Origin of the sequence: Buchnera aphidicola (Eriosoma grossulariae) (assembly GCF_964059045.1) — a bacterium.
In the GTDB taxonomy this organism is placed as follows: Bacteria; Pseudomonadota; Gammaproteobacteria; order Enterobacterales; family Enterobacteriaceae; genus Buchnera_D; species Buchnera_D aphidicola_A.
In genome coordinates, this window is record NZ_OZ060402.1 from 115,343 (window position 1) to 173,013 (window position 57,671).

Below are 57,671 nucleotides of genomic sequence, written 5' to 3' on the forward strand. Positions count from 1 at the left end.
ATGGTTATGCTGGTTTAATTAATATTTTAGTAGCTGCAGATTTACATGGTAATATTATTGGAGCTAGAGTTATAAATCATCATGAAACTCCTGGATTAGGAGATAAAATTGATATTCAGCAATCAGATTGGATTAAGCATTTTTGTGGTATTTGTATTTTATCTTTAAGTCAAAAACCTTTTTTAATCAAAAAAGATGGTGGTTTTATAGATCAATTTACAGGAGCAAGTATTACTCCACGATCAGTTGTTAATTCTATTAAAAATTCAGTTTTTTTTATATTACAGTCATTATCTGAATATCAATTAATAGATATTAAAGGTTTGAAAATTAATGTTTATAAAAAATGAAATAAAAAAAAAAATTACACATTTGATTTGGGAAAATAATTCTACTTTGGTTCAATTATTGGGTTTATGTCCAGTTTTAGCTATTACTACTAATTTTGTTAATTCTATTAGTTTAGGTATTGCTACTACTATTGTTTTAATATTTACAAATTTTTTCATTGCTTTATTTAAAAAATATATACCTTATAGTATTAGGATTCCTATATATATTATAGTAATTTCTTCAGTTGTTTCGATTATTGATATGTTAGTTCATGCATATTTATTTAATTTATATTCTTCTTTAGGAGTATTTATTCCTTTAATTGTGACAAATTGCATTGTAGTGAGTCGAGCTGAGTTAATTGCATCACGGTATTCTATTTTATATAGTTGCATGGATGGTTTTTTTACTGGAATTGGTTTAACAGTATCAATGATTATTTTAGGTAGTATTAGAGAAATAATAGGTCATGGAACACTTTTTTATGGAATGAATTTTTTATTTCACTTTTTAAAAAAAAGTAATTATATTGAATTTTTTAAAATAGATTATTCTATGTTAATGGTTTGTTTTCCAGCAGGTGCATTTATGATATTAGCTTTTATTATAGTTTTTAAATCTATTTTTAGTAAAAAATTTTAAACCATGCATCAATTTATTTTAAATTATATATGTAATTAAAAAATAAAATATTAATATGAATCAGATAAAAAGAAATGAAATATTAAATATTTTTCATCATTATCAACCTTATCCAAAAATGGAGTTAGTTTTTAATTCTGATTTTGAATTATTAGTTGCAGTAATATTATCAGCACGTTCTACTGATTTACAAGTAAATCATTGTACTAAAAAATTATATAAGATAGCAAATAATCCTAAAAGTATATTAGAATTAGGTCTTGTAGGTTTAAAATCATATATTAAAAATATTGGTTTATTTAATAAAAAATCGAGTTATATAATAAATTTATGTGATATTTTAATTAACCGATATAATAGTAAAATACCAAAAAATAGAAAATTGTTAGAGTTATTACCAGGTGTTGGAAGAAAAACAGCCAATATAATATTAAATACTGTATTTAAAAAGAATTTAATAGCTGTAGATACTCATGTTTTTAGAGTTTGCAATCGAACAAAATTTGCTACAGGAAAAACAGTTCATATTGTTGAAAATAAATTAAATAAATATGTTTTAAGATCTTTTAAATTAAATTTTCATAATTGGATTGTATGGCATGGTCGTTATGTTTGTCAATCAAGAAAAATAAAATGTAATATTTGCATTATAAATCAATTATGTGAATTTAAAAAAAAATTATAAAATAGAAATTATTTAAAAATAATATATATAATTTTTTATTTTTATTTATGATTTATTTTTTAATTTATATATATTTATTATTTTAATAATACCATCATTTTTATTTTTGATCAGGAATAGTATGAATAGCGAAAATATAATTACATTACTAAAATTAAGAAATTTAGTTTTTCAAATTAGTAATGAAAACAATTTAAAAAAAGTTACTAAAAATAATTCTATATCGTTATATTGTGGTTTTGATCCCACCGCAGATAGTTTACATATAGGACATTTATTGCCTTTAATGGTTTTAAAACATTTTCAAATTTTAGGACATAAACCAATTATATTAATAGGTGGTGCAACAAGTTTAATTGGAGATCCAAGTTTTAAACTTTCAGAACGAGTATTAAATACATATAATGATATTAATAATTGGGAAAAAAAAATTACAGCTCAGTTGTCTTTATTTCTTGATTTTAATATTGGGGAAAATAGTGCTAAAATTGTTAATAATTATCATTGGTTTTGCAAAATGGATATTTTATCTTTTTTGAGAAAAATTGGTAAATATTTTTCAATTAATCAAATGATTAATTTAGAATCTGTAAAAAATAGAATTAATAGAAAGGAAAAGGGTATTTCTTTTACAGAATTTACATATAGTTTATTACAGTCTTATGACTTTGTTGTTTTAAATAACATGTATCAAGTTTGTTTGCAAATTGGAGGATCAGATCAATGGGGTAATATTACTTCAGGAATTAACTTAGTTCGTAAAATGAGTCAAAAATATGTATTTGGTTTAACATTGCCATTATTAACAAAAAGTGATGGAACAAAATTTGGAAAAACTGAAGATGGTCCAATTTGGTTAGATTCATCTAAAACTAGTCCATATAAGTTTTATCAATTTTGGTTGAATACTGATGATAGTCATGTTTATACTTTTTTAAAATGGTTTACATTATTAAATTATTCTGAAATTCTAAAAATAGAACAAGAAGGAATTAAATTTGGTAATATTATTAAAGATAGAATTTTTTTAGCTAAGGAAATAACTAATACTGTGCATGGAATTTCAGGTGTTGCTGCAGCTGTCAGAATTACTGAATGTTTGTTTTCTGGTGATTTAAACCAGATGACTGAATTGGATTTTGAACAATTAAAACAAGATGGTATGCCTGCAATAGATTTGTTTGGTTCAGAAGATTTAGTAACAGCATTAGTTATTTCAAAATTTGCTTTATCACGTTCTCAAGCTAGGAATATGATTCTTTCAAATGCTATTTCAATTAATAATAAAAAAATATCTAAAATTAAATATTTTTTTAGTAATGATGATAGATTATTTAATAAATTTACATTATTAAAGAGAGGTAAAAAAAATTATGTTTTAATTTGTTGGGTCTAATTTTTATTTTTTTTTAATTAGCAATAGAAATTGACTATAAAATTAATTCAAAGCTTTCACCGCATCCACAAAAATTTTTTGTTTGAGCATTGTCAAATTTAAATACTTGATTAATTCCTTCTTTAACAAAATCAATTTTCATTTTATTGATAAAATCAATTTGTATTAATGGTATACATATTACAAAATTTTTAAAATAAAATATTAATTCTTCTTTTTTTTTATTTTTTATTCTTTTTAAATTATAACGAAATCCAGCACATCCAGATTTTTTAATTTGAATTCTAATACCTATAAAATCATCAGATTCTTTTATTAAAGAAAATATTTGATTTTCTGCTTTTTTAGTTAAAATAACACCTTCCCATTTTGTTTTTTTATTGAAATCTTTTGTTTTTAAATTTTCAATCATTATTTTTCCCAGAAAATTAATTGTTTTAATATATCAATATATTTATATTTTTTAATATATTTTATTTTTTTAAAGAAATCATGATTTATAGAATAAAATTTATTTAAAATATTTCTTAATAGAATGTTAAATTCTAAATAAATATTATAAATAATATTTAAAAATGTCAATACTTGATCTTTTTTATAAAAGATATAATTATTATTAATAATGATTCAAATAAATTTTTCAATACCATATTTTATTTTTAAAATAATAATTTATTGAGTTAATTTGTATTTTTACAATAAAAATACTTATATAAAAATGATATATAACAGAATTATATTCTGTATAAAATTTGTTTTTATAATGTAAATTTATAAGAAATATATGGTAATTATTTGCGATAAAAAATAATTAAAAACTTTTGAGGTTGAACTTTTATATGTATAACCAACAAGAAGATACCAATTTAATACAAACAATTTTTTTAGTTATGTTTGTTGTAATTATAATTTTTATCAGTTGTTTAATTTTATATCCATTTTTTTTATCTTTTGCTTGGTCAGGTATGATAGTTATTTCTACTTGGCCTATTTTATTAAAAATACAACATTTTTTAGGAGGAAAGCGTATTTTAGCAGTTGGTGTAATGATTATATTATTGTTATTATTATTTTTTCTGCCTTTGATTATTTTAGTCAATAATTTAATTGATCATAGTCTTCCTTTTATTAATTGGTTACATGCTGGAAATTTAAAATTCCCAAAATTAATTTGGATTAAAGATATTCCTTTAATAGGAAGTGGTTTATTTTCAAAATATAAAAATTTATTAAAGAATGAAGGTTCTTTATTAATTACACATATTCGTCCATACATGAGTTATACAAGTATATTATTTCTTATTCAGGCTGAAAAATTAGGAAAGTTTATTATACATTTAATTTTTATTATTATTTTTAGTATATTAATGTATTGGCATGGAGAAAGAATAGAATATACTGTTCGGAATTTTGCATTTAGATTAGGTTCGGATTCTGGAGATGCAGTGATTGTATTAGCTGCTAAATCTATTCGTTCAGTTGCTTTAGGTGTGATAGTAACTTCATTAATACAAATTATTTTATCAGGTATTGGTTTAATTATATTTGGTATTCCATATTTTTTTTTATTTATTTTGATAGTAATTTTTTTTTGTTTAGTACAATTAGGACCTTTGCCTGTTTTAATCCCAGTAGTTATATGGTTATTTTTGCATAATCATACAATATCAGGTGGATTGTTTTTAATTTGGAGTACTAACATTTTTATATTAGATAGTATTTTACGTCCTTTTTTAATAAAAATGGGTGCTGATATTCCTGCTTTATTAAGTATTTTTGGAGCCATAGGAGGTTTGTTAGTATTTGGTATGATTGGATTATTTTTAGGTCCAGTTGTATTGGTTATTTCATATCGATTAATATTATCATGGATGAATAATATTCCAGTATCAGAATTTTTATTAGATAAAAAAAAATAAAAAATATGATATTCATTAAAATAAAAAATAAAATCTATATTTAAAAATATAATCTTTTAATTTTATATTTTTAATAATTTTAAATTTTAATATAATATTTTTATATATATTTATATTTTTAAAAATTAGAAATATTTAATATTTTAATAAACTACATATATTTTAAGATTTAAATATATGTAGTTTACATATTTTAACATACTTCATAATATTTATTGTTGAAATAATTATTAATTTTTATTAATAATTATTCATGATTATTTTATTTTTTATTAAATTTTAAATTATCTTATTGATTATATAATTGCCATATAAAATCAATAAGATAATTTAAAATTGTTTAATAAAAAAAATAAAATATTTGTATGATACTCAAGAATTATTAAATTTTGCATTATATTTATAATATTTTGTGATTTTTATTTTTGTGTGATAAACTTTTTATTTTTAAAATATTAGATTTTTGTCTAATTTTTTATTTTTTTAAAAACTATTCTAGATCTTATTTTTAACTTCATTTAATCCTTTTAAATAATATTATAATACTAAAATTATAATTTTAATCACATCTCTTATATAATATTTTTAAATAATATTTTTTAAAATTTTTAGTTAAGATCTATATTATATATTAAATAATAATACTTATTTAAATAAACCATGTAGAGAATAAAATGCAAAAAACAGATGAATTACGTACAATTAGAATTGATCCATTAATCACACCGTTTGAATTAGCAGAAAAACATAAAATTACTCCAAAAATTATGGATAATGTAATTCTTACTAGAAAAAATATTGCAAGAATTCTTACTGGAAAAGACAAAAGATTATTAGTTATTATTGGTCCTTGTTCAGTACATGATCCAATTGCAGCTATAGAGTATGCTCACCGACTTAATGTGTTAAGAAAAAAATATAGTTCAAGATTAGAAATTATTATGCGTACTTATTTTGAAAAACCTAGAACAGTTGTTGGATGGAAAGGATTAATATCTGATCCAGATCTAGATGGTAGTTTTCGTGTTAATCATGGATTAAATATTGCTAGAAAATTATTATTAGATATAAATTCTATTGGAATGCCTGCAGCAACTGAATTTTTAGATATGGTGATCGGTCAATTTATTGCAGATTTAATTAGTTGGGGGGCAATAGGTGCTAGGACTACAGAAAGTCAAATTCATCGAGAAATGGCATCAGCTTTATCATGTCCAGTAGGATTCAAAAATGGTACAGATGGTAATATAAGAATTGCTATTGATGCTATTAGAGCTACTAGAATTCGACATTTATTCTTGGCACCTAATAAAAACGGTCAAATGACCATTAATCATACTAGTGGTAATCCATTTTGTCATGTTATTATGAGAGGAGGAAAGTTACCTAATTATCATAAATCAGATGTAATATTAGCAAAAAAACAATTAAGAGAGTTTTTATTGCCTGAATATTTAATGATAGATTGCAGTCACGGTAATTGTTTGAAAAATCATCTTTTGCAAAAAAAAGTTGCTTCTTCAGTATCAAATCAAATAAAAAATGGTTCAAAAACAATTGTTGGCGTTATGATTGAAAGTTTCTTAGAAGAAGGCACTCAATTAATTAATAATACAAAAAAAATGGTTTATGGAAAATCAATAACTGATCCTTGTTTATCTTGGAATGATAGTGTAAATATTTTAGATGAATTATCATTAGCAATTGATTCCAGATTTTAAAAAACATTGCTGGTCATTTATGACTAGCAATGTTTTTTCTTATACATACATTTTATTAAATAATAATTTATGTATAAAATTATGTACATATGAATGACATTTATAGTATAAAATAGTTTATGTTTTAAAATTTACATTATTCAATATAGTGATATATAATATTTCTCATATTATATATTTTCGATGTATTATTTAATTCATATTTTTATATATAGATTGAATTATTAATATATCAATTATATTAAAGGATAAAATATGCCAGTTATTTATTTTTCTGATGGAAATCAGTACATATCTGATCATCCGGTTTCTTTATTAAAAGTTATTGAACACAATTACCCAAAAATTTTAAATAATTGTGTTGGAGCCAGCATTGATAATATGTTATTTGATTTAAATACTATCATAAAAAAAAATTGTCTTGTTCAGTTTATCAGAGAAAAAGATATATTGGCTTTAAATATTATTAACAATTCTTGTGTTTATCTTTTAGGATATGCAATAAAAATATTATGGCCTGAATCTCAATTAGGACAAGGTGGGGTTGTTAATAATAGATTTTATTATGATTTTGATTTAAATAATAATATTACTAAACATGATTTAAAATTAATTGAACATAAGATGTTAGATTTATCTAAATATGAATTTAATATATTAAATAAATATGTTTCAATAAAAGAAGCAATTAAAATTTTTACTATTTTAAATGAACAATATAAATTAAAATTATTATCTCAAAAATTAAATACAGAAAATAAAATTTTATTATACTATCATAAAAATTATACGGATTTTGATATAGGAATTCAATTACCTAATATACGTTTTTGTCGATATTTTAAATTAGAAACTTTGTCAGGAGCTTATTGGAATAGTAAAAAAAGTAATAAAATGTTATATCGAGTATATGGTGTAGTATGGTTAAACAAAAATCAATTAACAGAAAATATCAATCGTTTAAAATTAATAAAAGAACGAGATCATAGAATTATTAGTAAAAATTTATCTTTTTATCATATGCAAGAAGATGCTCCTGGAATGGTTTTTTGGCATCCTAATGGGTTAATTTTATTTCAATTAATAAAACAATTTATCCGTTTAAAATTATTAGAATACAATTATCATGAAGTAAAAACGCCAATTATTATGGATCAAAAAATATGGGAAAAAAGTGGACATTGGGATAATTATCAAGAATCAATTTTTACCACTAGTTCAGAAAATAGAAAATATTGTATCAAACCAATGAATTGTCCAGGTCATTTGCAAATTTTTAATCAAGGGTTACGATCTTATCGTGATTTACCTTATCGAATGGCAGAGTTTGGTAGTTGTCATAGACAAGAACCTTCAGGATCATTACATGGATTAATGAGAGTTCGTGCATTTACTCAAGATGACGCCCACATTTTTTGCACTGAAGAACAAATTAGTACTGAAATTGATATTTGTATAAAAATGATTTTTAATATTTATAATACATTTGGTTTTAAAAAAATATTAATTAAATTATCTACTCGCCCAGAAAAAAGTATTGGTAGTACTGAAATATGGGATCGAGCAGAAAAAGATTTAGTTCATGTTTTAAATAAAAATAATTTAAATTTTGAATACCAACCTGGGGAAGGTGCATTTTATGGTCCTAAAATTGAATTAATTTTAGAAGATTCATTAAATCGTACTTGGCAATGTGGTACTATTCAATTAGATTTCTATTTGTCTCAGAGATTAAATACATTTTATATTAATAAATATAATGAACGTCAATTTCCTATTATTATTCATCGAGCGGTATTAGGTTCTTTAGAACGTTTTATTGGTATTTTAATTGAAGAATATTCAGGTAATTTTCCTTTATGGTTGGCTCCAATACAGGTTGTTGTTATTAATATTAACAAAAATCATATTGATTATGTAAAAAAAATAACAAATATATTATTAAAAATTGGAATTCGTGTACAATTAGATATTAGAAATGAAAAAATTAATGTAAAAATAAGAGAATATACAATTTTACGGATACCTTATATTTTTATATGTGGCCAGAAAGAATTAGAAGAGTCTTCAATAACAATTCGTAATCGATCTGGTAAAAGTTTTAAAATTGATGATATTAATTTTATTATTAAAAAATTACAATTTGAAATTAATACTCGTAGTTTTTCTCAAATGGAGGAATAAAGTATTAAAGTCGGAAAAAGAATACAACAAACACGGCCTAATCGTATTAATAAAGAAATCCGTGCCTCACAAGTTCGTTTATCAGGATCAGATTTAGAACCAATGGGTGTTGTGAGCCTAAATGAAGCATTATTAAAAGCTGAAGAATTAGGAGTGGATTTGGTTGAAATCAGTCCTAATGCAGAACCTCCTGTTTGTCGTATCATGGATTATGGAAAATTTTTATACGAAAAGAGTAAATATTCTAAAGAACAAAAGAAAAAACAAAAAATTATTCATATGAAAGAAATTAAATTTCGTCCAAGTACTGATGAAAGTGATTATCAAGTTAAACTGCGTAATTTAATTCGTTTTTTAGAAGATGGAGATAAAGTTAAAATTACTTTAAGATTTCGTGGTAGGGAAATGGCTCATCAAAATATAGGTATAAATATGTTAAAAAGAATAAAAAATGATTTGATTGCTTATTCTATTATAGAATCATTTCCTGCAAAAATTGAAGGACGTCAAATGATTATGATTTTATCTCCTAAAAAAAAGTAAAATATTTTTTTAACTATTATTATTTTATCTTAATAATAAGATTGCACTTTTTTAAAATTTATTATTAAAATTTAGGATTAATTATGTCAAAAATGAAAACATTACGTAGTGCGGCAAAACGATTTAAACAAACAGCATCAGGTAAATTTAAAAGAAAACAAGCTAATTTACGACATTTATTGACAAAAAAAAATACTAATTATAAAAGACAATTACGTTCTAAAATAGCAGTTTCTAATGACGATATAAAAAAAGTGATATCTTTTTTCCCATATAGATAATTTTTTATAAAATCTTTAATACAGGAGAATATGGATGGCACGAATAAAAAGAGGTGTAGTTGCCCGTGCTCGACATAAAAAAATTTTAAAGCAAGCTAAAGGTTATTATGGTGCAAGATCAAGGGTTTATAGAGTAGCTAAACAAGCTGTTATTAAAGCTGGTCAATATGCTTATCGAGATAGAAGACAAAAAAAACGTCAATTTCGTCAGTTATGGATAACTAGAATTAATGCTGCTGTACGTAAAAATAATCTATCTTATAGTCAATTTATGTATGGTTTAAAGAAATCTTTAGTTATTATTGATCGAAAAATATTATCTGATCTAGCAGTTTTTGATTATTTAGCATTTTTAAAAATAGTAAAAAAAGTACAACTAGTATTAAGTAATTAATTAAACTTTTGGTAAAGAGGGGAGAATCTACCCCTCGTTGTTTGCATTATTATTAATAAAAATAATTTTTATTATGACTAATATAGTATATTTATAACATTTTTATTAATTTATAATTTTATATTTTAAAAATAAAAATGATTGTTAAAAATGATGATATCTAAAATTTAAGTGAAAAATATGAAATTATTAATGAAATTAATAGATTCAACTAAGAAAGAAATTATTAATGCTATTACTATTAAAGATTTAGAACGTATTAGAATAGAATGTCTAGGAAAAAGAGGATATTTAAATCTAAAAATAAAAGAACTTAATTTATTAAATAATGAAAAAAAAAAAATAGTTGGTTCATTGTTAAATAAAATAAAAAAAGATATACAAACTGAATTATTTTTAAAAAAAAACAATATATTAAAAAATTTATTAGATTTGGACTTAAAAAAAGACAAAATTGATGTTACATTGACTGGAAGACGAATTATTAATGGAAATTTGCATCCTATTACTACTACAATAAATTTTTTAAATTTTTTTTTTGAAAAATTAGGTTTTAATTGTTCCAACGGTCCTGAAATTGAAGATATATATCATAATTTTGACGCATTAAATATTGATCCCAATCATCCATCTAGAGATATGAAAAATACTTTTTGGTTTGATTGTAATCGTTTATTAAGGACTCAAACTTCTAGTATGCAGGTGCGAATTATGGAAACTAAATCATTACCTATTCGTTATATTATTCCTGGAAAAGTATATCGTAATGATTATGATTCTACACATACACCAATGTTTCATCAAATTGAAGGTTTAATAATTGATAAGAATATTAACTTTTCCCAATTAAAATGGATTCTTGAAAGTTGTCTTATTGAATTTTTTGATAATAATATTGAGCTTAGATTTCGTAGTTCTTATTTCCCTTTTACAGTTCCTTCTATAGAAATTGATATTAAAGGAAATCAGGGTAAGTGGTTAGAAATATTAGGTGGTGGCATGATTCACCCGAAAGTTTTAAAAAATTTAAATATTGATCCTTTATCATATTCAGGTTGTGCTTTTGGTATTGGGGTAGAACGATTAACGATGTTAAAATATGATATATTTGATATTCGTTCTTTTTTTAAAAATGATATAAGATTTCTTAAACAATTTAAATAAATAAGGTTTGTTTAAATGAAATTTAGTGAAGAATGGTTACGTGAATTGATTAATCCTTCTATTTCTATTATTGATATTTGTGATCAAATGACAAAATCTGGTTTAGAAATAGAAAATATTGAACCAATTTCTGGAGCATTTAGTGGAATAGTTGTTGGAGAGATATTGTCTTGTACATTACATCCTGATGTTAATAATTTATTTATATTAACATTAAATATAGGTTTAAAGAAAGATATTAGTATAGTTTGCAGTGCTTTAAATTGTCGTGTAGGTATTAAAGTAGCTGTAGCATTATTAGGTGCAGTTTTACCTTCTTCTTTTTGTATAACATCTAGAATTATAAAAGGATTTTTATCTGAAGGTATGTTGTGTTCTTTTAAAGAATTAAATATGGTTTCTTTTGATAATAATATTATTGAATTACCAATATATGCTGAAATAGGAAAAAATATTAGACATTTTTTTTCTAATAAAGAAAATATTATTTCTGTATCTGTGAATCCTAACAGACCTGATGAATTAGGAATGATAGGTATTGCAAGAGAAGTAGCTGTATTAAATAATTTAAAATTACCTGTAATTCCAAGCACGAATCTTGTTTTAACCACAAATAATTTTTTACCAATTCATATATCTCAAAATGTGAATTGTATGAGGTATTTTGGTAGAATTTTAAAAAATATAGATATTCAACAACAATCTCCTTTTTGGTTAAAGGAAAAATTACGTCGTTCTAATTTTTCTTCAAAAGGTTTGATTACAGATATGATCAATTATTGTATGATTATGTTTGGACAATTATTTCATGTTTTTGATGCAGATAAGATTCTTCATAGTATTATAGTACGTAATTCTTCTTCATTAGATAAATGTATTTTACCAGATAATTCAAGTATTGATTTAGATGAGAATTTGGTTGTGATTGTTGATGATTCAAATAATATTTTATCTATTCATGGTGTTATGAATACTAAGTTTTCTACTGTAACTAAAGATACAAAAAATATATTTTTAGGATGTATTTATTTTCCATTAGATAGTATTTCTATATCTTCAATGTTATTTCAATTAAATTATGATTTTTCTTATCGTTTTAATAAAGGAATAGATTTAGCTGCACAATATGATGTAATGGATTTTATAACTAATTTATTATTAGATATATTTGGTGGGAAACCTGGTCCCATAATTGATAAATTTATGAATCGTAATTTATTTTTTATTAGAAATCATATAATTTTGCATCAAAAAAAAATATATACAATATTAGGCTATAAAATTGAAAATAGAATATGTTCAAGTATTTTATGTCAATTAGGGTATACTATTGTTTTTGAAAATCAAGATTATTGGGATTTAATAGTACCAACTTGGAGATTTGATATAAAAATTGAAGAAGATGTTATAAGTGATATTATGCGTATTTATGGTTATGATCAAAAATGTAGTATTCCAATAAAAGAAAATTCTGCAATTGTCAAAATCAATAAAATGAATTTATTCTTAAATAGAATTAAATTTCTTTTAGTTGATAAAGGATACCATGAAGTTATAACATATGGTTTTGTAGATCCAAAAATACAAAAATTATTGTATCCTGATCAAATTCCTTTATTAATTTCTAATCCTATTTCTCAAGATATGTCATCTATGCGGTTATCATTATGGCCAGGTTTAATCACTTCTGTATTATATAATCAAAAACGACAACAGCAATCTATTCGATTTTTTGAAGTTGGGTTATGTTTTTCTTCTGATTGTGGATATGAATTAAATATAAAACAAGAAAATCATTTGTCCGGTATTATTAGTGGAGAGTGTTGTTTACCACATTGGGATATGATGAATAAAAGATTTGATTTTTATGATTTAAAAGGAGATTTAGAATCTATTTTAGAAATTAACGATAATTTAAATCATATTTCTTTTAAAAGTGAAATATTAGATGGATTACATCCTGGAAAAAGTGCAGGAATTTATTTTTTTAAAAAAAGAATTGGTTGCATTGGTGTATTACATCCAATGATTCACAAAAAATTAAATTTAAATGATACTGTAATAATGTTTAATATATTATATGATCAATTAAATGATATATCTAAATTAAAAGTGTTAAATTTTTCTAAATTACCTATAATTAAACGTGATATTTCAATTATTATAAATGAAGATATTTATGTTGGAGATATTGTTTTTGTCTGTAAAAATGCTATTTCTAATCAAAATCTTGAAGTAGATATATTAGATATATATCGGAATCAAGAAATAGGTCATGGAAAAAAAAGTATTGCAATTAGATTAACATTTTATAATATTAAGAAAACATTAACAGAAAAAGAAATTATTTTTATGTTAGATAAATGTCTTTTAGATTTAAAAAATAAGTTTAAAGCTATTTTTAGGAATAAATTTGATGGTTCTAAATAAATCTGATTTATTTAAAATTTTACTTTAAAATATCGATAAAAAAAAATATATTAAAAAATTAGTAAATGTATTTTTTTTAAAATTAATAATTTAATTTTCAAAATAGCGATGTATTTGAATTATAGGAGTGATAATTTTTATTAAAAATATAACCAATCAAGATTATGTAGAAATCTAAAAATAGGAAAAAATATATTTATATAATTCAAGAAGATTGTCGTTTTTCAAATCTTGATTAAAGTTAAAAATTAGATTTTTATAATATATTAGATTTGAATAATAATAATTATTGTTTAATGATCAATATATATTTTATTCAACAATATTTAATAAAAATATATGGTGTTTTAATTTTATAAATGATTATTTATAATTTTTAGATTATATATAAATTATATAGTATATATTTTTAAAAAAATTCAATGATATAGAATAATTTATTATTGAAGATCAGTGATTACTGATTGAAAAATATAATAATATTCTTTCAATAAAAAAATATTGTTTATGATTGTTATTTATTTTAATATTTTTTTAAAATTATTTTAATAGAATTATATTTTTATTTGTTCTGTTTTAAATATTGCAAATAATAAATATAAAAGTTATATATTATATTTTTATGAATATTATATTTTTTAAGATTGAATTGATCGTTTATTTTTATCATGTATCTTAAATATTTTTTTAAAATTTTATCATAATAGTATTTTAAAAATTACAGGTTAAATATTTTTATAATTGCAAAAATATAAAATTATGATTAATGTATATTGATATAAATATAATTTTAATTATTCATGATTTTTTTATTTGATAATATTTTATAATATATGGTTAGAATAATTATTTTTTATTATGTATAAAAAATGCATTTTTTATTTTTATTTTTAATAACATGATGATTTTTTTTATATTTATAAAATATTGTATTTTTAATTTAAAATATTTATTAAAAAAATATTTTAATATTTTATTTTTTATTCATATCAACAAAAAAAGGATTTCAGTTGTGTCTTTCAAAGTTCAAAATTATGATGGTCGAGCTCGTTATGGAATTTTTACATTTCATAATAGAAATATCATTGTTGAAACACCAGTTTTTATGCCAGTGGGTACTTATGGAGTTGTTAGATCTATAACACCAGAAGAATTAAATACAATTGGTTTTAAAATTATATTAGGTAATACAGTGCATTTATTTTTTCGTCCTGGAGAAAAAATCATAAAAAAACATAATGGATTACATAATTTTATGAATTGGAAAAATATTATCTTAACGGATTCAGGTGGTTTTCAAATATTTAGTTTAAATAAAATATGTAAAGTAAATCGAGAAGGTGCTTTATTTAAAAATCCTTTTGATGGTAATAAATTGTTTTTAACACCCGAAAAATCTATGGAGATTCAATATAATTTGTCTTCAGATATTGTCATGAGTTTTGATGAATGTATTACATTTGATTCTAGCTGGGATACAGTAAAAAATTCTGTAGAACGATCTTTGAATTGGGCAAAAAGAAGTAAAGAACATTTTATTTTATTAGAAAATAAAAATATTTTATTTGGTATTATTCAAGGCGGTTTATATCATGATTTACGTAATATTTCTATAAAAAATTTAATAGATATGAATTTTGATGGTTATGCGATAGGTGGATTAGCAGTTGGAGAATCAAAATATAATTTGTATTCTACATTAGAATATATTAGTTTAAAACTTCCTCAAAATAAACCAAGATATTTGATGGGAGTTGGTACACCATTAGATATAATTCAGGCAGTGTTATGTGGTATTGATATGTTTGACTGTGTTATACCGACTAGACATGCTAGGAATGGTCATTTGTTTGTTAGCAGTGGTGTAATTAAGATTCGTAATGCAAAGTATCAAGAAGATTTATCAGTATTAGATCAAGAATGCGATTGTTATACTTGTTTAAATTATACTCGTGCTTATTTGCATCATTTATATCGTTGTAAAGAAATATTAGGTATTAGATTAAATACTATACATAATTTATTTTTTTATCAGAATTTGATATCTAATTTAAGACAATCTATTCAACAAAAAAAATTACGTCAATTTATTACAAATTTTAATAATAAAATTATTAAATAAAAAATTCATTTTTATTTAATTAGTCAAAATAAATTTAAAATAATAAAAATTGATTTATTTGATACATTAAGTATAGGATTATTAAAGATTATTAAATGATGACTAGATACAATTTTTATATTCAATCAATATACAGATTTTAATTTCAGTATAAAATAATTAAAATTTATTTATTCATAATAAAATTTTTATCTGATGAATTTTATTTAATTTTATTTAATAATTTTTATAATAAATTTTTTATTTTTTTAAAAGACTAATTTAAAAAGCAATATATAAAATAATTAATATATTTTTTAAAACAACATTATTTTAATGTAAGATAATTGTATATATATGTTTTAAAATATATTATTTTGCCACATAATAATATGTATTAGTGGCAATTTGATTAATAATTTATACTAATTAACATTTTTATTATTTTATTCTTTTATTTCTAATATAGAAAAATCACCAATATTTAAAAATATTTTTTCTACTTTTTTTAATAAATTTAATCTATTTATTTTTATCATGTCATTATTATGATTAATAATTGTTGAATTAAAAAAATTATGTATAGGTGTATTTAGTTGTATTATATTGATAATGATTGTTTGGTATTGATAAGTTTTATATAAATTTTTTGATTGTTTTTCTATTTTTTGTATTGAATCAAATAAGATTTTTTCATCGAAGGATTCAAGTAAAGAAATATTAATTTCATTATATTGAAGACAATTAAATTTTTTTAAAATATTAGTAATTCTTTTTATAGCTAAAATAACTGATTGAGCATCTTTTAGTGTGATAAAATATTCAAGTGCTTTTATTCTTAAATCAATTTTTATTAAATTAGTATTTTTTTTTGTTAATGCAGATTGAATACAATAATGATTATAGCCTTTTTTTTGATATAGATCATATAATCTATTCATTATAAATTTTAAAATTTCTTTTTTTTTATGATCTTTTTTGATATTTAATTGATATAATTCTAAAGATTTTTCAGTTAATTGTTCAAGATTAATAGATATTTTTTTTTCAATAATAATTCTTAAAATTCCAATAGCTGATCTACGTAATGCAAAGGGATCTTTATTTGACGAAGGTATTTGGTCTATACTAAACATACCAGTAATTAAATCTATTTTATCTGCAATAGATAAAATATCACCAATGTTATTTTTAGGTAATATATCTCCAGAAAAATCAGGTTTGTATTGATCTTGAATAGCAATAGCTATGTCTTGTTTCACTCCATCCATTAAAGCATAATGCATTCCTATTGTTCCTTGAATATTTGGAAAAGCAATAACCATATTACTAATTAAATCACATTTTGATAAAGTAGCTGCAAGATATACATCTTTAGTATTAGCATTTGTTTTTTTTGCAATATATTTTGATAGTTTTTGTAATCTTTTTGTTTTATCAAATAAATTACCGAGGTTTTTTTGAAATATTATATTTTTTAATAATGTGAATAAATCTTCTAATTTATTTTTTCGGTCTTGATTAAAAAAAAATTGAGCGTCAGATAATCTAGAATTAATTACTTTTTCATAACCATTAATAATATTTTTTGTATCATTACTTTCAATATTACTGATAATAATAAAGTAAGTTGTTAAAATTTTTTGATTATATATTGGAAAACATTTTTGATCATGCTGAATAGTGTTGATAATAGCTATTTCTGGTAATTTTAAAAAATTTTTTTCAAATTGAGCTAAATGAATTACAGGCCATTCTACTAATGAAGTAATTTCATCTAATAATTCATTATTAATGAGAATATTACCATTAATATTTTTTGCTGTAAGCATGCATTGATTTTTAATGAATTCTTTTCTTTTTTCATAACATGCTATGACATTCCCTTCTTGAAACAATTTTATTGGATATTCATCAGCATGATTTAAATGAATATAATTATTTCCTAAAATTTGATGTCCTCTAATTAAACAATTGGACGAAATATCAAATGTTATTAATGGAATGATGATATCATTATACATTAAAGTTATAGTTCTTATTGGTCGAAAAAATTTTTTTTTAGATTGATTCCATTGCATTAATTTTCCAATTGATATTTTTTTTATTGAAGATTCGATAATTTTTGCAAATATATTAATATTTATTTTTTTTTGTATATTTTTTTTATATGCTATCCATTTTTTATTTTTATTATGTAAGATAAAAGTATCTTTTAAGGTAATTCCTATTTTTTTCATCCAAAATATAGTATGATTATTTGTTTTATCTGTTTCATCAAATGTATTTTGAATTAGTGGACCTTTGATAATAATTTGTTTTTGTGATGTTTGTATATGAATATCATGTATTTTTACTGCTAATCTTCTAGGAGTTGCAAACCATTTTATGGTGCTATATTTAATATTATTATTTTTTATTTCGGATTTTATATTTTGATAAAAAGATAGTCCAATATTATATAATTTTTTAGCAGGTAATTCTTCTACTCCTAATTCTACTAAAAATGTATTATTTTTCATATAGTATTCCTTTTTTTTTACACAATGGAAATCCTAAATTTTTTCTTCTAAGATAATATTTTTCTGCTATTTTTTTTGTTGTCTTTCTAATTTTTAATATATAATTTTGTCTTTCAGTTGTAGAGATTGCTTTTCTAGAATCTAATATATTAAAAATATGATTAGAATGTAAAATACATTCATAGGCTGGTAGTAATAGATTATATTTATCAGAGAGAATTCTATTGGCTTCATCAAGATATTGATTAAAAATTTTTAGTAAAAATTTAATATTAGCTACTTTGAAATTGTATTCAGATTGCTCTTTTTCATTTTCTAAAAATAAATCTCCATATGTAGTTTTATTTAATTTATTTTGATGCCAAATAATAGAATATACATTCTTTTTATTTTGAAGATGCATTACTAATCTTTCTAATCCGTAAGTAATTTCTGCAGTAACAGGGTTGCATTCTAATCCACCCATTTGTTGAAAATAAGTAAATTGACTAGTTTCCATTCCATTTAACCATATTTCCCATCCTATACCCCATGCTCCTAATGTTGGATTTTCCCAATTATCTTCAACAAATCTTATATCGTTATTTTTATTATCAATATTTAATATTTTTAATGAATTTAAATATAGTTCTTGTATATTATTTGGAGCAGGTTTGATAATTACTTGAAATTGATAGTAATGTTGTAATCTATTGGGATTGTTACCAAAACGACTATCTAATGGACGTCTTGATGGTTGAATATATGCAATTGATGTTGGTTCTGGTCCTATTGTTTTAAGAAATGTATGATAATGAAATGTACCAGCCCCAACAGATAAATCTAATGGTTGAAGAATAGTACATCCTTCTTTGAGCCAATATTTTTTTAAATTATTTATAGTATTGTAAAAAGTATTTTGTTTTTTTTGATACATATATTATCCTAAAAATATAAAAATATAAAAAATAAACACTGATTATATATTATACATATTGTAAGATTTTTATTTAATATATATTTTGGTAAAATTTTTTGTCTTTTTTTTATCATATTAAATTATTATAATATAGTTTTTTGACTGTATTCATCAATTAAGGTAATATATTTAATTTAATTAAAAAATATAATAAATATATTCAATATAAAATGTTCCCAATAAATTATTTATATATTTTATATATAAATAATTTATTGGGAACATTTTATATTGAATATATTTATTATAATAGATTTTTTATAAGTATTTTATAATTATCAAGTGTTGATTAGAACTAAAATTTATTTTTTGTATTTTATAAAAATATAACATTTTTGATATTTTTTATTATTTTAAAAATATAGTTTTGAAAATTTAATTAATAAATTGATATATATTAATATTCGTAAAACAATATTTTATCAAATTAATATATATATGACATTGTTTAATTAAAATAATTTCATTTAAAAATTATTAATCAAATGATATTAAATTTATTTAATATTTTTATTCTATATCATAAAAAGGAATATTATTTATGAAATATATAGGCGCTCATGTTAGTTCTGCTGGTGGATTATATCAATCAGTAGTACGTGCTCATAAATTAGGAGCTACCGCTTTTGCTTTTTTTACTAAAAATCAATTGCAATGGAAAACTTCTATCTTAAAGAATGAAGATATTTTTAAATTTAAATTTGAATGTCAAAAATACAATTTCTTACCTAAATATATTTTACCTCATAGTAGTTATTTAATTAATCTTGGACATCCAAAAAAAGATCTACTATATAAATCTAGAATAGCTTTTATAGAAGAAATCATTCGATGTGAACAACTAGGACTTGAATTATTAAATTTTCATCCTGGTTGTCATTTGAATCAAATAGATGAAAATCTTTGTTTAAGTAAGATTTCGGATTCAATAAATTATGCTATAAAAAATACTAAAAAAATTATTTTAGTTATAGAAAATACTGCTGGTCAAGGTAGTCATGTTGGTTATCATTTTAATCATTTAGAAAAAATTATTAAAAATATTAATGATCAATCTCGTATAGGTGTTTGTTTAGATACTTGTCATTTATTTTCTGCTGGATATGATTTACGCACTAAATCGGAATATTTAAGTACTTTTAAAAAATTTGATAAAATAATAGGTTTTAATTTTTTGCGTGGAATGCATTTGAATGATACTAAAAAATCTTTAAATAGTCGTATAGATAGGCATCATAGTTTAGGGAAAGGAATGATAGGATATAATTTTTTTTCTAGAATTATGCAAGATGATAGATTTCAAGATATTCCAATAATTTTAGAAACTATTAATAATAATATATGGAAATATGAAATTAATTGGTTAAAACAATATTTATAGAGTATATCTATTTTATTTTCTTAATGAATTATATTAATATATATATTATTTTCAATTTAAATTAAATATGGAAAATTTATATGTTAAAAATCGATGTTTTGGAAAAAAATCGTTCTGGAACAAATTTTAGTCGTAATTTACGCATTAAAAGTAAATTACCAGCTATAATTTATGGTAACAAACAAAAAAATATTAGTATTATACTTGATCATGATTTTATTTTTAATATACATTTACAAGATCAATTTTATAAAAATAATTTAATTTTAATGCTCAATACAATGAAATATTTTGTCAAAGTACAGTCTATTCATTATCATGTTTTTAAACCTAAATTATTACATGTAGATTTTATTTTAGTTGATAAGTAATGTATTATATTAGTAGAGAATAAAAATAGCTAAAATTGTTACTGTAAATCTTGATTTATATTCATATCAGTAACAATTGTTAGTCTGATGATTTAAAACAAATTATTTATATTTGGTTTTTAACTATATAAAAATTTTAATTATTAATTTTCTTAATAATATCATATCAGGGTGATACTGAATGGCTATGATTGTAGTTAATCCGATTACGATGCAACTAATACCAACAAATAATGTTTGTTTTATAGAAAATATAAAAAAATAAGTTTGTTTATTTTTATATTTTTTTAAACATTTTATAAGGATCCAAATTCCAATCCAAATCATAATAATTGTAAATATTAAAATCCATTTTAAATTGTTTAAATTATTGTAATTAGTTATAGATTGGTTATGAATTAAAATACCTGTAAAAATTCCTGGTAAAAAATATAATGGAGGCCATAAGATACAACCAATAATATTTGGTATAATAAATTTTATTATTGGTAGTCTTAACATACCAGATACTAAAGGAATAATAGGTCTAGCAGGACCTATAAATCTTCCTATTAATATAGTTAAAAAACTATGTTTATATAATGCTATTTTTGTTTTTTGTAATAATAAAAAATTTTTTTTAAGGAAATTTAATTTTGATATGAAATTCTTAAATTTCCATCCCATATAATATGAAATCCAATCACCTGCAATACATCCTATTATGCCTGCTATCCAGGCTGGATAAAAAAGTAGTTTTCCATTTCCTATTAAGGTACCTAACGATGCCATTAAAACTATTCCAGGTAAAAAAAGTCCTACTATTGCTAATGATTCTAAAAAAGCAATGATAGTAACTGTTATTAGTAAGTATATTGTAGGTAATGTTATTATATATTTTAACCAGTATTCCATAATTACTCATTGTTGAAGTTTTTGATTGAATTTTATTAATTTTTTTATATATTTTTATATATGTTTATATTATATACAATACTGATTTTATTATTATACTACAAAATATTATTAATATAAATATGAATTGTTTTATGCATTTGTAAATTGTTAAAAAAAAATATATATATATTTATATATTATTTTTAAAAGAAATATATTAATATGAAATTTATATTTTAATAATTTAATATTGAAGAATAATATTTTTATTTTTATTTTTTTATTTTAATGATAATTTAAATAATTATATAAAATTATGAATTTAAAATTATATTTTTTAAATATTCACCAAATATTATGACAATTTTATAATGAAAAAATGGATTCTATTAATTTTTTTAATGGTAGTAAATATAAAAAATACTTATGCATTGCCATTATTGATGAATAAAACAATTGCTATTGTAAACGATCAAATATTATTAGATAATGATGTACAAAAAAATATAATTTTTTCAAAAATGCAATTTTTAAAAAATAATATATTATTTCCAAATAATAATTTTTTATACAAAAATATTGAAAAAAAATTAATTATAGATAAGATTATATTAAATTCAATTGATAAAATAGATTGGAAATTTTTTAATCATCCTTTAAATTTTAATATGCAACGCATATTAAAGAATAATGATATAAAAGAATTACAATTTAAAAAATATTTAAAATTATTACATCAAGTTAATAATTATAGTTATCAAGATTATCAACAATGTATACAAAATTTATTAATGATTTCTGCATTTTCAATTGATGTGATTGAACATTCTATTCATATTAAAAATTCAGAAATCAATTCTTTTGCTCAATTTCTTTTAAATCATAATAAAACTATTGATAAAATTAAATTAGGTGTTTTGTTTCTACCGTTTTTATCTAGTAAATTTAATTATGATGATCAATCTACTACAATATTTTTTAAAAAGATTATTAATAATTCTAAAACAGGTTTTGTATTAAAAAAAATAAATTATGTATATCAAAATAAAAATAAGAATTGTTTTTTCAGTCGCAATCAATGGGTTACAATAAAAAATGTAAAATTACATTATCATATTGATTTTAAAAAATTAAAAAAAGAAGGTATTTATAATGTATTAAAAACGAAAACTGGATATTATATATTTAAAATTATTGATTTCAGAAAAAAAAATAAAATATTTTTTAAAAATGAATTTTTATTAAAACATATTATGGTAAAATACCATCATTCATCTTCTCAAAAAGATCAATCATATAAAAAAATAAAAAGTATTTATTTCAATATAAAAAATAACCTTTATAGTTTTGAAGAAGCAGCAAAAAAATTTTCTGAAGATGTTATGTCTTCTTATCAAGGTGGTAATTTAGGTTGGTTAAATCAAAATATTTTTAAATCAAATATATTATTAAAAATTTTGCAAACAAAAAAACAAGATATTTCAATTCCAATTTTATTGGATCATAGTTGGCATATATTTCGTATAGATAATATTAGGTCTGTGAATATCACTAATGATATAGCTAAACAATATTCTTATCATTTTATTTTGCATCAAAAAATTAATCAATTAATAAAATATTGGAGAATGCATTTATACAATAATAATTATGTAAAAATTTTGCATAATTAATAGATTTTTAAATTTTCATAAATTAAATTTATTTGAAAAATATAAAAATATTTTTGATTTATTTTTTGGACATAAAAAAATATTTAGTTATTATTATTAATTTGTTATACTTTTTATAAAAAAAATTAATGGAAAAACATGAAGAAAAAATTATATTTAGGACATTTTCCTTCTAAATTTTTAGGTCAGAATTTTTTAATTAATCAAATTATTATTGATCAAATTGTTCATAGCATTAATCCAAAATTAAAAGATATATTAGTAGAAATCGGTCCTGGACTAGGGGCTTTAACAAAAAAAATTTCTGGATTTGTTGATGAATTAATAGTGATTGAAGTGGATCCTAATTTAATTAATAAATTAAAAAAATATAAATTTTCAAAAAAATTAAAAATTTTTTTATCAAATGTTTTATATTTTAATTTTTTAAATTTATTTAATAAAAAAAAAATATAAGAATTTTTGGTAATTTACCGTATAATATTTCTACTGAAATTATTATTTATCTTACTCAATTTTCTAATATTATTGATGATATGAATTTTATGTTGCAAAAAGAAGTAGCAAATCGTTTATTAGCTAAACCAAATACAAAAAGTTATGGTCGTTTAAGTGTGATTGTGCAGTATTTTTTTAATGTTAATTTTTTATTTAATATTCATTCAGAATCTTTTTTTCCTATTCCCAAAGTTCAATCTTCATTTTTAAAATTTATTCCTCATATCGATTGTCCTTATTTTTTAAAAAATATTGATACTTTATCTTTTGTTACAAAAATAGCTTTTAATCAAAGAAGAAAAATAATTTTAAATAGTTTGCGTGGTTTTTTTAATTCTTGTATTTTAAATAAATTAGGAATTTCACCTTTTTTACGTGCTGAGAACATATCAGTAGAACAGTATTGTGTTTTAGCAAATTATATTTATGATCATAAATTATATAAATAATATATCTATATATAGAAAGATAATAGGATTTATTATTAGTATAATTCAATTTATTAATCTATCAAAATAAATGTATTAATATTTTTAATTTTAAAAATTTTTATTAGGATACAATATGAGTACGTATTTTGTTGGGGATGTCCATGGTTGTTTTTATCAATTACAAAATTTATTGAAAAAAGTTAATTTTAATATTAAACAAGATATCATTTGGTTTACTGGAGATTTAGTAGCCAGAGGACCTGATTCTTTAAACGTTATTAAATTAATTTATTCTCTTGGAATTCATGCTCGTGTAGTATTAGGAAATCATGATTTAAATTTATTAGCAGTTCATGCTGGTATTAGAAAATATCAAATTTCCGATAATTTTATAGATTTATTAGAATCTAGTGATATTGATATTTTTATCAATTGGTTAAGAAATTGTCCGATTTTAATAGTAGATCAAAATAAAAAAATATTAATGTCTCATGCAGGTATTTTCCCATATTGGAATATATCAACAGCTATAAAATATGCTAATAAAATAGAAAAACAGTTAATAGGTCCGAATTATATAGATTTTTTATCTAATATTTATGGTGATTTTCCAGATTCATGGAATTCTCAATTAAATGAAATAGATCAATTACGTTTTAGCATGAATGTTTTTACTAGAATGAGATATTGTTTAATGAATGGAAAACTAGATTTTTCATGTAAATCTGCTCCTAAATTAAAATTAAAAAATTTAATTCCATGGTTTTTAATGAAAAATCAATTGTTTCTGGAAGATTACACAGTAATATTTGGTCATTGGTCGACTTTAAGAGGTTTTAAAACTCCAAAAAATATAATATCTTTAGATACAGGTTGTTGTTGGGGAAATGAATTAAGCATGTTAAGATGGGAAGATCAAATTTATTTTAAAGAATCATTTTATCATTAAAAAATTATTGATGTCTTTCTAGTATTTCAAAAGAATAATCAAAAATATTTTGATTATTTGAATGATGTTTTTGATAAAAAATTCTATTCCATTTATATAAATTGTATTGAGGAAAATATATATTACCAATGATATTTTTATGAATATGTGTTAAATATAATTTATTTGCATATTGTATTGTTTGTAAATATATGGTTCCACCACCAATAATCATAACTTCTTGATGATTTTTTGGAATTGATAAAAATGCTTGTTGGATAGAATTAACCAATGTGATTTTTTTTATACAAATCTTTTTTTTACTAATTACAATGTTATTTCTCATAGGTAACGGTCCAGGAAGTGATTCCCATGTTTTTCTTCCCATAATAATGCTTTTATTTAATGTATGATGCTTAAACCATGATAAATCTTTTGGAATATACCATGGTATTTTTTGATCCTGACCTATTACAAAATTTTCAGAAAGTGCTGCAATTAAACTAATTTTCATCTGTTTTGCTCAAAAATATCATTTATTAATAAATAATAATAAAATATTTATTTTTAGATATATTTTCATATTATAGTTTTTTATGTAATTCTTGCAATGAGTGAATTGATTGAATTGGAATATAATTTAATGTCATAATGGTTGCAAATGCACCATTTAAGGTAGTATCATAATGTATTTTATATTGTATTGCATGTTGAAAAATAATTCTTGAATCTTGAATAGTTTGATGTGATGAAGTAGTATTTAGAATGTAAATATATTTTCCATTTTTAAGATGATCTTGAATATTAGGTCTTCCTTCTTTAATTTTATTTACCATTGTTGCATGAATTCCTGATTGTTTTAATACATTAAATGTACCTATAGTAGCATCAATTTTAAATCCATAATTATTTAGTTTAATTGCTAAATTTACAATATTTTTTTTATCGGAATTTTTTACAGATAATAATACGTTTCCTGTTTTTTTCATATTTATTTGTGCTCCAGACATAGCTTTTGCAAAAGCTTCTGAAAAATTTAAACCAATACCCATTACTTCTCCAGTAGAATGCATTTCTGGTCCTAGTATAGGATTAGATCCTGGAAATTTATTAAATGGTAGAACAACTTCTTTTACAGAATAATATGGAGGTATAATTTCTTGAATACAATTTTGTTGTAATAGTGTTTTTCCACATATAACTTTTGTTGCGATCTTTGCTAATGGTATACCAGTAGCTTTTGATAAAAAAGGAATTGTTCTGGAAGCTCTAGGATTCACTTCAATAATATAAATTTCATTATTTTTAATAGCAAATTGTACGTTCATAAGTCCATTAATAAACAATTCTTTTGCTAGTTTTTTGACTTGGTTTCTAATTTTGTTTTGTATGTCTTGATTTAAGGTATATGCTGGTAGTGAACAGGCAGAATCTCCTGAATGTACTCCTGCTTGTTCTATGTGTTCCATGATGCCTCCTATCAATACGTGGTTTCCATCATGAATAGCATCGACATCTATTTCAATGGCATCTTCAAGATATTGATCTAATAATATTGGTAACATTTGTTTAGAGCTATTATGAATTTTTTTAAAATATTTAATTAAATTTTTTTCATCAAAAATAATTTTCATATCTCTACCACCTAATACATATGATGGTCTTACCATTACTGGATATCCTATATTTTTTATAAATTTAATTGCATCATCTATATTTGATGCGGTGGCATTTTTGGGTTGTTTTAATTTTAGTTTTTTCACTATTTTTTTAAAATGATTACGGTTTTCTGATTTATCAATGTCATTAGGATCAGTACCAAGAATTGGAATACCGATTTTTTTTAATTCTAATGCTAATTTTAAAGGTGTTTGTCCTCCATATTGAATAATGACACCTTTTGGTTGTTCAATCCTAATAATTTCTAACACATGTTCTAATGTAATTGGTTCGAAATATAATCGATCAGATATATCATAATCTGTTGAAACAGTTTCAGGATTACAATTTATCATAATTGCTTGATATTGATCCTCTTGTAATGCTTGAGCTGCATGAACACAACAGTAATCAAATTCAATTCCTTGTCCAATTCTATTTGGTCCACTGCCTAATATTATAATTTTATTATTATCTTTTGTTGTTTTTGATTCACATTCTTCTTCCCAAGTAGAATACATATATGCGGTATTACTACAAAATTCTGCTGCACATGTATCGATGCGTTTATAGACAGGATGTAATTTAAATTGATAACGTATATTCCTAATATTTTTTTCTGTACAATTCATTAATATTGCAATACGTAAATCTGAAAATCCTTTTCTTTTTATTTGATATAATAAATCATAATTAATATCTTTTAATTTGTAATTTTTAATTTTTTTTTCAGATTCAACTAAGTCTAATATTTGTATTAAAAACCATTTGTCAATTTTAGTTAAATAATGAACATCTTCAATTGACATATTTATTCTAAAAGCATCGGCTATATACCATATACGTTCAGCTCCAGGTACTTCTAATTCGTACTTAATTTTTTTTATATATTCAAAATGATTTTGATTAATTTTTGAATCAAAACCGCTAGCACCAATTTCTAATCCACAAATGGCTTTTTGTATCGATTCTTGAAAAGATCGACCAATTGCCATAACTTCTCCTACCGATTTCATTTGAGTAGTTAATCGATCATTACATCCTTGAAATTTTTCAAAATTAAATCTAGGTATTTTAGTCACAATATAATCTATTGTAGGTTCAAAAGCAGCAGGCATATGAAGATTAGTGATATCGTTTTTTAATTCATCCAGGGTGTATCCAATAGCTAATTTTGCAGCAATTTTAGCTATTGGAAATCCAGTAGCTTTAGATGCTAAAGCAGATGAACGAGAAACTCTTGGGTTCATTTCAATAACAATCATTGATCCATTATCTGGATGAATCGCAAATTGTACATTTGAACCACCATTGTTTACTCCTATTTCTTGTAAAATTTTAATTGAAGCATTTCGCATTATTTGATATTCTTTATCAGTTAATGTTTGTGCTGGAGCGACAGTAATAGAATCTCCTGTATGAATACCCATAGGGTCTAAATTTTCAATTGAACATACAATAATACAATTATCATTTTTATCTCTAACTACTTCCATTTCGTATTCTTTCCATCCAATAAGAGATTCGTCAATTAGAAGTTCCTGAATAGGTGATAATTTTAATCCTATTGTGCATATTTCTTCAAACTCTTCTTTATTGTAGGCAATACCTCCTCCAGTTCCACCCATAGTAAAAGATGGTCTTATAATACAAGGAAATCCTATTTTTTTAATTATTATAAAAGCTTCTTGAAGAGTATGAGCAATTCCACATTTTGCTGTTTTTAAACCAATTTTATTCATAGATTTTTCAAATAAAGAACGGTTTTCAGCTTTATTAATAGCTTCAATAGTAGTACCAATAATTTTTACATTATATTGTAACAAAATATTTTTTTTTGCTAATTTTAGAGCACAATTTAATGCTGTTTGTCCACCCATGGTAGGTAATAAAGCATCTGGTTTTTCTTTTTTAATAATTTTTTTTAATGTACGCCAATTAATTGGTTCAATATATGTGACATCAGCTATATCTGGATCAGTCATTATTGTTGCTGGATTAGAATTTACTAATATAACTCGATAATTTTCTTCTTTTAAAGCTTTACATGCTTGCGTTCCAGAATAATCAAATTCACATGCTTGTCCAATTACAATAGGTCCAGCACCAATGATTAAAATAGATTTTATTTTAGTATTTTTTGGCATAGATTCTCTCAATAAGATATTTATACATTTATTTTATAGTAAGTATTGATTTAATAAAATTATCAAATAAATACGATGTATCATGTGGTCCTGGACTAGATTCTGGATGTCCTTGAAAACCAAAGATGGGTTTATCAATCCAACTGATTCCTTGTATACTATTATCAAATAATGAAATATGTGTAATTTTTATTGTTTTTGGTAAGTTAATATGATCAATTGTAAAACCATGATTTTGAGTAGTAATCATAACTCGGTTTGTATCAATTTCTTTTACAGGATGATTGCTTCCATGATGACCGAATTTCATTTTGATAATATTAGCTCCATTGGCTAATGCGAGTAATTGATGACCGAGACAAATACCAAACATAGGTATATTTATTTTAAAAAATTTTTTTATATTTCGAATAGCATAGTTACATATTCTTGGATCTCCTGGTCCGTTTGAAAAAAATATTCCATCTGGTATTAATTTTATTACTTTTTCAAATGTAGTATTAGCAGGTACTATCGTTAAATAACAATTTCGATTTAATAACATATTAATGATATTTTTTTTTACTCCAAAATCATATACAACAATATGTAAATATTTTTTTTTTATATTACTTGGTATCAAGTTTATTTTTATAATATCGTTTTTTGTTTTAATCAAAGTATAAATATTTTTTGTACTAACTTGTTTAGCTAAATCATTTATTCTTGTTTTTGTGTACATTTTTAATTTTTCATATGCATTATCATTAATTTTTTGTTGTTTTGAATAAGTTTGAATATATCCATTTTGAGATCCTTTGTTTCTTAAAATATGAGTTAATTTTCTTGTATCAATATTAGTTATTGCAATAATTTTATTTTTTTTTAAATAACTATCGAAATTTTGTTTACTTTTATAATTACTAGCTATTAGAGATAAATTGCGAATTATAATACCTTTAATATAAATTTTTTCTGATTCATAATCTTCAGTATTGATTCCTACATTTCCAATATGAGGATAGGTGAATGTAATAATTTGTTCTGAATAAGATGGATCAGTTATAATTTCTTGATAACCAGTCATAGAAGTGTTAAAAACTACCTCTCCTATTGCATAGCCATTTTCTCCTATAGAATCTCCTTTGAAAATATTTCCATCTTCTAATATTAATATTCCCGATTTGTCCAAAGTATTCTCCAATAATTAATTTTTTTTTAATGTTGTTTGAATTATTTTAGTTTTGATTAATTATAATGTAGAATAAGGATTCTGTACTAATAGTTCTTAATAAATTTAATGCATATAATTAAATTGTTTATTATTTATATTATATATTTTAATGATCATTTAGAATGATCATTAAAATATATAATTAATTTTTTATATATATATTATTACTATATTATTACTAATATTTATATTATTTCTAATACATCTTGCATATTAAATAATCCTTTATGTTGATTTTTCAACCAACAAGCGGCTTGAATAGCTCCATGGGCAAAAATTGTTCTATTTTGTGCACGATGGGTAATTTCTATTCTTTCTCCAGCATGAGTATATATTATTGTATGATCTCCAGTTATATTTCCCATTCTTAGAGATGAAATTTCTATTTTCTTATCATCTTGAATATTTTTTTGGATAACTTCTTTTATAGTTATAGCTGTTCCAGAAGGTTTATCAAGTTTTTTATTATGATGAGTTTCGATAATTGCAATATCTGAATTTTTACCTATAATTTTTGTTGTCTGCTGTAGTAATTTGTATACAATATTCATGCCAATGCTAAAGTTATAAGATAAGACAATACCTATCTTTTTAGCTGCATTTTGAATGATATTTTTTTCTATTGTATTAAATCCTGTAGTGCCAATGATTATTTTTTTATTATATAAAGTGCAATATTGAATGTATTCTGAGATATTTTTTGGATGGGTAAAATCAATCAATATATCAAAATCTGAATTTTTAGATTTTAAATTTTTACTAAGTTTAACATAATTTTCTTTACCATTGATAATTTTACCTACATCTTCCCCTATAAGGTCATCATGGTGTTGAGTTAACGCGACAGTAAGTTTTAAATTTTTATTTTTTTCAATTTCTTGAATAAGAATTGAACCCATTCTGCCTAATGCTCCAGAAATTGCAATTTTGATAGTATTGGTCATTTTTTTAGATCCTGTTATTGTTTATTTTTGTTTGTTAAATTTAATTTTATTTATTTAAAATTATTAATACAATGATATTATCTTTTATCATTGTTTTGATTATACAATTATTATTTTTTGTTTTAAAAAGTATTTTATAAATAAATATTTTGATTTAATATAATTAGTTGATTATTTATTTTTCATATAAGATTTAATATCAAATTTAGTTATTTGGATGATTCCTATTAGGATACTAATATCTGCAAGATTAAATATAAAAAAATGATAATTGTATAAATGTAAATCAATAAAATCTATTATGAATCCATAATATAATTTACTAATAATATTTGCTATCCCACCACTAAAAATCATTATGTAGTAATAATTATCTTTTTTATTATTTTTTTTTTGATGTTTTATGAATAATATTATTAGTAAAAATAATGCATTTATCATGAATAATTCATTGATTATTGCATGATTATAATCAAATAAATTAAATGCTAATCCATAATTATGAACATGTAATATATTAAAGATTGGTAATATATATATATGTTCATATAGTTTTATATTTTTTAGTATCCAGTATTTAGTATAAATATCTAATATCAATATAATACAAAAAATTAAAATATATTTTTTATTAACAATAATATCTTGTTTCACCATTGCCTTCTATATTTAATATACATCGGAAACATAATTCTGATTTTTGTTTTTTTTGGTTTATATCGGTAAAATAATGCCAACATCGTTGACATTTGTGACCATTAGCACGGTATAAATATATTTTTAATCCTGGAATAATATTATTTTTTAAAATATTTTTTGGAGCTAAATGATATTCTTGAATAGTAGCATCAGAAGTTAAAAATATAAATTTTAATTCATTTTTTAATATTGATAATATATTAAATAAATTAGATTTAACATAAAGGATTATAGAAGATTCTAATGAGTTTTTTATGATTTTTTTATTTCTTTTATTTTCTATGCTTTTATTGACTTCATTTTTAATTTGAATAATTATATTCCAATATTGATTAGACAGGACTTCATTTTTTGATAAATAAAATAAATTTTTATACCATTCTTGAAAAAATATTGAATTATTATTACCTGGTATATGTTCCCAAATTTCTTCTGCAGTAAACGATAAAATTGGAGCAATCCAACGTACTAGAGCATTAATTATATGAAACAAAGCCGTTTGTCCGCTAAGATTAGCTAAACTCTTTTTTTTCGTGGTATATTGTCGATCTTTAATGATTTCAAAATAGAATGCACTCATATCAACAGAACAAAAATTCATAATTTTTTGTAATAATTCATGAAAGTTATATTTTTTGTATAATTTAATAATTTCTATTTGTGTTTCTTTAGTTTTATTCACAGCCCATTTATCTAACATGATCATCTTATCTTTGTGAACAATATTTTGTTCTGGGTCAAATTGATATAAATTAGATAAAATAAAACGTGCTGTGTTTCTAATTTTTCGATAGTTTTCTATTGATTGTTGTAAGATTTCATTAGATATAGATATATCTTTAGAATAATCTGTAGAAGCTACCCATAAACGTAAAACATCTGCTCCGATAGTTTTAATGATATGATTAGGACTCAGAGAATTTCCTGTAGATTTAGACATTTTTTTGCCAATATTATCTACTGCAAAACCATGTGTTAAAACTGCATGATAAGGAGCAGTATTCTTAATAGCTGTAGAAATTATTAATGAAGACATAAACCAACCTCTATGTTGATCAGATCCTTCTACATAAATATCTGCTTTTTTTTTATTTTTAAAAATTGGTTGATTAATTACAAAGTTTTGACTAGAACCAGAATCAAACCATACATCTAATATATCTTCACTTTTGAAATATTCTTTGTATTTTTCTCCTAGTATTTTTTTTGTATCTATATTCCACCATTCCTCAATTCCATTAATTTCAACTAATTTTGCTATTTTTTCCATAATATTTTTAGTTTTTGGATGTAATTCTCCTGTTTTTTTATGAATAAATAATGTGATAGGGACACCCCATTTTCTTTGTCTTGAAATACACCAATCAGGTCTATTTTTTAACATCGACAGCATTCTATTTTTACCCCATTCTGGTATCCATTTGACCTTGTCAATTAATTTTAAGGAATTTAATTTTAATTGTTTTTTTGTCATGCTAATAAACCATTGTGGTGTAGTGCGAAATATAATTGGTGTTTTATGTCTCCAACAATGGGGGTAACTATGGTTGATTGTTTCTATTAATAATAATATGTTTTTATTGTTGATTATTTTAATAATTATTGTTTCAGCATTAATTATATTTATGCCATTTAATTCAGAATGGATGTTATTAATATATGTTCCATTTGCATTAATTAAATTTATTGGTTTAATTTTATATGGTTGTGTTGCTAAAAAATCTTCTATTCCATGATCAGGAGCAATATGTACGATTCCGGTTCCTATTTGATCTGATACATGTGTAGATAGTATGATAGGTATATTAATATTTAGTAATGGGTGTTGAACATTTTCAAATTCAAGATTTTTTCCATTAGTTTCTCCAATAATTTTCCATTTTTTAATTTTTATTTTTTGCATGATTAATTTAGTTAAATTTGACATAATAATTAATTTACAATCATCTGTTTGAATTAATTGATATGTGTATTTTTCATTAACAGCAATTGCTTGACTGGAAGGTAATGTCCATGGTGTTGTAGTCCATACTGTAAAATGTATATCATTTTGAAAATTTTTTATTTTAAATTTTTTTGCAATAGATTGATTATCGTGAACTTTTAATTTAAATAATATTGATGATGATTTTTTATCATAGTATTCTACTTCAGCATCTGCTAAAGATGATTCACAATTTAAACACCAATGAACTGGTTTTAATCCTTTATATAAGTGTCCATTTTCAATAATTTTAGATAGTGTACGTATAATATCTGCTTCAGATTTATAATCCATGGTTAAATAAGGATTATCCCAATCTCCTAAAACACCTAATCTGATAAAATCTTTTTTTTGATTTTCCACTTGTTTTTTTGCATATTCTCTGCATTTTTCTCTAAATATTTTTTTTGAAATTGGTTTGTTATTTTTTTTGATTAGTTCTTCTACTTTTTGTTCAATTGGTAATCCATGACAATCCCAGCAAGGTATGTAAGGAGCATTAAATCCAGACATATTTTTTGATTTCAGAATAATATCTTTTAATACTTTATTAATAGCGTGGCCAATATGAATATTTCCATTTGCATAAGGAGGACCATCATGAAGAAAAAATATTGGGTTGTTATTTTTTTGAATTCTAATTTTTTCATATAAATTATTTTGGTTCCATTGTTTTAGTATTTGTTCTTCTTTGATTTTTAAATTACCTTTCATAGAAAATTTTGTTTTTGGTAAATTTAGTGTGGATTTATAATCATTCATATATTATTTTCTCTTTTTTAATATTTTTAAAAATATTTTTATAATTATATTTTTAAAAATTTTTGATACTGGTATACATAAAAATTACAATAAAATGATTATTTTATAAAAAAAATTATTTTATTAATAATATGGTTTTAATAAAAAATTTATTAACATAAAATTCAGAAAAAATGTTATTTAAAATTATTTTTGTATATATTAATTTTGTTTTTATTGATATAAATTTTTTATTTATTTTATCATAAATAATCAATTAAAATTATTGATAGATTTATTAATATAATTTTGTTTTAAAAAAATTTTAAAACAAATATTTTTAGAATTTTTTCAATAGTCAATGGATTTTTTTTTGAATAATAATACTAATTTAAAATTTTTATTAGATTTTTTATTTTATATTTTAGTACTACTAATGATGATTTTTTTGGAACATTTATTAATTTTTATTATATATTATTTATTTTTTTTTTTTTTTTTTATAATTCAAAGTTTTTTATGTTGTTGTATTAAAATAAAGATCATCAAGAACAATTAGATAAGAAATATGTAATTATTCTAATAAAAGTCGATGAATAAAAATTATTATTTTTCATGATAAAAAATAAATATAATAATTTATATATGATATATAAATTTATATTTTTAGATTTCTTGTTTTTTTTTAGATTTGTTTTAAAATAGTTTATTTTTTAATTTTTTAAATAATTTTAATAGTTTTTTTGAAAACAATATTACTATAATTTTTTGATTTATTGTTTTTTATTTTTATTTTTTTCAAGAAATTTTTGAATTAGAGTTATATTCTATAAAATTTTTTTTAAAAAAATATGATTTTATTTTTTTTTTTTTGATATAATTGATGTTATTTATTTATTTTATAATAAATTGAATGTTAAATATTTTTTTTTCAACAATTTTTATTTTTATTTTTTTTTGATTTTTATATAATTTAATTATAATTAATTTTTTATATTTTATATAGAATTTTTTTTAAAATGAGTATATTCTCTTTTTAAAAACATTTAATTAATAATAAATTATTCATTAATAAAAAATTATTGATTGTTGTTGTGAAAATTATAATAAAAATACAAGAAGAACAAAAATGGCTAATATAAAATCATCTAAAAGAGATGCAACTTTATCTAAGAAAAAAAATATTCATAATGTTAGTAGGCGTTCTATGATTCGTACATTAATTAAAAGAGTTTATATGGCTATTGATTCAGGCGATAAAAATCAATCAGAAATCGCATTTAAAAAAATGCAGCCTGAATTGGATAGACAAGCAAATAAAGGTTTAATTCACAAAAATAAATCTGCTAGACATAAATCAAATCTAATATTACAAATAAAAAAATTATCTTAATTGATGACTATAGTTAATATAAAAAAATAATTTTTATTTATAAATATTTTTTGTTGATTTATATAAAATTATTAGAATTAATATAATATATTATCATTAATACTAATTATAATATTGTTGTTTATTAATTTATAATTTTTTATAAAAAGTATTGCGTCCAAAAATATTGGAGCAATACTTTTAATACTCATATTATCGTCTTAAATCATCAAAAAATCTTTTTACACCATCAAAGAATCGTTTTGAACGAGGGCTATTTTTTTCTCCTTTGAAACCACCAAAACTTTCTCCTAGTTCATATAAAAGTGTTTTTTGTTTATCATTTAACTGAACAGGTGTTTCGACAAGAATACGACATAATAAATCTCCTTTCTTACCATTTCGTACTGATTTTACTCCTCTTCCACGTATACGAAATGATTTTCCTGATTGTGTACCAGATGGGATTTTTAATTTTACTTTTCCATCTAATGTAGGTACTTCAATATCTCCCCCAAGAGCAGCCATGGAAAAATTTATAGGTACTTCACAGAATAGATTATTTTCTTCTCTTTCAAAAATGGGATGTTTTTTGACATGAATTTGAACGTATAAATCTCCTGAAGGTGCTCCTTGTTCGCCTGCTTCTCCTTCTTTATTTAATCTAATTCTATCATTAGTATCAATTCCAGCTGGAATTTTAATAGATAATTTTTTTGGTTTTTCTATTCTTCCATGTCCATGACATGAATTGCATGGGTTTTGAATCATAGTTTTTTTACCATGGCAAGTAGAACACGTTTGTTGAACTGTAAAAAATCCTTTTCTCATTTGTATTTGTCCTGAACCATGACAAGTTGGACAATTTTTTCTTTGTGTACCAGGAGTAGCACCACTTCCATAACATATACTACATTTTTGTAATATAGGTATACAAATTTCTTTTGTAATTCCACGAACAGCTTCTTCTAGTGATAGTTCCATATTATATTTCAAATCAGAACCTTGAACTGCTTGTGATTGTCTATTTCCTCCAAATATATCTCCAAATACATCACCAAAAATATCGCTAAAATCAGAGGTATTATTAAATGAACTATGAAAATTATTATTATTTTGCTGAAATGCACTATGTCCATATTGGTCATAAGCTGCACGTTTTTGAGAGTTAATTAATATTTCATAAGCTTCTTTAATTTCTTTAAATTGTAATTCAGCTTGTTTATCACCTTGATTACGATCAGGGTGATATTTCATTGCTAAACGTTTATAAGCTTTTTTGATGTCACGTTCTTCAGCTGATTTTGGAACTCCTAAAATTTCGTAGTAATCTTTTTTTGACATTGCTTACTTTTCCTGCTTTTAATATGCGTTCACGGGCCTGGAAACATTCCACGCCCGTGATGGTTTATTTACAGTTATTTATTTTAAACTGTTTTATCCAATTAGAAAAATATTATTTTTTAGGGTCCTTTACTTCTTCAAATTCTGCATCTACAACATTTTCTTCAGGTTGAATAGAAGGTTTTTTTGCATCTGTTTCATGGTTTGTATTTTTTTGTTTAATGCATTCCATTAATTTTGAAGAAAGTTTTAATAATTTTTGTATATTATTTTCAATTTCACTTTTATCTTCTCCTTTCAGAGAATTATCTAATTGTTCTATTGTTTTTTTTATTTCTTCTTTATCTTGGATCTCTAATAAATCTCCATGTTCTTGAAGTTGTTTTTTAGTATTGTGAGAAATTTGATCACCTTGATTTCTAGTTTTGATTAGTTCTTCAAATTTTTTATCTGATTCGGCGTTTAATTCTGCATCATTTACCATTTTTTTAATTTCATTTTCATTTAAACCAGAAGATGCTTTTATTGTTATTTTTTGTTCCTTTCCAGTATTTTTATCTTTAGCTGACACATGTAAAATACCATCTGCATCAATATCAAAAGTTACTTCAATTTGTGCCATTCCTCTCAGGGCAGGTTGAATACCATCTAAATTAAATTGTCCAAGAGATTTATTATCACTAGATCTTTTTCTCTCTCCTTGTAATACATGTATAGTCACTGCTGATTGATTATCTTCTGCAGTTGAAAATATTTGGCTATGTTTTGTTGGAATAGTGGTATTTTTATTAATTAATGTTGTCATAATACCACCCATAGTTTCAATTCCTAAAGAGAGTGGTGTAACATCTAGTAATAAAACATCTTTAACTTCTCCAGATAGCACTCCTCCTTGAACAGCAGCTCCAACAGCCACAGCTTCATCTGGATTAACGTCTTTTCTTGGTTCTTTTCCAAAAAATGAAGCAACTTTGCTTTGTACTAATGGCATTCTTGTTTGACCGCCAACTAAGATTATATCATCAATATTAGATATTGATAAATTTGCATCTTTTAGGGCTGTTTTTAATGGATTAATAGAACGTAAAACAAGATCTTCGACTAAAGATTCTAATTTAGATCGAGTTACTTTTATGTTAAAATGTTTAGGTCCATTAGAATCAGCTGTGATATACGGTAGATTAACATCTGTTTGTTGTGTAGAGGATAATTCTATTTTTGCTTTTTCAGCTGCTTCTTTTAAACGTTGCATAGCTAATGGATCATTGCGAAGATCCATTCCTTGTTCTTTTTTAAATTCTTGAACTAAATAATTAATTAATCGACTATCAAAATCTTCGCCTCCTAAATGTGTATCTCCATTAGTCGCTAGTACTTCAAAAGTTTTTTCTTTATCTACTTCATCTATTTCAATAATAGATATATCAAAAGTTCCACCACCTAAATCATATACTGCAATAGTTCTGTTACCTTGACCTTTATCTAATCCGTATGCTAAAGCTGCAGCAGTTGGTTCGTTGATGATTCGTTTGATTTCCATGCCTGCAATTCTGCCAGCATCTTTTGTTGCTTGTCTTTGTGCATCATTAAAGTATGCTGGTACTGTAATAACAGCTTCAGTAACAGTTTCACCAAGATATTCTTCTGCAGTTTTTTTCATTTTTTTTAGTACTTCTGCAGATATTTGAGGTGGTGCTATTTTTTTATTTTTGACGTCAATCCATGCATCTCCATTATTGGACTTTACAATTTTATATGGCATGATTTTAATATCACGTTGTACTTCTTCGTCTTGGAATCTTCTACCAATAAGTCTTTTAATTGCAAATAAAGTATTTTGAGGATTTGTAATGGCTTGACGTTTTGCTGGTTGCCCGACTAATATTTCTCCTTCTTTAGTATATGCAATAATAGAAGGTGTAGTACGATCTCCTTCTGAATTTTCCAATACTCGTGCTTTATTGCCGTCCATAATAGCGACACAAGAGTTGGTTGTGCCCAAGTCTATACCAATAATTTTACCCATTAACCATTTCTCCTGTTGAATATTTTTATAAATTGGGTTATTCAACTGTTATGCAGCCATTTTTTTGGCTTTTAACGAGCTAAACAAATTTTTTATATTTTATATTAAAAATTTAAGTGAATAACCATTAAATGGGGTCTTTTTATCTCTCATCAAGGTTCAAGTTAAAAAAATACTAAGTTTAGTATGAATATATGATGTAATATCGATAATATTATTTTTTATATTGTAAATATTATACTATAAATTATTATTTTAATTTTTTGTAAATATTTTATAAATATTTACAAAAAATTAAAATAAAAATGATTTACAATTTATAGCATATAGAAATATTATATTTTATAAAGATTTTCTTCAAGATATTGATTTTTTTTTAATGTTTTTGATGAAATATTTTATTTTTTTTAAAATTTTTTAAAATAACATGTTTAAAGTTTAAAAAATATATAAAAATTAGGAAAATGTATTAATGAATAAAAATTGTATTTTTTTATATTTGCCTTTTATTGCGTTTATTATATCTGCATTTTTAATTTGTATTTTTATGTTATTTTGTGGTTGGTTTTTAGGTGGAATAGCAAACTCGAGGTATAAACACACTCCTTTTGAATCAGGCATCGTTGGTTTAGGTAATACTCATATTCGTGTTTCTATAAAATTTTATTTAATAGCTATGTGTTTTTTAATTTTTGATGTTGAAACAGTATATTTATATGCATGGATTACTACTATTAATGATACTAAATGGATTGGTTTTTTTGAAATTTTAATTTTTATTATCGAGTTATTGATAGGATTGATTTATTTAGTTCGTTTAGGTTGTTTTAATTGGAACACTAAAAAAAATAATATTAAATATTAATTTTTTTATATTTTTTATATTTAAATAATATTTATATTAATAATTAATGATTAATGGATACATATATGAATTATACTTTAACTAATGTAAATGAACAAGATAAAAAAAATCATTCAAAAATAACAACAAAAAAAAAATCTGATAGTTTTTTAAAAAAAATATTAAAAAATAATATTTATATGGGTAAAATTAGTCATTCTTTAAATAAAATGGTTAATTGGGGAAGAAAAAATTCTTTGTGGCCATATAATTTTGGTTTGTCTTGTTGTTATGTAGAAATGGTTACTTCATTTACAGCTGTACATGATATAAGTCGTTTTGGATCAGAAGTTTTAAGAGCTTCACCAAGGCAAGCAGATTTTATGGTAATTGCAGGAACACCATTTATAAAAATGGCACCTATTATAAAACGTTTATATGATCAAATGTTAGAACCAAAATGGGTAATTTCTATGGGTGCATGTGCTAATTCTGGAGGAATGTATGATATTTATTCTGTAGTGCAAGGGATAGACAAAATACTACCAGTAGATATATATATTCCTGGTTGTCCTCCTCGTCCAGAAGCATATATTGAAGCGTTAATGCTTTTACAAAAACATATTTCAAAAGAAAAAAGACCATTATCTTGGATTATAGGAGATCAGAAAGTTCATAAAAAAGAGTCAATTATTTCAAAAAAAAATCAAAGAAAAAAGAAAATTATTTCTATGATTACTCAATCTAGTGAATAAATGATGATTATTGTAGTTATAATTAGATGGCATATTTATATTATATAATTAAATTATAGCTATAATTTTATTTTTTGAAAATATATGAGTTACTTATACTATAAATTAAGATGAATAATTTTATGACAAAAAAAATCAGTAAAAATAAAAATTTACAATGCAATTTATTTAATGATTATTCAGATAATTTAATTATTAGTGAATTATTATTGTTATTTAAAGAAAAAATTTTTTTTATTCAATCTAGTAAAATAGGTTTTCCTATTCTATGGATTGATAAAGATAGTTTATTAAATATTGTAAATTTTTTAAGTAATATATCCAATGCGTATAAAATGTTATTTGATTTACATGGAATTGACGAACGTTGTAGAATTCATAAACCAAAATTACAAAAATCTCATTTTACAGTTTTTTATCATTTTTTATCTATTCAAAATAATAGTGATATTATTTTGAAAATTGGTTTATTAGAACATGATCTTTGTGTTCCAACACTAACAACATTATTTCCTAATGCAAATTGGTATGAAAGAGAAGTATGGGATATGTTTGGGATTAAATTTATAGGTCATCCGAATTTATCTCGTTTAATTATGCCAAAAAATTGGAAAGGTCATCCTTTAAGAAAAGATTATCCTGCTCGAGCAACAGATTCTCATATTTTTAAATTAACAGCAGAAAAAGAAGATGAAGAAATGGATTCTTTGATTTTTGAACCAGAACAATGGGGGATGAAAAGAGAAAGTAAGAATTCTGATTTTATGTTTTTAAATTTAGGACCAAATCATCCATCTGCACATGGGGCGTTTAGAATTGTATTACAGTTAAAAGGAGAACATATAATTGATTGTGTTCCAGATATAGGATATCACCATAGAGGTGCAGAAAAAATGGGAGAAAGGCAATCGTGGCATACGTATATTCCTTATACTGATAGAATTGAATATTTAGGAGGGTGTGTCAATGAAATGCCATATATACTAGCAGTAGAAAAACTAGCCGATATCATTGTTCCTGAAAGAGCTCAAGTAATTCGAATATTATTGTCTGAATTATTTCGTATTAATAGTCATTTATTGTATATATCTACTTTTATTCAAGATGTTGGATCTATGACTCCAGTTTTTCTTGCTTTTACTGATCGACAAAAAATATATGATTTAGTAGAAGCTATTACAGGTGCTAGAATGCATCCTGCTTGGTTTAGAATTGGTGGTGTAGCAGATGATTTACCTAAAGATTGGTATATTTTATTACGTGAATTTTTAAATTGGATGCCTAAAAGATTAGATTATTATGTCAATTCTGCTTTAAAAAATAGTATTTTAATTGCTCGATCTAAAGGTGTTGCTGCATACAATAAACACGAAGCGTTATCTTGGGGGGTAACTGGGGCAGGTTTAAGAGCTACTGGTATAAATTTTGATATTAGAAAAAATCGTCCTTATTCTGGTTATGAAAATTTTTCTTTTGAAATACCAGTTGGTGATGGTGTTAGTGATTGTTATTCTAGAGTAATGTTAAAAGTGTATGAAATAAGAGAAAGTTTAAATATTTTAAAACAATGTTTAAAAAACATGCCAGAAGGAAAATTTAAAGCGGATCATCCTTTAACTACACCTCCTGATAAATATCAAGTTTTAAATCATATTGAAACTTTAATTACTCATTTTTTACATGTTTCTTGGGGCCCTAAAATACCTCAAGGAGAAAGTTTTCAAATGATTGAAGCAACAAAAGGTATTAATAGTTATTATTTAATTAGCGATAATAATACTACTAGCTATCGGACAAGAATAAGAACTCCTAGTTTTCCTCATTTACAACAGATACCTGCTGTAATTCGTGGAAATTTAATATCAGATTTGATAGTTTATTTAGGTAGTATTGATTTTGTCATGTCAGATGTGGATCGATAAAAATATGTGTAAATTAATTAATCAAAATAAGTTAATCAATAAAAATTTTCAGTTGAGTTTAAGTGAAATAGAAGAAATTGAAGTTCAAAAATCTCAATATGAAGATAATCGCGCAGCTATAATTGAAGTTTTAAAAATTGTTCAAAAGTTTAGAGGATGGATTTCGACAGATTCGGTGTATGCTATTTCTCGAATATTAAATATTACAGCAAGTGATATAGAAGAAGTAGCTACATTTTATAGTAACATATATAGATCTCCTGTTGGTCGTAATATAGTAAAATATTGTGATAGCATGGTTTGTTATATTACAGGTTATATAGAAATTAAAAATTTTTTAGAAAATTTTTTAAAAATTAAAACTGGACAAACTACTATAGATCAACGTTTTACTTTATTACCTACGTGTTGTTTGGGTGCTTGTGATCGTTCACCAGTAATAATGATAAATGATGAAACTTACTTTAATGTAAAAATAGAAACGATATCTAATTTATTGGAGAAATATCAATGATTGTTGTAAAAAAAGCAATGGAAACACATCCATTAACATGGTGGGTTAATGATCGTCATAAGATTGTTTGGATTAAAGAATATATTAAAAAAAATGGTTACCGAGCATTAAAAATAATTTTAAAAACAATGTCTGAAAATGAAGTGATAGATTTAGTTATAAAATCTGGATTAAAAGGAAGAGGAGGAGCTGGATTTCCAACAGGTTTAAAGTGGTCTTTAATTTCGAAAAATGAGATCTTATATCCAAGATATTTATTATGTAATGCAGATGAAATGGAACCTGGAACTTATAAAGATCGTTTATTAATGGAACAAATCCCCCATCAGCTAATTGAAGGTATGATCATAGCTGCATTTGCTATTAAAGCTTCTTGTGGTTATATTTTTTTGAGAGGAGAATATATTGAAGCAGAGTCTATATTAAAAAAATCTATATTACAAGCTCAAGAATATGGTTATTTAGGAAAAAATATTCTAGGTAGTAATTTTAATTTTAATATTTTTTTACATACTGGTGCTGGTCGATATATTTGTGGAGAAGAAACAGCATTGATTAATTCTTTAGAAGGCCGTCGTGCTAATCCTAGATGTAAACCACCTTTTCCTGCTAGTGTTGGATTGTGGGGAAAGCCTACTTGTGTCAATAATGTAGAAACTTTATCTAATATACCTTCAATTATTTTACATGGTGTAGATTGGTATCTTAATTTGTCCAAAAGTTTAGATACAGGTACAAAAATGATGGGGTTTTCTGGACGAGTTAAAAATCCTGGTGTATGGGAATTGCCTTTTGGGATTTCTGCTCGTGAAATTTTAGATAAATATTCTGGTGGTATGCAGGACGGATTGTTTCTTAAAGCTTGGTTGCCAGGTGGTGCTGGGACAGATTTTTTAACTACACAGCATTTAGATGTTGCTATGGATTTTATGAGTATTGGATCTATAGGTAGTCGATTAGGAACTGGTTTGGCTATGGCTGTAGATAATGAAATTAATATAGTTTCTTTAGTAAAAAATTTAGAGATTTTTTTTTCAAGAGAATCTTGTGGATGGTGTACTCCATGTAGAGATGGTTTGCCTTGGATTGTAAAAATTTTAAATGATATAGAAAAAAAAAATGGAAAGAAGGGAGATATAAAAATTTTAGAACAGTTATGTAGCCATTTAGGCCCAGGAAAAACTTTTTGTGCCCATGCTCCTGGTGCTGTTTCACCATTAAGAAGTGCAATAAAATATTTTCGTTCAGAATTTGAATTGGGTATAAAAGAATAAAAAATTATGATTAATTTAATTAATTTAAATTAAATTTATTTATTTTTTATATTTTATAAGAATTATTTAACAGTTAATTTTAAAAATTATAGATGTCTATTTATTTTAATTAAAATTAATTGTTTTATATTAAAAATTATTTTTGGGTTTAATAAATTATGATAATTTTTATTGATGGTAAAAAGTATAATGTAGATGATTTTAATAAATTAGATAATTTATTACATGTTTTTTTATCATTGGGAATAGATATTCCATATTTTTGTTGGCATCCTGAATTAGGCAGTGTAGGTTCATGTCGTCAGTGTGCTATTAAAATTTATGACAGTTTAGATGATCAAAAAGGCAGGATAATTATGTCATGCATGACACCTGTTCAGGATGGATTAATATTATCAATGAAAGATGATGAATCTATTTTATTTCGGAAAAGTATTTTAGAATTATTAATGACTAATCATCCGCATGATTGTCCTGTATGTGAAGAAGGAGGACATTGTCATTTACAAGACATGACGGTATTGAATAATCATTTTATCAGACGTTATAGGTTTAATAAACGTACTCATTTTAATCAATATTTAGGGCCTTTTTTATCTCATAATATGAATCGTTGCATTAGTTGTTATCGTTGTGTGAGGTATTATAAAGATTATGCAGATGGTCAGGATTTTGGTGTTTATGGTGTTAGCTCTAATTTATATTTTGGTCGAATTGAATCTGGTGTTTTAGAAAATAATTTTTCTGGTAATTTAGTTGAAATATGTCCTACAGGTGTCTTTACTGATAAATCTCATTCTGGTAATTATTCTAGAAAATGGGACATGCAATATGCTCCTAGTATATGTCAACATTGTAGTATAGGTTGTAATATTAGTGCTGCAGAACGTTATGGTGTGTTAAGGAAAATAGATAATAGATTTCATGAAAAAATTAATAATTATTTCATATGTGATCGCGGTCGTTTTAGCTATGGTTATTCTAATTTAAAAGACAGACCAAAAAAAATACAGCAGATTAAAAACAAGATTAATATATCATCGAACATTACTATTGAAACAGTTATTAAAGAAATAATTAATATGATTGATAATTCTTCTAGAGTTATCGGAATTGGTTCTTCTAGAGCGAGTATAGAGAGTAATTATGCTTTACAAAAATTAGTAGGTTCAAAGAATTTTTCTAATGGAATGACTAAGTTAGAGAATGATTGTGTACAATTATCTTTAAAAATTTTAAATAGTGGTGAAATTCATAGTCCTAGTTTAAAAGAAATAGAAAATTATGATTCTATTATAATTTTAGGTGAAGATGTAAATGAAGTGGCTCCAATGGTTGCTTTATCTATTCGGCAAGCTGTAAAAAAATATGCTACTCAGGTTGCTTTATCAAAAGGTATAAACAAATGGAATAGTCTTGGTATATATAATGTAGAAAATAAAAATAAACATCCTTTGTTTATTACTAGTGCAGATAAAAGTGCTTTAAATGATATTGCTGAATATAATTATATTGCTCCTATTATAGATCAATCAAGATTAGGATTTGCTATAGCTCATGAATTAGATTCTCAATCTTTAAAAGTTGATAATTTAGATGATTCTGTTTTAAAATTAGTTAAACATATTGTTCAAATATTATTAGATTCTAAAAAACCATTAATTATTTCTGGATGTAATTCTGGTAGTGTGTCTCTTATTCAAGCAGCCTTTAATATAGCAAAAGCATTGCATAATAGAGGATTAAATGTTGGTCTTTCTTTATTATCTTCGAATGTTAATAGTTTTGGTGTTGGATTATTAAGTAAGATATCAATAGATACATTATTAGATCAATGCTCATCTAATGAAAATAATACTATGATTGTTTTAGAACATGATTTATATCGTACTTTATTATCCAATCAAGTTGATTATTTTTTAAAATATATTAATTGCATTGTGATTGATCATCAAAATACAAAATTATTTAAAAATGGATGTATTAGTCTTCCAACATCTAATTTTTTTGAAAGTTCTGGAACAGTCATTAATTATGAATTACGTTCACAACGTTTTTTTCAAGTATATGATCCCACTTTTAATCAACCTGATGTAATTGTTTTAGAAAGTTGGAAATGGTTACATTTTATTAAATGTAAATTGTATAATCAATCTATTCAATGGTTTTCGTTAGATAATGTTATTGATGATTGTATTTTAGATTTTGAATTTTTAAAAAATATCAAGAATGCCGCTCCTGATGCATCATTTCGTATTAATGGACAAAAAATTGCTCGTTCTCCACATCGTTGTAGTGGTCGAACTGCTGTTTTTTCTAATCAAAATATACATGAATTAAGTCAACCCAATGATCATAACACTATGTTTTCTTTTTCTATGGAAGGTAGTGATCAATTAAATCAATCATCTGAGTACATTCCTTTTAATTGGTCTCCAGGGTGGAATTCAGTTCAATCTTCTTATAAAAGTGTTCATGTTAAATATGATTTAAATCAGTTTTCAAATATAGATGTATTTGTTTTTAAATCTAATATTGAGAAAAAAATAGATTTTTTTACTAGAATTCCAATTAGTTTTGTGCCATATAGTCATTGGATTGTTGTTCCATATTATTTTATTTTAGGAAGTGATGAGTTATCACAGAAATCTGAAGTGATAAAAAATCATATTCCTGAATTTTATGCAGTGTTAAATTTTAAATATGCTATTGAATTAAATTTAAAACAAGGTGATAAAATAAAATTTTATTTTAAAAAAGAGATTTTTGTATTTTTAGTTCATTTTTCAGATTTTTTAAATCATGGTCAAATAGGTATACCAATAGGAACTCCAAATGTTCCATTGTGTTTATTAGGTCAAGAAATTAATAAGTTACAAAAGGATACAATATGAATTTTTTATTACATGACTTTATGAATTATAGTAAATTAATTTTTCAGTCTATATTTTTTTTGTTCATCATTGTTTTCTTTAGTGCTAGTTTGAGTATAGTAGAAAGAAAAATATTAGCATTGTTTCAAAATAGATATGGTCCTAATCGGGTAGGAAAATATGGTTCTTTACAGTTATTTGCAGATATGATAAAAATATTTTTTAAAGAAGATTGGATTCCTTCTTTTAGTGAAAGATTTTTATTTGTTTTGGCTCCTATTATTTCTTTTATGTCTTTATTATTAGTTATGGCTATTGTTCCTATTTTTTTTGATTGGTTAATTATTGATTTAAATATTGGAATTTTGTTTTTTTTAATGATGGCTGGTTTATCAGTTTATGGAATTTTATTAGCAGGTTGGTCTAGTAATAATAAATATGCTTTATTAGGAGCAATTAGATCCATTGCTCAAACTTTAAGTTATGAATTATTCTTAGGATTATCTGTTTTAGGAGTAGTAGCACGAGCTGGATCTTTTAATTTGTTATCTATTATCAACAGCCAGGAAATTGTTTGGAATGTTTTTCCACAATTTATTGGTTTTATAACATTTTTTATAGCAGGATTGGCAGTATGTCATCGACATCCGTTTGATCAACCAGAATCAGAACAAGAATTGGCAGATGGATATCATATAGAATATTCTGGGATCAAATTTGGTTTGTTTTTTATTGGGGAATATATTTCAATTATTACTGTTTCTTCATTAATTACCGCTTTATTTTTAGGAGGATATCATGGTCCTTTTATTAATTCATTTATATGTTTTTTTATAAAAACTTTTTTAATTATTTTTATTTTTATATTAATTAGAGCCTCTTTACCTCGACCTAGATATGATCAAATATTATTATTTGGATGGAAAATATGTTTTCCATTAACTGTCTTAAATTTGTTAGTTACTGTATTTTTTATACTTTATTTTTTACCATAATTAGGAAAAGATATGACTTTAAAAAAATTTTTATTATCATGTGTAAGTCAATTACGTTCTATTATGATGGTAGCATTAAATATGTTTTCTAAAAGAGAAACTAGACTATATCCTGAAGAATCATTATCTTTATCTTCTCGTTCTAGAGGTCGTATTATATTAACTTGTAATTCAGATGGTTCTGAACGTTGTGTCGCTTGTAATTTATGTGCTGTAGTTTGTCCAGTAGGTTGTATTGCTTTACAAAAATCTGAAACTCAAGATGGTAGATCTTATCCAAAATTTTTTAGAATTAATTTTTCCCGTTGTATTTTTTGTGGTTTTTGTGAAGAAGCATGTCCAACAATGGCTATTCAATTAAGTGCTGATTTTGAATTATCTGAATCTAAAAGAAATGATTTAATTTATGAAAAAGAAGACTTATTAATCTATGATTACGGAAAAAATAAAGATTATAATTTTTATCATGTATCTGGTGTTTCTTTAAAAAACAAAAATATTGGCGATTTAAAAATTGAATCGAGACCTATTGATGTTAAAAATTTATTACCATAAGGTAAATATAATGGAATTTATTTTTTATTTTTTTGGGATTATTACAGTCACATCTACTATTTTGGTTTTATTTAATAAAAATCCTATGCATGCTTTATTGTATTTTGTTATATCAATTTTATCTATATCAGGAATTTTTTTTTCTTTAGGAGCTTTTTTCCCTGGAGTCATAGAGGTTTTAATATATGCTGGTGCTATTATGGTTTTGTTCATGTTTTTTATTATGATTTTAAATCTTGGTAGAAAGATTAATTTAGAAGAAAATACATGGTCAAAAATATCATTTTTTATAATTCCTTTAATATTATTTATATTCTTGTTTATTATTATTATTTATATTATTTCTTTTTTGGATACTGAAACAGTATTACTTGGGAAAATAGTACAAATTAAACAAGTTGGTATTTATTTATTAGGTCCTTATATGGTATTAGTTGAGTTATCATCTTTAATTTTATTATCAGCATTAGTGGTTACATTGCATTTGAGTAATAAAAAATAAAGATTTTAATATTTCATTGATTCTTAATAAATTTTTTAAGAGAGAATAGGTATTCTATATGATTCCATTAACTCATTGTTTATGTTTGTCTTTTTTTTTATTTTTTTTAGGTTTTTTATCTCTTGTAATTCGTAGAAATTTATTTTTTATATTGATTGGTTTAGAAATTATGTTTAATGCAGCATCGTTATTAATTATAATAGCCAGTAGTTATTTAGGACAGATTGATGGTCAAGTGATATATATTTTTGTTATTATGTTAGCAGCATCAGAAGGTAGTATAGGGTTAGCTTTATTATTAAGATTATATCGTCGTTATCAGACGTTAAATATTGATATTTTAAGTGAGATGCGCGGATGAATATTATTTCTCTGATCATTTTTTCCCCTTTGTTAAGTTTTTTTATTTTAATATTTTTTAAAAAACAATTATCACAATTTTTGATAGGTGTAATAAGTATTGGATCAATTTTATTATCTAGTTTAATAATTTTATATATTTCTATAGATTTTTATATGAATCATTTTCAATTTTATATTCAAAAAATATATTATTGGATTCATGCTGAGAATATTAAGATTCATTTTAATTTTTTAATAGATTCAGTTTCTTTAACAATGTTAGCTATGGTTAGTAGTGTTGGTTTATTGATACATATATTTTCATTTTGGTATATTCAGTTTAAAATTGATATAACTCGTTTTTTTGCTTACATGAATTTATTTATGGCTAGTATGTTTATATTAGTTTTAGCAGATAATTTATTATTCATGTTTTTAGGATGGGAAGGTGTAGGAGTATGTTCCTATTGTCTAATTGGTTTTTATTATAATAATCAAAAAAATTATTATGCAGCAACAAAAGCATTTTTAATGACTCGTCTCGGTGATGTTTTTTTATTAATAGCAATATTAATTTTATATACTCATTTTGGAACTGTTAATTTTCATTCATTAAATTTTTTAATCAATAGTCAATTAATTCAATATTCGTTTTTTTTACCTATAATAACAATTTTTTTATTATTAGGAGCAATTGGAAAATCAGCACAACTACCATTTCAAACTTGGTTGTCTAGTGCCATGGTTGGTCCAACTCCTGTTTCTGCATTAATACATGCTGCAACGATGATTACGGCAGGAGTATATTTAATTATTAGAATACATTATGTATTTTTATTAACTCCTTGGATATTCAATATAATTGGAATTATAGGATTATTAACATTAATTATTTCAAGTTTTGCAGCTTTAGTACAAAAAGATATCAAAAAAATTTTAGCTTATTCTACAATGAATCAAATTAGTTATATGTTTTTAGCTTTATCAGTAAAAAGTTGGAATATTGCTTTAATGCATTTAATTTCTCATGCCATTTTTAAATCTTTATTGTTTTTGTCAGCTGGTTCTTTAATTTTATCTTGTAATAATGAAAAAAATATTTTAAAACTGGGAGGATTAAAAAATCAAATTCCATTTATTTATATTTGTTTTTTAGTAGGAGGAGCTTCTTTAATAGCATTTCCTATTGTTACTTTTAGTTTTTATACTAAAGAAAATATTTTATTTACATTATTATATAATCATCATTTATTTTTTTTGATAATTGGTTTATTTGGTAATTTATTAACTTCAATTTATACTTTTCGTATGATTTTTTTAATTTTTCATGGTTCTAGTACAACAACAGTGCAAAATAAAACAGGATTGTTGCATACTTTTCCATTATTTATTTTAATATTATTTTCTACTGTATTAGGTGTATTAGTTTTTAAAAAATTAAATTTAGTATTTTTAGAAGAAAATTTTGAATGTTCTGAAACTTTAATTGTAACTATTATGTCTGTAATATGTTCTTTCATGGGGTTTTTGATATCTTATTATATTTGGGTAAAAAATATATTTTTATTTGATAATTTCATAATTAAGAGAATATATAATTTTTTACATAAATTATTTTTTAGTGGTTTTTATTTTGACTATTTTTACAATTTTATATTTAATAGATATTATATTTTTATTACGAAAAAATTATTAGGTGATCCTTTAGGTGTTAGTTTAGAAAAAATAACATTATTATCATATTTTTTAAATAAATTTTTTGCAATATTAGAAAATGGTTATTTACGTTGGTATATTTTTTCTTTTATGATAGGTTTATTATTATTTTCACTTTCAATTTTATTAGTTTGATTTTTATAATATATTATTTTAAATTTACAATAGAGTTGGTTGTTGAAATTAAAATTATTTTGTAATTTTTTATTAAATAATAATTTATTATTTTCACAACAGGATTATAATCTCAATGTTACTTTTTTTGTTAGTTTTCATACCATTTTTAGGTGGTTTTTTATCATGGCAATCTGGTTATTTAAAAACTATTTATCCTCGTTGGATTGCTTTGATTACAATGGGGATAACATTGTTTATTTCATTAAAATTATGGTTTGAATATTATTATATTGATAATAACATACATCAATCTTCTCAATGGAATTTGCAATTTCTCCATTCTTGGATACCTAGTTTGGGTATTAATTTTCATTTAGCTTTAGATGGTTTATCTTTATTATTTGTTATTTTTATTGCTTTTTTAGGTTTTATAGCTGTTTTATGTTCTTGGAAGGAAATTAAATATTCTCCAAAAGGTTTTTATTTTAATTTATTATGTATAATTAGTGGAGGAATGGGTGTTTTTTTATCTATTGATTTATTTTTATTTTTTTGTTTTTGGGAGTTGATTTTAATTCCTATGTATTTTTTGATTGCAATTTGGGGTAGTAAGGATATCATTTTTGGTAAAAGTTGTGTTTATTCTGCTAATAAGTTTTTTATTTACGCGCATGCGTCTAGTTTGTTAATGTTATTGTCTATTATTGGATTAGCATTAAACTATTATAACATTCATCATACATGGAGTTTTGATTATAATTTTTTATTGAATACGTCTTTAGAATTAAATTTAGAATGGTATTTAATGCTGGGTTTTTTCTTATCTTTTATAGTCAAACTTCCTGTAGTACCTTTTCATACTTGGTTATTAGATGCTCATAGTCATGCTCCTACAGCTGGTTCTATCGATTTAGTAGGTTTAGTCGTAAAAAGTTCTTCATATGGTTTGCTTCGTTTTTGTATTCCATTATTCCCTCATGCTTCTGTAAAAATTATACCATTAGTTTTAATTTTAGGTGTTGTAAATGTATTTTACGGTGCTCTTTTAGCTTTTTGGCAAAAGAATATAAAACGTTTGTTGGCATATTCATCTATTTCAAATATGGGTTTTGTATTATTAGCTATTTATACAGGGAACTTATTATCTTATCAGGGAGCAATTATTAATATGATTGCTTATGGATTATCTTCATCAGCTTTATTTATATTAGCAGGACAGTTATATGAACGATTAAAAACGATGAATATTTACCGAATGGGTGGTCTATGGTCTAAATTAAATTGGATTTCTGGTAGTTTTTTATTTTTTTCAATGGCTACTGTAGGAATACCTGGAACAGGAAATTTTATTGCAGAATTAATGATGTTATTAGGTATTTTTAAATCTTTTCCATTAATATCATGTGTGTTAGCATTTTCTTTAATTTTAGCTTCTATTTATTCTTTAAATATGTTTCATACGATTTTTTACGGAAAAGGTAATAATATATTTTTTACTAATTTCATATATACACGAGAAATAGGAATTATTTTATGTTTTGTATTTTTGGTTATTTTTATTGGATTATATCCAGAAATAATTTTAAAAATATCATATTTTTCAATTAAAAACATTCAAAATAATTTTTCTTTTTTTTTACATTAGAAGGTTTTATGTAATGATGGTTATAGTTCAATCGTTGACTGCATTATTACCAGTTTTAATTTTAGCTTTTAGTGTTATAGTAATAATGTTATCTATTGCTTGGAATAGAAATTTTTTTTTAAATTTTATTTTAAGTTTAGTAGGATTATTATTAAGTTTTTTATCTTTATTTATGGTTTCGCAACATACACCCTTAGATATAAATTTTTTATTAAGAATAGATAATTATTCTATATTGTATTCTGGTATCATTTTGTTTTTTAGTTTTTGTACTTGTATTTTTTCATATTCTAGTTTATTAAATTATCACTCTAGTAAAGATGAATTTTATTTATTAATTTTATTATCAACATTAGGTTGTGTATTATTAACTATGGCTGTTCATATGGCTAGTTTATTTATTGGATTTGAATTAGTATCATTACCATTAATAGGTTTGATTGGTTATTTTAAACATTATAATCAATTTTTAGAATCTACTTTAAAATATATGATATTGTCTAGTTTAACTTCTGCTTTGTTATTATTTGGGATTTCTTTGGTGTACATTGGTTCTGGTGGATTAAGTTTTATAGAATTACAACAAGCATTTAATATTAGTTCATCACAACATATTATATTATTATTATTTGGTACTGGTATAATTTTAATTTCTTTTTTCTTTAAATTATCGATATTTCCATTCCATTTATGGATACCAGATGTATACCAAGGTGCTACAGCATTGGTATTAACTTATTTTTCTACAGTAGTAAAAATATCATTTTTTATTGCTTTAGTTCGTTTTTTTTTATATTTACCTGTTAATAAAATTTTTGTATTAAATTATTTATGTACAATTATAGCTTTTATTTCAATATTATTTGGAAATATAATGGCTTTGTTTCAAAATAATTTAAAAAGATTATTAGCATATTCTTCTATATCACATTTTGGTTATTTATTAATTGCTTTATTAACTTGTCAATTTTATCCTTATTTTCTAGAAACTCTTGGAATTTATTTATTAGGTTATTGTGTGAGTAATTTAGGTATATTTGCTGTATTAAATAGCATATCCAATCTAAATCAAAAATTTGATATAGATCAGATTGTATCCTACAGAGGTTTTTATTGTAAAAATCCATTTTTATCAGTTTTTATGACTATTTTTATATTTTCTCTTGCTGGAATTCCAATTAGTTTAGGTTTTATTAGTAAATTGTTTTTATTAACTTCGATTTCCATGGAACATTTTTGGTTTTTGGGTTTTTCGATTATTTTAGGAACTATAATTAGTTTATATTATTATTTAAAAATTATTATTATTTTATATAATAATAATATAAATTATAGCAAAAATATACAAGCATGGAATATAATTACATTAACAAATTTTTTAATTTTGTTATTAGGAATGATTAACATTTTTTTTGGATTATTTCCTAACATATTAATAGAGATTTTTAATCGTTGTATAATATATTTATAATTTTATATTAATTAATATTATTAATATAAAATTTAATTATTTTATTTTTTAAATTCATTTTTTAATTTTTTTTTTAAAAAATGAATTTAAAAAAATTTTAATAATAAACCAATTTAGTTTTAAGGATTAAATACATTATATTGTGATATACGTTTTTATATTTTTATATATAAAAATATATTTTTAATATAATTAATATATGTTGATTTTCTATTTTAGACACTTTGATGTTACAATATAGAAAAATTTTTATATAATTTTTTTAAAATCTTACAATAAAAATAATTATTATAAAATTTTTTATTTATTTTAATATTTTAAATTAGTATATTCATTTTTTATTAATTTTATTAAAAATATTTTTGTTAATATTTTAAATATGATTTTATATTGATTATTTTAAGGCACATATAAATATTTTTGATAACTAAAAAGAATAATTAGATGATGAATAGTTTTTTAACATTTCCGTTATGTATTGAATTAATTTTTTTTGTTTTTTTTGTTGTTTTTTGCAATATACTATTAAAAAGAAAATATCAATTAATATTTTTTAATTTGAAATCAGCTTGTATTTTTTCATTTTTTTGGATTTTTATTTCTTTTTTATTTGCTTTTTTTCTTTGGCTGGTGCTAATTCAAACGATTGATAAATCAACAGCAGATAGTATGACTATGACTTATATCTCTGTATATCTTCTTGAAAAATTTTTATCTATTGATAATGTTTGTATTTGGTTTATGATATTTAAATATTTTTCAATACCATTAATATATCAATATAAAGTATTAATGTATGGAATTTTTAGTGCTATTTTTTTTAGAATAATTATTACTTTTTTTGGTTTGATATTATTATTTAAATATCATTGGGTTTTATATTTTTTTTCTTTATTATTGTTATTTAGTGGTTTAAAAATTATTTTTTATAAAGAAAAAACAAATCTTATTTTAAAAAAAAACAAATTAATGATATTTTTATATAAAATATTTAGAATTACTAATTCTATTCAACAAGAAAAATTTTTTATAAAAAAAAATAATATTTTATATGTCACTCCATTATTTGTTGCTTTAATTATGATTGAAATTAGTGATATATTTTTTTCGATAGATAGTATTACTGCTATTTTTTCTATTACTAATGATCCTTTTATTATTATTACTTCTAATATATTTTCTATATTTGGATTAAGATCGATTTATTTTTTATTGGCTCTAATTCATCATCAATTTCATTCTTTTAAATATGGATTTGCTTCAATTTTAATATTTATTGGAATAAAAACTTTGATTTTAGATTTTTTAATTATTTCTATACAAACAACTTTATTTATTATTGTTTGTATATTAATAATAACTATTATATATAATATTTTTTTTAAAAAATATTTTTATATTAAATAATTTTTCAAAAAAAAAAATTATATATTTTATATATATATTTAATAATAAAAATAAAAAATATTTTATATATGATTAATTTATAATCATGTTATTTTTTTTAGATAATATTGATATCTTGCTTGTTTCTATTTATAGATTTATTCTATGAATCAAAATTAATTATTTAGTTATATAATAAAGAATATAATATGCATCAAAATATAATACGTAATTTTCATTTAGATAAAGAAAAAATATTATCCTTATGGTTGTTGGAATTAGAAAATCAATGTAAAGATATATATACTACTAGTTTATGTAATATTAAATTAGTAGCTAATAAATTACAATTATTAGATCAAGAATCTTTTATTTTTATTGTTACTGGAACTAATGGTAAAGGTACAACATGTTTAGTATTAGAACAATTATTAATATATTCTGGTTATCGTGTAGGATTGTATACTTCTCCACATTTGATTAAATATATTGAACGCGTTAGAATTAATGGAAAATATTTATCACCATTAGAACATATTTTAGCATTTTCTGAAATAGAATTTGAAAAAAATAATATTGCATTAACTTATTTTGAATTTATTACTTTGTCAGCTTTGTTTCTTTTTAAGAAAGAAAGATTAGATGTTTTAATATTAGAAGTAGGTATTGGTGGAAGATTGGACGCAACAAATATTATCAATGCTGATGTTTCAATTATCACTAATATTGCTATTGATCATGCTCAATTATTAGGATGTGATCGTGAAAGCATTGGTTTTGAAAAATCAGATATATTTAGAAATAAAAAAATAGCTATTATAGGAGATAAAAATATTCCTCACAGTGTTTATAATACTGTCAAAGAAAGAAATGTGATATTAAAAAAGATTGGTCATGATTGGAAATGGAAAGTAAATGATAATAGTTGGGATTTTTTTAGTAAAAATGATTGTTTTACTGATTTACCTTTTCCTAAAGTATCTTTAACCAATGTTGTTACAGCTATAGCGGCATTATGTTATTCTGGTCTTTATTTTTCAAAAAATAATATTAAAAATGTTATAAAAAATTTATGGTTGCCTGGAAGATTTCATATAATTTATAAAAATCCATTAGTTATACTGGATGTATGTCATAATCCTCATGCTGCTATACATTTATCGCAAAAATTATTAAAGATTAAAAAAAATAAGGTTATAC

45 protein-coding genes and 1 pseudogene (2 of these 46 running past the window's edge) are annotated in these 57,671 nt (G+C 22.8%); 34 read left to right on the top strand and 12 right to left on the bottom strand.

Going from position 1 to position 57,671, the window contains the following annotated elements:
- From rsxG to tyrS, 4 genes are all read left to right on the top strand, one after another.
- Nucleotides 1-350, top strand: the 3' portion of a protein-coding gene (gene rsxG, locus AB4W51_RS00530; protein ID WP_367676673.1) for an electron transport complex subunit RsxG. 295 nt of this gene lie to the left of the window's left edge; 350 of the gene's 645 nt are visible here — the last part of the coding sequence; the start codon falls outside the window, past its left edge; it ends in the stop codon at nt 348-350.
- Nucleotides 334-975 (top strand): electron transport complex subunit RsxE, encoded by a 642-nt coding sequence (gene rsxE / locus AB4W51_RS00535; protein ID WP_367676674.1) that lies wholly within the window; start codon nt 334-336, stop codon nt 973-975. The genes rsxG and rsxE overlap by 17 nt, the downstream gene beginning before the upstream one ends.
- A gap of 55 nt (nt 976-1,030) precedes the next feature.
- Nucleotides 1,031-1,660 carry an endonuclease III gene (nth, locus tag AB4W51_RS00540; protein WP_367676675.1) on the top strand — a complete coding sequence of 210 codons (630 nt, stop codon included), beginning with the start codon at nt 1,031-1,033 and terminating at the stop codon, nt 1,658-1,660.
- Nucleotides 1,661-1,781: 121 nt separating this feature from the next.
- Nucleotides 1,782-3,056 carry a tyrosine--tRNA ligase gene (tyrS, locus tag AB4W51_RS00545; RefSeq protein ID WP_367676676.1) on the top strand — a complete coding sequence of 425 codons (1,275 nt, stop codon included), beginning with the start codon at nt 1,782-1,784 and terminating at the stop codon, nt 3,054-3,056.
- Between the two features lie 34 nt (nt 3,057-3,090).
- Here the strand turns inward: tyrS and AB4W51_RS00550 are convergent, their stop codons facing one another.
- On the bottom strand, nt 3,091-3,468 hold the full coding sequence (locus AB4W51_RS00550; protein WP_367676677.1) for an iron-sulfur cluster assembly accessory protein: 378 nt from the start codon (nt 3,466-3,468) through the stop codon (nt 3,091-3,093).
- Nucleotides 3,469-3,895: 427 nt separating this feature from the next.
- Between AB4W51_RS00550 and ydiK the strand changes: the two genes are divergently transcribed.
- The 9 genes from ydiK to tgt all read left to right on the top strand — a co-directional run bounded on the left by ydiK (nt 3,896) and on the right by tgt (nt 15,814).
- Nucleotides 3,896-4,975 carry an AI-2E family transporter YdiK gene (gene ydiK / locus AB4W51_RS00555; protein WP_367676678.1) on the top strand — a complete coding sequence of 360 codons (1,080 nt, stop codon included), beginning with the start codon at nt 3,896-3,898 and terminating at the stop codon, nt 4,973-4,975.
- Between the two features lie 674 nt (nt 4,976-5,649).
- Nucleotides 5,650-6,696 carry a 3-deoxy-7-phosphoheptulonate synthase gene (locus AB4W51_RS00560; RefSeq protein ID WP_367676679.1) on the top strand — a complete coding sequence of 349 codons (1,047 nt, stop codon included), beginning with the start codon at nt 5,650-5,652 and terminating at the stop codon, nt 6,694-6,696.
- 255 nt (nt 6,697-6,951) lie between these two features.
- On the top strand, nt 6,952-8,880 hold the full coding sequence (thrS, locus tag AB4W51_RS00565) for a threonine--tRNA ligase (protein ID WP_367676680.1): 1,929 nt from the start codon (nt 6,952-6,954) through the stop codon (nt 8,878-8,880).
- A gap of 3 nt (nt 8,881-8,883) precedes the next feature.
- Complete coding sequence (infC, locus tag AB4W51_RS00570) at nt 8,884-9,423, top strand: translation initiation factor IF-3 (protein WP_367676811.1); 540 nt, start codon at nt 8,884-8,886, stop codon at nt 9,421-9,423.
- Nucleotides 9,424-9,506: 83 nt separating this feature from the next.
- On the top strand, nt 9,507-9,704 hold the full coding sequence (rpmI, locus tag AB4W51_RS00575) for a 50S ribosomal protein L35 (RefSeq protein ID WP_367676681.1): 198 nt from the start codon (nt 9,507-9,509) through the stop codon (nt 9,702-9,704).
- Between the two features lie 34 nt (nt 9,705-9,738).
- Nucleotides 9,739-10,098, top strand: a complete 360-nt coding sequence (gene rplT, locus AB4W51_RS00580) for a 50S ribosomal protein L20 (RefSeq protein WP_367676682.1) — start codon at nt 9,739-9,741, stop codon at nt 10,096-10,098.
- A 180-nt stretch (nt 10,099-10,278) separates the two neighbouring features.
- Nucleotides 10,279-11,262: a phenylalanine--tRNA ligase subunit alpha gene (gene pheS, locus AB4W51_RS00585; protein ID WP_367676683.1), complete on the top strand. Its 984-nt coding sequence runs from the start codon at nt 10,279-10,281 to the stop codon at nt 11,260-11,262.
- A gap of 15 nt (nt 11,263-11,277) precedes the next feature.
- On the top strand, nt 11,278-13,692 hold the full coding sequence (gene pheT, locus AB4W51_RS00590) for a phenylalanine--tRNA ligase subunit beta (protein ID WP_367676684.1): 2,415 nt from the start codon (nt 11,278-11,280) through the stop codon (nt 13,690-13,692).
- Between the two features lie 1,012 nt (nt 13,693-14,704).
- Nucleotides 14,705-15,814 carry a tRNA guanosine(34) transglycosylase Tgt gene (tgt, locus tag AB4W51_RS00595; protein ID WP_367676685.1) on the top strand — a complete coding sequence of 370 codons (1,110 nt, stop codon included), beginning with the start codon at nt 14,705-14,707 and terminating at the stop codon, nt 15,812-15,814.
- Nucleotides 15,815-16,239: 425 nt separating this feature from the next.
- Here the strand turns inward: tgt and glyS are convergent, their stop codons facing one another.
- Nucleotides 16,240-18,315, bottom strand: a complete 2,076-nt coding sequence (gene glyS / locus AB4W51_RS00600; protein ID WP_367676686.1) for a glycine--tRNA ligase subunit beta — start codon at nt 18,313-18,315, stop codon at nt 16,240-16,242.
- Nucleotides 18,305-19,231 carry a glycine--tRNA ligase subunit alpha gene (gene glyQ / locus AB4W51_RS00605; protein WP_367676687.1) on the bottom strand — a complete coding sequence of 309 codons (927 nt, stop codon included), beginning with the start codon at nt 19,229-19,231 and terminating at the stop codon, nt 18,305-18,307. The genes glyS and glyQ overlap by 11 nt, the downstream gene beginning before the upstream one ends.
- A 583-nt stretch (nt 19,232-19,814) precedes the next feature.
- Between glyQ and nfo the strand changes: the two genes are divergently transcribed.
- Nucleotides 19,815-20,654: a deoxyribonuclease IV gene (gene nfo / locus AB4W51_RS00610; protein WP_367676688.1), complete on the top strand. Its 840-nt coding sequence runs from the start codon at nt 19,815-19,817 to the stop codon at nt 20,652-20,654.
- A gap of 80 nt (nt 20,655-20,734) precedes the next feature.
- Nucleotides 20,735-21,025: a 50S ribosomal protein L25 gene (rplY, locus tag AB4W51_RS00615; protein ID WP_367676689.1), complete on the top strand. Its 291-nt coding sequence runs from the start codon at nt 20,735-20,737 to the stop codon at nt 21,023-21,025.
- 123 nt (nt 21,026-21,148) lie between these two features.
- On the opposite strand, the gene AB4W51_RS00620 is transcribed toward rplY, so the two are convergent.
- The gene (locus AB4W51_RS00620) at nt 21,149-21,919 is read right to left on the bottom strand and encodes a DedA family protein (protein WP_367676690.1); all 771 of its coding nucleotides are present in this window, start codon (nt 21,917-21,919) and stop codon (nt 21,149-21,151) included.
- 353 nt (nt 21,920-22,272) lie between these two features.
- On the opposite strand from AB4W51_RS00620, the gene AB4W51_RS00625 reads away from it, so the two are divergent.
- The 3 genes and pseudogenes from AB4W51_RS00625 to AB4W51_RS00635 all read left to right on the top strand — a co-directional run bounded on the left by AB4W51_RS00625 (nt 22,273) and on the right by AB4W51_RS00635 (nt 25,452).
- Nucleotides 22,273-23,574 carry a peptidylprolyl isomerase gene (locus AB4W51_RS00625; RefSeq protein ID WP_367676691.1) on the top strand — a complete coding sequence of 434 codons (1,302 nt, stop codon included), beginning with the start codon at nt 22,273-22,275 and terminating at the stop codon, nt 23,572-23,574.
- Between the two features lie 138 nt (nt 23,575-23,712).
- Nucleotides 23,713-24,521, top strand: a pseudogene (gene rsmA / locus AB4W51_RS00630) (16S rRNA (adenine(1518)-N(6)/adenine(1519)-N(6))-dimethyltransferase RsmA).
- A 115-nt stretch (nt 24,522-24,636) separates the two neighbouring features.
- A complete protein-coding gene (locus AB4W51_RS00635) occupies nt 24,637-25,452 on the top strand; it encodes a symmetrical bis(5'-nucleosyl)-tetraphosphatase (RefSeq protein WP_367676692.1) in 816 nt (271 codons plus the stop codon).
- Nucleotides 25,453-25,456: 4 nt separating this feature from the next.
- Here AB4W51_RS00635 and folA read toward each other — a convergent pair whose 3' ends face one another.
- From folA to ileS, 6 genes are all read right to left on the bottom strand, one after another.
- Nucleotides 25,457-25,945 (bottom strand): type 3 dihydrofolate reductase, encoded by a 489-nt coding sequence (gene folA, locus AB4W51_RS00640; protein ID WP_367676693.1) that lies wholly within the window; start codon nt 25,943-25,945, stop codon nt 25,457-25,459.
- A 70-nt stretch (nt 25,946-26,015) separates the two neighbouring features.
- Complete coding sequence (carB, locus tag AB4W51_RS00645; protein WP_367676694.1) at nt 26,016-29,237, bottom strand: carbamoyl-phosphate synthase large subunit; 3,222 nt, start codon at nt 29,235-29,237, stop codon at nt 26,016-26,018.
- A gap of 28 nt (nt 29,238-29,265) precedes the next feature.
- Nucleotides 29,266-30,408, bottom strand: a complete 1,143-nt coding sequence (gene carA, locus AB4W51_RS00650; protein WP_367676695.1) for a glutamine-hydrolyzing carbamoyl-phosphate synthase small subunit — start codon at nt 30,406-30,408, stop codon at nt 29,266-29,268.
- 227 nt (nt 30,409-30,635) lie between these two features.
- A complete protein-coding gene (dapB, locus tag AB4W51_RS00655) occupies nt 30,636-31,394 on the bottom strand; it encodes a 4-hydroxy-tetrahydrodipicolinate reductase (protein WP_367676696.1) in 759 nt (252 codons plus the stop codon).
- A gap of 171 nt (nt 31,395-31,565) precedes the next feature.
- Nucleotides 31,566-32,051: a signal peptidase II gene (lspA, locus tag AB4W51_RS00660; protein WP_367676697.1), complete on the bottom strand. Its 486-nt coding sequence runs from the start codon at nt 32,049-32,051 to the stop codon at nt 31,566-31,568.
- Nucleotides 32,026-34,839: an isoleucine--tRNA ligase gene (gene ileS, locus AB4W51_RS00665; protein WP_367676698.1), complete on the bottom strand. Its 2,814-nt coding sequence runs from the start codon at nt 34,837-34,839 to the stop codon at nt 32,026-32,028. The genes lspA and ileS overlap by 26 nt, the downstream gene beginning before the upstream one ends.
- A gap of 1,108 nt (nt 34,840-35,947) precedes the next feature.
- On the opposite strand from ileS, the gene rpsT reads away from it, so the two are divergent.
- Entirely contained in the window at nt 35,948-36,211 is a 264-nt protein-coding gene (gene rpsT / locus AB4W51_RS00670; protein WP_367676699.1) for a 30S ribosomal protein S20, read from the top strand.
- Nucleotides 36,212-36,403: 192 nt separating this feature from the next.
- Here rpsT and dnaJ read toward each other — a convergent pair whose 3' ends face one another.
- Both dnaJ and dnaK read right to left on the bottom strand, forming a co-directional pair.
- A complete protein-coding gene (dnaJ, locus tag AB4W51_RS00675) occupies nt 36,404-37,534 on the bottom strand; it encodes a molecular chaperone DnaJ (RefSeq protein ID WP_367676700.1) in 1,131 nt (376 codons plus the stop codon).
- Between the two features lie 112 nt (nt 37,535-37,646).
- Nucleotides 37,647-39,560, bottom strand: coding sequence for a molecular chaperone DnaK (gene dnaK / locus AB4W51_RS00680; protein ID WP_367676701.1), 1,914 nt, complete (start codon nt 39,558-39,560; stop codon nt 37,647-37,649).
- Between the two features lie 472 nt (nt 39,561-40,032).
- Between dnaK and ndhC the strand changes: the two genes are divergently transcribed.
- The 15 genes from ndhC to folC form a co-directional block, all read left to right on the top strand.
- Nucleotides 40,033-40,425 carry an NADH-quinone oxidoreductase subunit A gene (gene ndhC / locus AB4W51_RS00685; protein WP_367676702.1) on the top strand — a complete coding sequence of 131 codons (393 nt, stop codon included), beginning with the start codon at nt 40,033-40,035 and terminating at the stop codon, nt 40,423-40,425.
- A 65-nt stretch (nt 40,426-40,490) separates the two neighbouring features.
- Nucleotides 40,491-41,159, top strand: a complete 669-nt coding sequence (locus AB4W51_RS00690; RefSeq protein WP_367676703.1) for an NADH-quinone oxidoreductase subunit B — start codon at nt 40,491-40,493, stop codon at nt 41,157-41,159.
- Nucleotides 41,160-41,269: 110 nt separating this feature from the next.
- Nucleotides 41,270-43,081: an NADH-quinone oxidoreductase subunit C/D gene (gene nuoC, locus AB4W51_RS00695; RefSeq protein ID WP_367676704.1), complete on the top strand. Its 1,812-nt coding sequence runs from the start codon at nt 41,270-41,272 to the stop codon at nt 43,079-43,081.
- Between the two features lie 16 nt (nt 43,082-43,097).
- Nucleotides 43,098-43,595 (top strand): NADH-quinone oxidoreductase subunit NuoE, encoded by a 498-nt coding sequence (gene nuoE, locus AB4W51_RS00700; protein WP_367676812.1) that lies wholly within the window; start codon nt 43,098-43,100, stop codon nt 43,593-43,595.
- Nucleotides 43,592-44,869, top strand: a complete 1,278-nt coding sequence (gene nuoF / locus AB4W51_RS00705) for an NADH-quinone oxidoreductase subunit NuoF (RefSeq protein WP_367676705.1) — start codon at nt 43,592-43,594, stop codon at nt 44,867-44,869. Before nuoE ends, nuoF begins: the two co-directional genes overlap by 4 nt.
- A 155-nt stretch (nt 44,870-45,024) precedes the next feature.
- A complete protein-coding gene (gene nuoG / locus AB4W51_RS00710; protein WP_367676813.1) occupies nt 45,025-47,763 on the top strand; it encodes an NADH-quinone oxidoreductase subunit NuoG in 2,739 nt (912 codons plus the stop codon).
- Nucleotides 47,760-48,737, top strand: coding sequence for an NADH-quinone oxidoreductase subunit NuoH (gene nuoH, locus AB4W51_RS00715; protein ID WP_367676706.1), 978 nt, complete (start codon nt 47,760-47,762; stop codon nt 48,735-48,737). The genes nuoG and nuoH overlap by 4 nt, the downstream gene beginning before the upstream one ends.
- Before the next feature lie 12 nt (nt 48,738-48,749).
- The gene (nuoI, locus tag AB4W51_RS00720) at nt 48,750-49,292 is read left to right on the top strand and encodes an NADH-quinone oxidoreductase subunit NuoI (protein WP_367676707.1); all 543 of its coding nucleotides are present in this window, start codon (nt 48,750-48,752) and stop codon (nt 49,290-49,292) included.
- A gap of 10 nt (nt 49,293-49,302) precedes the next feature.
- A complete protein-coding gene (nuoJ, locus tag AB4W51_RS00725; RefSeq protein WP_367676708.1) occupies nt 49,303-49,794 on the top strand; it encodes an NADH-quinone oxidoreductase subunit J in 492 nt (163 codons plus the stop codon).
- 58 nt (nt 49,795-49,852) lie between these two features.
- Nucleotides 49,853-50,155 carry an NADH-quinone oxidoreductase subunit NuoK gene (gene nuoK, locus AB4W51_RS00730; protein WP_367676709.1) on the top strand — a complete coding sequence of 101 codons (303 nt, stop codon included), beginning with the start codon at nt 49,853-49,855 and terminating at the stop codon, nt 50,153-50,155.
- Complete coding sequence (nuoL, locus tag AB4W51_RS00735) at nt 50,152-51,987, top strand: NADH-quinone oxidoreductase subunit L (RefSeq protein ID WP_367676710.1); 1,836 nt, start codon at nt 50,152-50,154, stop codon at nt 51,985-51,987. The genes nuoK and nuoL overlap by 4 nt, the downstream gene beginning before the upstream one ends.
- 115 nt (nt 51,988-52,102) lie before the next feature.
- Nucleotides 52,103-53,614 carry an NADH-quinone oxidoreductase subunit M gene (gene nuoM, locus AB4W51_RS00740; RefSeq protein ID WP_367676711.1) on the top strand — a complete coding sequence of 504 codons (1,512 nt, stop codon included), beginning with the start codon at nt 52,103-52,105 and terminating at the stop codon, nt 53,612-53,614.
- Nucleotides 53,615-53,627: 13 nt separating this feature from the next.
- Nucleotides 53,628-55,085, top strand: a complete 1,458-nt coding sequence (locus AB4W51_RS00745) for an NADH-quinone oxidoreductase subunit N (RefSeq protein ID WP_367676712.1) — start codon at nt 53,628-53,630, stop codon at nt 55,083-55,085.
- A 444-nt stretch (nt 55,086-55,529) separates the two neighbouring features.
- Nucleotides 55,530-56,492, top strand: coding sequence for a TerC/Alx family metal homeostasis membrane protein (locus AB4W51_RS00750; protein ID WP_367676713.1), 963 nt, complete (start codon nt 55,530-55,532; stop codon nt 56,490-56,492).
- Nucleotides 56,493-56,680: 188 nt separating this feature from the next.
- Nucleotides 56,681-57,671, top strand: partial view of a bifunctional tetrahydrofolate synthase/dihydrofolate synthase gene (folC, locus tag AB4W51_RS00755; protein WP_367676714.1) — the 5' portion only. 308 nt of this gene lie beyond the right edge of the window; 991 of the gene's 1,299 nt are visible here — the first part of the coding sequence; the start codon lies at nt 56,681-56,683; its stop codon lies beyond the right edge, outside the window.

Coding starts and splice junctions, on each gene's coding strand:
- tyrS (WP_367676676.1), top strand. CDS start 1,782: ATGAATAGCGAAAATATAATTACATTACTAAAATTAAGAAATTTAGTT.
- AB4W51_RS00750 (WP_367676713.1), top strand. CDS start 55,530: ATGATGAATAGTTTTTTAACATTTCCGTTATGTATTGAATTAATTTTT.
- AB4W51_RS00635 (WP_367676692.1), top strand. CDS start 24,637: ATGAGTACGTATTTTGTTGGGGATGTCCATGGTTGTTTTTATCAATTA.
- nuoC (WP_367676704.1), top strand. CDS start 41,270: ATGAATAATTTTATGACAAAAAAAATCAGTAAAAATAAAAATTTACAA.
- ndhC (WP_367676702.1), top strand. CDS start 40,033: ATGAATAAAAATTGTATTTTTTTATATTTGCCTTTTATTGCGTTTATT.
- nuoI (WP_367676707.1), top strand. CDS start 48,750: ATGACTTTAAAAAAATTTTTATTATCATGTGTAAGTCAATTACGTTCT.
- nuoJ (WP_367676708.1), top strand. CDS start 49,303: ATGGAATTTATTTTTTATTTTTTTGGGATTATTACAGTCACATCTACT.
- AB4W51_RS00550 (WP_367676677.1), bottom strand. CDS start 3,468: ATGATTGAAAATTTAAAAACAAAAGATTTCAATAAAAAAACAAAATGG.
- lspA (WP_367676697.1), bottom strand. CDS start 32,051: ATGGTGAAACAAGATATTATTGTTAATAAAAAATATATTTTAATTTTT.
- rsxE (WP_367676674.1), top strand. CDS start 334: ATGTTTATAAAAAATGAAATAAAAAAAAAAATTACACATTTGATTTGG.
- rpsT (WP_367676699.1), top strand. CDS start 35,948: ATGGCTAATATAAAATCATCTAAAAGAGATGCAACTTTATCTAAGAAA.
- nuoL (WP_367676710.1), top strand. CDS start 50,152: ATGAATATTATTTCTCTGATCATTTTTTCCCCTTTGTTAAGTTTTTTT.
- nth (WP_367676675.1), top strand. CDS start 1,031: ATGAATCAGATAAAAAGAAATGAAATATTAAATATTTTTCATCATTAT.
- AB4W51_RS00690 (WP_367676703.1), top strand. CDS start 40,491: ATGAATTATACTTTAACTAATGTAAATGAACAAGATAAAAAAAATCAT.
- rplY (WP_367676689.1), top strand. CDS start 20,735: ATGTTAAAAATCGATGTTTTGGAAAAAAATCGTTCTGGAACAAATTTT.
- dnaK (WP_367676701.1), bottom strand. CDS start 39,560: ATGGGTAAAATTATTGGTATAGACTTGGGCACAACCAACTCTTGTGTC.
- rplT (WP_367676682.1), top strand. CDS start 9,739: ATGGCACGAATAAAAAGAGGTGTAGTTGCCCGTGCTCGACATAAAAAA.
- thrS (WP_367676680.1), top strand. CDS start 6,952: ATGCCAGTTATTTATTTTTCTGATGGAAATCAGTACATATCTGATCAT.
- ydiK (WP_367676678.1), top strand. CDS start 3,896: ATGTATAACCAACAAGAAGATACCAATTTAATACAAACAATTTTTTTA.
- AB4W51_RS00745 (WP_367676712.1), top strand. CDS start 53,628: ATGATGGTTATAGTTCAATCGTTGACTGCATTATTACCAGTTTTAATT.
- folA (WP_367676693.1), bottom strand. CDS start 25,945: ATGAAAATTAGTTTAATTGCAGCACTTTCTGAAAATTTTGTAATAGGT.
- dapB (WP_367676696.1), bottom strand. CDS start 31,394: ATGACCAATACTATCAAAATTGCAATTTCTGGAGCATTAGGCAGAATG.
- ileS (WP_367676698.1), bottom strand. CDS start 34,839: ATGAATGATTATAAATCCACACTAAATTTACCAAAAACAAAATTTTCT.
- AB4W51_RS00560 (WP_367676679.1), top strand. CDS start 5,650: ATGCAAAAAACAGATGAATTACGTACAATTAGAATTGATCCATTAATC.
- nuoH (WP_367676706.1), top strand. CDS start 47,760: ATGAATTTTTTATTACATGACTTTATGAATTATAGTAAATTAATTTTT.
- glyS (WP_367676686.1), bottom strand. CDS start 18,315: ATGAAAAATAATACATTTTTAGTAGAATTAGGAGTAGAAGAATTACCT.
- nuoF (WP_367676705.1), top strand. CDS start 43,592: ATGATTGTTGTAAAAAAAGCAATGGAAACACATCCATTAACATGGTGG.
- AB4W51_RS00620 (WP_367676690.1), bottom strand. CDS start 21,919: ATGGAATACTGGTTAAAATATATAATAACATTACCTACAATATACTTA.
- glyQ (WP_367676687.1), bottom strand. CDS start 19,231: ATGTATCAAAAAAAACAAAATACTTTTTACAATACTATAAATAATTTA.
- nuoM (WP_367676711.1), top strand. CDS start 52,103: ATGTTACTTTTTTTGTTAGTTTTCATACCATTTTTAGGTGGTTTTTTA.
- nfo (WP_367676688.1), top strand. CDS start 19,815: ATGAAATATATAGGCGCTCATGTTAGTTCTGCTGGTGGATTATATCAA.
- AB4W51_RS00625 (WP_367676691.1), top strand. CDS start 22,273: ATGAAAAAATGGATTCTATTAATTTTTTTAATGGTAGTAAATATAAAA.
- pheT (WP_367676684.1), top strand. CDS start 11,278: ATGAAATTTAGTGAAGAATGGTTACGTGAATTGATTAATCCTTCTATT.
- nuoK (WP_367676709.1), top strand. CDS start 49,853: ATGATTCCATTAACTCATTGTTTATGTTTGTCTTTTTTTTTATTTTTT.
- rpmI (WP_367676681.1), top strand. CDS start 9,507: ATGTCAAAAATGAAAACATTACGTAGTGCGGCAAAACGATTTAAACAA.
- pheS (WP_367676683.1), top strand. CDS start 10,279: ATGAAATTATTAATGAAATTAATAGATTCAACTAAGAAAGAAATTATT.
- carB (WP_367676694.1), bottom strand. CDS start 29,237: ATGCCAAAAAATACTAAAATAAAATCTATTTTAATCATTGGTGCTGGA.
- dnaJ (WP_367676700.1), bottom strand. CDS start 37,534: ATGTCAAAAAAAGATTACTACGAAATTTTAGGAGTTCCAAAATCAGCT.